Origin of the sequence: Candidatus Pseudothioglobus singularis PS1 (genome assembly GCF_001281385.1) — a bacterium.
Taxonomy (GTDB): domain Bacteria; phylum Pseudomonadota; class Gammaproteobacteria; order PS1; family Pseudothioglobaceae; genus Pseudothioglobus; species Pseudothioglobus singularis.
In genome coordinates this window covers 1,151,737-1,208,643 of record NZ_CP006911.1, presented here as the reverse complement: position 1 = coordinate 1,208,643, position 56,907 = coordinate 1,151,737, and the positions used below count along the sequence as shown (strand labels likewise).

Here is a 56,907-nt window from a genome sequence, read left to right as displayed (position 1 = left end):
TCAATAGTAGATGCTCACCCTAATCTAAATCCACTTTTTTCTTTTATTCAAGATAAGATTGAGAAAGACTCCATGGAGTGGAGTCATGAGATTGAGTTAACTCTTAACGATAGAGTTCGGCTTCTATATTGCCAAGGCTCAGTTCTTGATGTAGAAAATAAATCATTGGGTTATGTCATTATCATTAATGATATTTCAAAACTTAATAGAGCACAAAGGAAGGCTGCTTGGGGTGAAGTAGCAGTTCGCATGGCTCATGAAATTAAAAATCCATTAACCCCCATTCTTTTATCAGCTCAAAGACTTAGAAATTTATTTTTAGAAAAACTTGAAAAGAATGATGCAGCTATTATCGATAAAACAACTCAAACCATTATGGATCAAGTTGCATCAATGGATTCAATGGTTAGTGCTTTTGCTAATTACGCTAATACGCCAGAAATACAAAAGACTTTATCATCATTAAATATGCTGATTAACAAGTCAGCTTCTCTTTTTGATAATCATGATGGAGTTAGAGTAGATCTTGATCTGTGTGGTGACTTGCCGAAGCTTCAACTTGATCAAGATGCTATCTCAAGAGTTCTAATAAATCTTATTAAAAATGCTATAGAAGCTAAGCAAGAAAAAATACAATTAAATATAAATATTAAATCAACTCTCAAAGAAAAAGAGGGCTTGGTTCAATTAACAATTATAGATGACGGTAAAGGCTTTCCAAGTAGTATTATTGATCAGGTTTTTGAACCTTATATAACTACAAAAGAGAAGAGTGGTGGTTTAGGTCTTGCAATCGTTCAAAATATTATCGAACAACATGATGGCCAAATATTTGCCAGTAATATAAAACCTCATGGTGCTAGAGTAACTATTGAATTAAGTATAATTGAGAATTCAAAGGGGACGAAATGAAAAATGATGCTACATTCGGAAAAATTTTAATCATCGATGACGAAAAAGATAATACCGAAATAATAAAAGATATTCTTGAGGATGTTAGTTATACAACAATGCTTGCTAGAAGTGCTACTGAAGCCAAAGCAGTACTTGCAGCAAATGATTTTGATTTAATTCTAATGGATGTTTGGATGCCTGGTCAAGATGGAATTTCCTTACTATCTGAGTGGCATTCTGAGGGTTTTAATACCCCTGTTGTTATGATGTCTGGTCACGCGGAGCCAAGTGACATAGTTAAAGCAATGAAGTTAGGTGCGGTTGATTTTCTAAAAAAGCCGCTTCACGACTTCTTACCAATATTAAGAAATATCATGACGCGTGAAGAGCCTGAACAAGAAGCCCAACATGTTAGCGGAATTGACTTCTCTTTAAAACTTAAAGAGGCGAGAAATATCTTTGAAAGTCAGTACCTACTTCATCATCTATCGTCTAACGATAACAATATTGCTGTAGTTGCAGAAATTGCTGGGTTAGAGCGAACAACGCTTTACAGAAAACTTAAAGATTTAGGAATCGATAAAAAATGAAAATATTAATTCTTGGTGCTGGCCAAGTCGGTTCAACTCTAGCAAGATATCTTTGCCTAGACGATGATAACGATATTACGATCGTTGATCAAAAGGAGGAAATGCTGACCCCTCTTCAAAGACACTTAGATATTAAAACCGTTATTGGTTACGGAGCATACCCGAGTATTCTTGAGAAAGCGGGTATCAAGTCGATGGATGTGGTCATTGCTGTAATGAATTCAGATGAGAGAAACATGGTTGCCTGCAGAATGGCGCATACCCTCTACAATGTTAAGAAAAAAATTGCTAGGATAAGAACCACTGAATATCTTCTTAGACCAGAAATATTTAGTAATGAAGCATTACCTATTGATTTCTTAATTACTCCTGAGAATTTAATTACAGAGTACATTCAGGGAATTGTTGAAGAGCCTGGAGCCTCTCAGGTTTTTGACTTTGAGAATGGCTTAGTTCAATTGGTAGAGACAAGAGCCTTTATTGGAACACCAATCGTTAATAGGCCTATTAAAGAGCTTCATGAACACATGCCTGATGTCAAAATACGCATCGTTAGTCTTTACAGGAATGAAAGGGCAATTCCTGCTAAAAGTGATACAGTCATAAGAGAGGGTGATCAAGTTTATTTTCTTGCGAAAAAAAATCATATTTCAAGGGCCCTCAAAGAGTTTAGAAGGGCTGAAAATAATTATCAAAAAATCTTTATTGCTGGCGGTGGAAGTATTGGTCTCAACGTAGCTAAACTACTTGAAGATACGCACAATATCAGAATCATAGAGCTATCTGAGGAGAGAGCTAAATATTTAAGTGAAAAATTAAATAACACGCTTGTTCTTCAAGGAAATGCCTCAGATGAAGATTTGCTTAAAGATGAAGGTATTGAAAATACTGATTTATTTCTTGCTCTGACTGATTCAGACGAGGTAAATGTAATTGTTTCCATTCTTGCAAAGCGACTTGGTGCCCATAAGACAATTGCTCTAGTTAAGAGGGATGTTTATGCTTCCCTTGCTGAGCAAAGTGGAGATGTTGACATTATTGTTTCGCCAGATCAAATTACAGTTAGTGGTATCTTATCTCACCTAAGAAAGGGAGACTGCATGAAGGTTCATTCGCTTCAGCACGGAAAATCTGAGGCAATTGAAATTGTAGTTCATGGTGATAAAAAAACTTCAGCGGTGGTTGGAGTTCAAATAAAAGATTTGCCGTTACCTGAAGGCGTTGTTGTAGGTGCTGTAGTAAGAGATGATGAGCTTTTAATGGGCTCTAAAAAATTGGTGATTGAATCAGGAGACCATATTTTAATGGTGTTAATGGACGTTCGAAAGATTCATGAAGTTGAGGCTCTTTTCTTAGAGAATGAGCAATAATTTCTAGAAAGCATACTTTAAAGGTGAAAACTAAATGCAGTTAAGTATCGTTGCTAAAACTATTGGCCTCCTCCTCATGGTCTTTAGTTTTGCCCAAGTGCCACCAATCATTATCGATTTAATTTATTCTGAAGGTGAGTATTTCTCTTTCCTATTATCATTTGCTTTAACCTTATTGGGTGGCTTGATTCTCTGGTGGCCCTTTAAGGATACTAAAAAAGATTTCCGGCTGAGAGAGGGCGTTTTAATTGTAGTGTGCTTTTGGATTGTTTTATCTCTTTTTGGAACTCTCCCATTCTTAATTACTGACTCTATTAGTAATCTTTCCTTTTCTGATGCATTCTTTGAATCTATGTCTGGTCTGACTACAACAGGAGCAACTGTAATGAGTCAACTGGATGATTTGCCTAAAAGCATTTTGTTCTATAGGCAACAGCTTCAATGGCTAGGAGGTATGGGAATTATTGTTTTAGCAGTTGCAGTATTGCCTTTACTAGGGGTTGGCGGCATGGAGCTTTATCATGCAGAGTCAAGTGGTATTGCAAAAGATAGACTTACTCCCAAACTTAGAAATACAGCAATTGCACTTTGGAAAATTTATCTGTCTTTGACAGTTTTGTGTGCATTAGGATATTTTTTATCAGGAATGACTATTTTTGATGCTGTTAGTCATAGTTTTAGTACTGTTGCAATTGGTGGATTTTCAACTCATGATGCCTCAATTGGTTACTTCAATTCGATTTCAATAGAGATGGTCGCTATGTTTTTTATGTTTTTAGCGGGCATAAACTTCTCATTACACTTTCTTGCTTGGAATAATAAGTCTTTAATAGATTATATTAAAGACTCCGAATTTAAGACATATGTGATGGTACTTTTTGCTTCATCAGTTATTGTCATTATTGCCCTTGGTTTAAACTCAGAGTATGGCTCTTCAATTGAAACTATTAGGCATAGTCTTTTTCAAACAATTTCGATAGCTACAACAACTGGATACACCTCTCAGAGTTTTAGTAGTTGGCCAGCAGCCATCCCTGTTTTTCTAATAATGATGAGCTTTATTGGGGCTTGTGTTGGTTCTACAGGAGGAGGAATTAAAGTTATTCGAATCCTAGTAATGTTTAGGTTGGGAATGAAAGAGATACATAAGTTCATTCGTCCTAATGCTCAGGTAAGTGTTAAATTAAATGGTGGAAGTATTAATGAAAAGTCTTTAGTTTCTGTGCTTGGCTTCTTTTCACTTTATGCGATTACTTTTTTCCTTATTTTGATGCTACTCATGTTTGCTGGCTTAGATCAGGTTACAGCGTATTCTGCAACCGCAGCGACAATGAATAACCTTGGTCCAGGGCTAGGGGAGGTTGCACAAAACTATGGCTCACTTGGCGATACCGCTAAGTGGATTTTAAGTTTTTCAATGCTTGTTGGAAGACTTGAAGTATTAACAATTATTGCCATTTTCCATAGAGCATTCTGGAGGCAATAGCTTAGATCAATATTGAAATTATTAGAATTATATGTCAGAAAAAAAAGGTGTAAAAGATGCATATTCAATCAAGACTCCTGAAGACTCTATTAACCTTTATAGAAGTTGGGCGTCGACATACGATAGTGATTTTGCTAAACAAAATGACTACCGCTCTCCTATAGAGATAGGTAAATATTTTGATAAATACTCCAATCATAAAGACACTCCAATTCTAGATGTTGGAGCAGGAACAGGTCTTGTTGGAGAGTGCTTAGATGAAAGCTCAAGAGAAATAGATGCTATTGATATTTCTCCTGAAATGCTAAATATTGCTAGATTAAAAAATTGCTATTCAAAAATAATTGAGGCAGACCTTACCAAAAGATTATTAATCAATGATAATCATTATGGTGCAATTGTAAGCGCTGGCACCTTTACCCATGGTCATGTCGGGCCAGATGTGCTAGATGAACTATTAAGAGTCACGAGGTCTGGTGGTCTTTTTATTTTTACAATTCATTATCAGTTATATAAACAAGCTGGATTTGATAAAAAAATTCTAGAGATTGAAAAAAGTATAACTAAGCCTAACTTTCATGAAGTAAGCGTTTATGGTAATAATCTAGATAAAGATCATGGCAGTGACAAAGTAATTATCACGGTATTTAGAAAAAAATAAATGAAAGTTTTTTGATATAAAAATAATGATCAGCCCCACATTGAGTGAGGCTGAAATTATTAATTTCTTAAAGTAGCGGTGCAATAACTAAACTAACAATTGCCATCACATTGATAAGAATGTTCATTGATGGGCCAGAGGTGTCCTTGAACGGGTCACCAACTGTATCACCAACAACAGTTGCAGTGTGAACGTCTGTACCTTTACCGCCAAAGTTACCCTTTTCAACATGCTTTTTAGCATTATCCCAAGCACCACCAGCATTAGCCATCATGAGGGCCATTAGGACGCAACCTAGAAGGGCGCCACCAAGCATTCCGCCGAGCGCTTCAGGACTAATTAGGAAGCCAACTAAAACGGGAGCAGCAACAGCTATTACACCTGGAAGAATCATTTTTTTAAGTGCAGCTGTCGTAGCAATATCGACGCATTTAGCTGTATCAGGCTCAGCTTTACCTTCAAGCAGACCTTTGATTTCTTTGAACTGTCTTCTTACCTCTTCAATCATTTCAAAAGCGGCATCACCAACAGCAGTCATTGTAAGAGAAGCAATTAAAAATGGAATGGTTCCACCAATAAATAAACCAATTAATACTTCAGCACTGTTGAGCTGAAGTAAAAAGTCTACTTTGTTCGCGCTAACAGTTTCTGTATATGCTGTGATAATTGCAAGGGCTGCAAGTGCAGCCGCTCCAATTGCAAAACCTTTTCCAATTGCTGCAGTCGTATTACCAAGCTCATCAAGTGAATCTGTAATTTTACGAGTATCTTCACCAAGGCCAGCCATTTCTGCAATGCCGCCCGCATTATCTGCAATTGGCCCGTAAGCATCAATTGCCATAGTCATGCCAACAGTCGCAAGCATTCCAATAGCTGCAATACCTACACCATACAAACCAACAAAAAGATTAGAGACGTAAATAATGACACAAATCATTAAAACTGGAATGACTACAGATTGCATTCCAACTGCTAATCCTTTAATCATAACGGTAGCTGCACCAGTCTTTCCTGATTCAGCAATGTCTCTGATTGGTTTTCCAGCAGTGTAGTATTCGGTTACAAGGCCAATAATAATTCCACCAATACTTCCCATTAGCACAGCTGCCCAAATATTATTTGAGACATCTAAATAGTCAATTAAAAAGAATGAAGTAACGATGAATAATAAAGCTGAACCTATAGTTCCATTTCTTAGAGCAGATTCAGGGGATTTATTCGAAGAAAGCTTAACAAATATGATTCCAATCACTGAGCAAACCAGTCCAAGTGATGCTAAGGCAAGAGGCAAGAACATAAGCTCACTTCTATTACCGCCAAGTGAGTCTACAGCTATTGTTGCTGCAATTGCAATTGTAGCAATCATGGATCCACAGTAAGACTCAAAGATATCTGAGCCCATACCAGCAATATCACCAACGTTATCACCAACGTTATCAGCGATAACCGCAGGATTGCGAGGATCATCCTCGGGGATTCCTGCTTCTAATTTTCCAACAAGGTCGGCGCCAACATCAGCACTCTTAGTAAATATTCCACCACCAACACGAGAGAATAATGCTACTACTGAGCCACCCATCGCAAAACCATGAAGTGCTTCAGAGTGCTCTGCGCCAAAGAAGTAATATAATCCGCCTAACCCTAAAAGACCTAAAGCAGCAACAGATAAACCCATCACTGAGCCACCAAAGAAGGCTACGGTCAAAGCAGAGGCACTTCCTTTGTCATGAGCTGCTTGGGCTGTTCTAACGTTAGCAATAGTGGCTGTATTCATACCAATATACCCTGCAGTTGCAGATGTTACAGCTCCAACAAGGAAACATAATGCACTAGCTGCACCAAGAAAGATATAGAGAAGGACTAAAAGAACTAATGCAAAGATACTAAGCATTTTATATTCGCGCTTCATAAATACAATCGCACCAATATGAATTTGTTCACCAATTTTTTTAACGGCGCCGCTGCCACCATCTTGTTTTGTTATCCACTGATAGATAATAACTACGATAATCAAGCCTAAAACACCGAGTCCAGGCGCTATTAAATTTTGATCAAAATTCTTTTCTTCTCCTTTAAATAAAATGAAGCGGCAATGATATCCTAAAGTGCTTAAAAAGTGGAAAAAAAAACCTTAATTTGAAGTGAAATGAACTAAATTTGCATTAAATATATCTTATAAAATTAAATTTCTAATTTATTGTTGTATAAGGTCCAAATGTTTGTAATTCGTTTTGCACTTTTATCCTCCTTGTTTTATGCGCTTAATGTTAGCATGATTCCTCTCATTTATACTTTAGAGGTAAGTGTATTTCTGTTTTTATTTATTCGTTTTGGTACAACTTTTTTTACGTCATTAGTTATAACTAAAAGTTTATTTTCAATTAGTAAAATCAAGCAGCAAAAATTAGGTCTCTGGTTATTAATCCTCTCTTTCTTGTTTGGTATTCAATCCTGGCTTTATGTTGAAGCAGTAAAATATATGTCAGTGGGTTTAGCAAGTGTTGTGCTTTTTACCTATCCTTTAATTACGTATTTAATTGTTTCACTTAATAGCCGAAGGAAGCTAGATGTTTCAACGATACTTATGTTTTTGCTGGCAATAATTGGAATTGCTGCAATATCTCAGAGTGAAGATGGCTTTTACACAATGGCTATTGGTATAGTTTTGGCGATACTTTCAGCGATTTCATATTCTTTAATTTTGATTATTACTCCAAAAATGAGTGCCTTAAAGAATTGGGAGATTGTCAAATATACTACGCTCATTCCTGCGCTTGGATTTCTATACCTATTTTTAAATGAAACAAGTTTCTACTGGCCAAGTAATCAAGCTTTAATCCTTTCTCTTGTTTCAGGCGTTTTTTTTGCAACTGGCATGCTTTTCTATCACATCTCTGTAAAAAAGTACGGTCCAGTCAGAACAGCAAACATTGGTTACACTGAGCCACTACTTGTTTTAATCTTTGGTTTTATTGCTTACCTTGAAGCTATCACTTTCATACAAGGCATCGGGGTAATATTGGTGGCAATTGCTTCAATTACAATCGAAAAAAGACAATTAAAACAAAACAACAATTCTGAGGTATAAGGTACAATTTGAGCCTCCAAAGGACTAAAAAATATTATGACAAAAAGCTACAGTGACTTTTCATTATCGTTCTCGCATTTTAAAAATCCAAGTGCGAAGAATTTTGATTATAAGCATCAACACATTCTTAGCTTAAAGGGCTTCGAGATTGCAAATAAGGAAATCACATCTTGGGATAATTACAAACCGACTCCATTGCATTCTTTTTCTGATATGGCAAAAGACACTGGTGTGACATCGATTCTATATAAAGATGAGAATCCACGCTTTTCTCTTAAAAGTTTTAAGGCTTTAGGCGGTGCCTATGCCGTTGCAAACCTTTTGATAAAAAAATTAAAAGAGCTTGGCATTGATGCGAATTCATCAGACCTAATTTCTGGAGTCTATAAAAAAGAAACATCAAAATTTACAGTTTGTTGTGCAACAGATGGAAATCATGGAAGATCAGTTGCATGGGGAGCACAACAGTTTGGTTGTAATTGTGAGATTTACATTCATAGAAATGTGAGTATAGGAAGAGAAAAAGCGATTGCCAAATATGGCGCCCTAGTGAATCGAATTAAAGGAAACTATGATGACTCAGTTCGAATTGCTGCTGAAGTTGCTGAATCTAATAACTATACTGTTGTTTCTGATACTTCTTATGAAGGTTACACAGACATCCCAAAGGATGTGATGCAAGGTTACACTGTAATGGTTGATGAGGCTCTCAAACAAATGGGTGAAACTCCAACCCATGTGTTTCTTCAGGGAGGCGTTGGAGGTTTTCCATCAGCCGTAGTCTCTTTTTTGGTAGAAAGTCTCGAGTGTCCCCCAATATTTATAGTCGTTGAGCCCGTTAATGCGGACTGTTTGTTTCAAAGTGCTGTTAATGGAGAGCCAACTGCAGTGCATGGTGAATTAGATACTATTATGGCAGGGCTTGCTTGCGGAGAAGTTTCAGTTTTGGCTTGGTCTATACTGGAAAGCTATACCTCACATTTTATGACTATTACAGATGAGTCTATTCCTAAAACAATGCAACTTTTAGCTAACAGAGAAACGCCTATTGTGGCAGGTGAGTCTGCTGTAACTGGTTTAGCTGGTTTTCTTATTGCTTGCAATGATAGTGACCTTAAATCAAAGTTAATGATTAATGAAAATTCAAAAATTCTTTTTTTTGGAACAGAGGGTGATACTGATGAGGAAATGTACGAACAATTAGTTGGAAGATCATCCGAACAAGTATTAAGTGCCCCCTAGTTTCAAATGGAGAAAAAATGAATATTCCTAAAAGAGGATTTGAAATTGCTGAATATGAGAATAGACTTGGCAAGATTCAAAAGTTAATGTTTGAAGCAAAGATGGATGCAATTTTATTGACTACGCAGGTCGATATAGAGTACTACACTGGCTTTAAATCTCAATTTTTTCAAAGTCCAACGAGGCCCTGGTTCGTTTTAATACCAAGCACTGGCAAGCCAAAAGCAATTATTCCAACAATTGGTGAGTCTGGAATGAAGGGAACTTGGATCGATGATATCCAGACTTGGATGTCTCCCAATCCTGATGATGACGGCATTAGCCTTCTTCTGGCATCGATTAAATCATTAATGGTGAATCATAAGTCGTTGGGTGTCCCAAAAACTCTGGAAAGTACTTTACGAATGCCTTTAGAAGACTATGAGTTTTTAATTAGCAATCTTAGAGGAATTGAAATCAAGGATGCTAACACAATCATGCGAAAAGTTCGTTTTGTCAAGTCAGAGGCAGAAATAGCTAAAATTAGACACATATGTCAGATTACTTCTCAAGGCTTTATTGATTTAGAGGGCTTTCTTCGTGCTGGTGAAAGTGAGCAAGAAAATTGTAGGCGCTTTAAACAGCATCTTTTGTCATTAGGGGTCGATGACTCGCCCTATATCGTTTCTGGTTCAGGACAAGAAGGGTATGGCTCAATCATTATGGGTCCAACGGACAAGATCATAGAAGAGGGCGATTTATTTATCATTGATACTGGTTCAGTATTTGATAGTTATTATTGTGACTTTGACAGAAATTATGCCTTTGGGTCAATAAGTGATGAAGCCAAAAAAGCATACAGGGTAACCTATGAGGCGACTGAGGCTGGCTTTAATGCTGCTCAAGTAGGTAATACTACCTCAGATATATTCAATGCAATGAATGATGTTCTTCAAAAAGGCGGCGCACTAGGAAACACTGTTGGAAGGTTAGGTCACGGATTAGGCATGCAGCTAACAGAATGGCCCTCCAATACGCAGACTGATAATACTATTCTTGAGCCTGGAGTTGTACTAACACTCGAGCCAGGTATGGCATTCCTTCCAGGAAAAGAGATGGTTCATGAGGAAAACATCGTTATCACTGAGGATGGACCTGAGTGGCTCAGTATTCGAGCTGCGGCTGAATTACCAATTATTCAGTAGGCTTTAAGTCTAGATATATTATCTACATTTATAGAATTACTCTTATATAATAATGAGAATCATTATTATTTGTATTTAAAAATGCTAAGTGTAAGTAATTTGTCAATCACATTTGACGTAAATCATGTCCTAGATGGATTCAATCTTAATCTAGAAAGTGGCGATATTTTTGCTCTATTAGGCGATAGCGGCAGTGGAAAAAGCTCTGCGCTGAGATTTATTGCTGGCCTTGAGAAAGCTAAGGATGGTTCTGTAGTTCTAGATGGGAAGGATCTTAGTATGAGCGGCGTTCATTCAGTAAGGCCTGAACAAAGGGAAATTGGAATGGTATTTCAAGATTACGCACTATTTCCACACATGAATGTTTTTCAAAATATTAGTTTTGGAATAGATCACCTTGCTAAAGATGAAAAAAGTCTTAAAGTTACCTCACTTTTAGAACTAATAAGTCTTAGTGGAATAGAAAAGAAGTACCCCCATCAGCTGTCTGGTGGAGAGCAGCAGCGTGTTTCTCTAGCAAGGGCATTGGCTAACTCACCCAAACTTTTACTACTTGATGAGCCTTTTTCTAGCCTTGACAAATCTCATCGTGATGAACTTATTAGGGATGTTAGAAATATACTAAAGAAGAAGTCAGTCACATCAATACTTGTAACTCATGATGAAAAGGAAGCGGAAGTATTTGCAGATAAAATTGGAAAAATTGAAAAAAAACAGTTGCTTGTTGTTTGATATTGTGTATCATTCGCAAATGATAAATGATTATCATTTGAAATAAAAACAACAACTACTTTTAATTAACCAAGGAAAAAAAGCAATGAATATAAAGCGCTCCATCGTTCTCTCTTTAACTCTTTCAACAATCTTAATGGGCACTGTCACTCAGATTCAGGCTGCATCGGATGAGGTCACAGTTTATAGTTCAAGAAAAGAGCATTTGATAAAGCCTCTTTTTGAACAATTCACAAAAAAAACAGGCATAGAAGTAAATTATCTAACTGGAAGTGGGGGTGACCTAATAGAAAGACTTAAGTTGGAAGGGCATAACACGCCAGCAGATATGTTTATGACAGTTGATGCTGGAGATCTTTGGTATGCTGGTACTCAGGATATTTTTCAAAGTGTTAGTACTGAAACTATTAAAAGCAACATCCCATCTTACTTAAGAGATCCAAATGGACTATGGACAGGACTGTCAGTTAGAGCGAGAACAATTGTTTATAGTACTGATCGCGTTAAGCCTGCTGATTTATCTACTTATGGAGACTTGGCTTCAAGTATTTGGAATCAAAGGCTATGTTTGAGAACCAGTAAAAAGATTTATACAAAGTCTTTGGTTGCCTCAATTATTCATAATCAAGGTGAGGATAAGGCTTCTGAAATAATTAGTGGCTGGGTAAATAATTTAGCAGCAGTGCCAAATGCAAAAGACTCTCATGTTATGGATGCAATAATTGCAGGCCAGTGTGATGTTGGATTAGTCAATACTTATTACTTTGGGCGATTAATTGAGAAAACTCCAGATGCTCCTGTGAGGCTTTTTTGGGCAAACCAAGAAACTACAGGCGTTCATGTTAATGTCTCTGGCGCTGGTATAACTAAGCATGCCTCAAATCCTTCTGGTGCAACTCAATTACTGGAATGGTTGTCTTCAGCTGAAGCTCAGGCAATTTATGGCTCTCTCAATAAAGAATATCCTGCAAATCAAAATATTGATTCTGATGAAATTGTTTCTTCATGGGGTGATTTTAAGCAGGACAAGATGAATCTTTCCATAGCTGGTATATTGCAAGCTGATGCAGTTAAATTAATGCAAAGGTTGGGATATAAATAAAAACTCTAGAAGAACTTTAACTTTATCCAGGGCTTTATCTAAGCTCTGGATAATTTCTATTAAAATAGAATACTTTTTTCGATCCTTGTCTTAATGAAAAAGGTTTTTATCAAATCAAATTTTTTAATAGGTCTGCTTGCTTTAACGGTTGCTCTTCCCATATTTGTAGTTTCTTCAGCATGGCTTTTGCCTGGCACAGATTTATGGTCACATTTTGCTCAGACATTACTACCTGACCTTGTTACTTCAACTTTGATTCTGTTGATTGGTGTTGGAATTGGGGTGAGTATTTTAGGAACTATATTGGCATATCTTGTTGTTATGGTGGAGTTTCCTGGCCGGGCTTGGCTAGAGTGGGCTCTATTTCTTCCTTTTGCAATCCCTGCATATGTTTTAGCTTTCGTTTATCTTGGTGTGTTTGACTATTCGGGTTACGCTCAGGTATGGTTGAGAGAGTATTTAGGGATTCCAGGTTTTGATATTCGTTCAGGATACTGGGCAATAATTTTGACTTTTGTCTTGGTTTTTTATCCATATGTTTATATGATGGCAAGAGCCTCATTTAAGCGTCAAAAGATGCAAATGATCGAAGCTGGTAAAATGTTAGGAGCAAAACCTTTAAGAGTCTTTTGGCGAATTTCTGTTCCACTTGCAAGGCCTGCAATTGCTGCCGGCGTATTGGTAACTTTGATGGAAACATTAGCAGATTTTGGAGTTGTTTCATTATTTAACTATTCAACATTTACAACTGCAATATATTCAGCATGGGGGGATTTTCGTTCAATTGAGGTAGCCGCTCAATTAGCCTCATTGTTGGTTCTTGTATCTTTTTTTCTTATCTATTTTGAAAGAAAAGCAAGAGGAAGTGCTAAGTATTATTCTTCTGATGTATCTAATGTTAAAGCTTATTATGCAAAAGGAGCTATTGGTTGGCTAATCTTCTTTTTTGTGTTTGGTGTATTTATGTTGTCATTTGCAATGCCATTACTTCAGATATTAATTTGGAGTGCTGAATTATTCTCTATTGAATGGACTCATCGCTATTTTGACTATTTTGTATCCAGTGGAATTTTGACACTCAGTGCAACCGTTTTAACGGTTTTTGTTGCAACAGTATTGGCACTTCCTAGTCGACGAAAGTCAGAGAGTAAAGGCTTGCAGTTGCTGATTCGATTTTCAACTCTTGGATATGCATTACCAGGTTCAGTGATGGCAGTTGGCTTGCTGTATGGTGTTCAAAACATCTCATTAATTAGTATCTATCTTGGCGGTTCATCAATAAACCATATTCTTTTTGGCTCTGTTTCTTTGCTGCTATTTGCTTATGTATCAAGATTTATGGCAATTGCTTTTAATTCTACTAGTGCCTCCAGTGAGCAAATCAAGCCCATATATGGACAAAGTGCTCGATTATTAGGCGCTTCTAGGCTTCGTTTAATCAGAGATGTTTATCTACCTATGATGATGCCAGGTATTTTAGCTGGAGGCTTGTTAGTCGCGGTTGATGTTATGAAAGAACTTCCAGCTACCTATCTTTTAAGGCCTTTTGGTTGGGATACGCTTGCCATAAGGGTTTTTGAATTGAGCTCTGAAGGGCTATATGAGAGAGCTGCTATTCCAGCTCTAATGATGGTATTTTTTGGTGCAATTATTATGCTCCTTTTTAATAAACTTGATAACAAGAAATATTAAGTCAGTAACCTGAAAATTTAATTAAGAGAAGGCTTTAATTGAATTAGGTAAAATAATCTTAATTACATTTTAAAATTCTTTTTATGAGTATTGATTTACTTGAAGTTCAAGGTGTTAAATGCTCCTCCGTTTACTCAGGGATAAAGAAAAATAATGCACTAGATCTTTCCTTAATCTCACTTGTAAAGGGAAGTAAAACTGCTGCTGTTTTTACGCAAAATATCTTTTGTGCTGCACCAGTCATAGTTGCAAAAAACCACTTACACTCTGATGTAGAGGCGCTTTTAATTAACAGTGGAAATGCTAATGCTGGCACCGGTAAAAAAGGACTGGAGCACACATTTGAATCATGTGAAATTTTAGCCCGAGAACTTCTTATTAAGCCTGAACAGGTACTGCCTTTCTCAACAGGCGTAATTGGTGAATTGTTACCTATAGATGCATTTAAAAATAATGCAAATCTTCTTGTAAGTTCTCTTTCTAAAGGCGGCCTTAGGAGTGTCGCCAAAGGAATTTTGACAACTGACCTAGTTGAAAAGTCATATTCTACTTCTTTTAGAGTTGGTGAGAATACTGTCACTCTTTCTGGGATTGCAAAAGGTTCTGGAATGATTAGGCCAGACATGGCAACAATGCTTAGTTTTATAGTGAGTGATATTAATGCATCCTCAGAAGAACTACAAGATTGTTTAACAATTGCAGTAAATCAATCATTTAATCGCATTACAGTAGACGGCGACACGTCAACAAATGATGCCTGTACTCTGAGCGCTACCAATAAATCTGATGTCCAGCTCAAAGATTGTAAAAATGAATTTCAATTGGCACTTAATGAATTAACAAAAGAGTTAGCTTTAATGATTGTTAGGGATGGAGAGGGTGCAACTAAGTTTGTAGAAGTAAAAGTGGGTGGATTAGATTCTAATAAAGATTGTTTAGAAGTCGCATATACGGTTGCTCATTCACCATTAGTTAAGACAGCACTATTTGCAAGTGACGCAAATTGGGGCCGAATTCTGGCTGCAGTAGGGCGATCAAAAATTGATGGCTTGAGTATTAATAATATTGATATATTTTTAAATGATCTTCAAGTTATTTCTTCTGGAGAGGTTAGCAATGACTATTCAGAGGCATCTGGCACTAGTGAAATGCAAAAACCTGAGATTACTATTAGTGTTGCTTTAGGTGATGCAAAGACTTCTGAAAGTGTTTGGACAACGGATCTTTCATACGACTATGTAAAAATTAATGCAGAGTACCGTAGTTAATTCTTAAAGATATTTTTCATTCTTTGTGTTATCAATAATATACTGTTTAAACCTTCTAGCAATTGGAGATAATTCAGCTTTGGCATTATGAACAATGTGCCATTGTCTTATGATAGGGAATGGCTCTACATCAAGCTGTCTAATGATTTTATTTTTAAGTTGCAGATTGACAGAATGCATCGACACAAACCCAATTCCTAAGCCAGCTTGAACAGCTTCAACAATTGCTTCATTAGAATTAATCTGAATATCAGAATTAAAATTTAGACCTGTAAATCTTTCAATTGTAATTCTTGTGCCTGATCCAATTTCTCTAGTAAGAAGAGTTTCCTGAGACAAATCTTTAATTGATATATCTTTTTTACTGAGTAATTCATTCTCAGGATGAGCAATAGCAATCAAGGGGTTTTGCATAAAAGCTTGAGAAGTTAAGGGAATATTTTTTGGTGGCTCGCCCATAATCACAAGATCCGCATTATTATTTTTAAGATTATCAAGGAGTGATTGTCTATTGGTTACATCAATATAAAAGGTCATTTTTGGAAAATCTTTTTTAAATTTTGCAAGTAAGGCGCTAATAAAGGAATTTGCTGTCGTCGCAACTGCTATTTGAAGGTGTCCAGAGTCAGGTTTTAAAATTTCATCAATTTCAAGTTTAGAGCTTTCAAGAGAGCTAATGGTGTCAAGAGCAGTTTTATAAATTTTTTTGCCTACAAAGGTTGGGCTAATTTTTTTTCCATTGATATCGAACAATTTAGTACCAATATTTTCTTGTAATTGTTGAATCTGCATGTAAACAGCAGGCTGAGTGATATGTAGCTCTTTACTGGCACTTGTAAAGCCTCCAAGTCTGATTACAGATTCAAAGCTATAGAGTTGTTTGAGAGTATAATTAATCATAAGTAAAACTAATGATTATATAAATAAATATTATTTTACATTATTTATATTGACATTTATAATGACTTTCATTTTTAATACAAATACCATAGAGGGGAACATAGAATGGCAAAAAAAGGATACGATGCTGGAGTAAAAGAATATAGAGATACCTATTGGATGCCCGAATACGAGCCAAAAGATACTGATATTCTTGCATGTTTTAAAATAACGCCTCAGCCGGGTGTGCCAAGAGAAGAAGTTGCTGCAGCTGTTGCTGCGGAATCTTCAACTGGAACTTGGACAACAGTATGGACAGATTTGTTGACAGACCTTGATCACTATAAGGGTAGAGCCTACAGAATTGAAGACGTTCCAGGTTCGGATGATGCTATTTATGCATTTATTGCCTATCCAATTGATTTATTTGAGGAAGGGTCTATTGTTAATGTCTTAACATCCCTTGTTGGAAATGTATTTGGTTTTAAAGCGCTGCGAGCCCTTAGACTTGAAGATATTCGATTCCCAATTGCCTATGTTATGACTTGTGGAGGTCCACCTAACGGAATTCAAGTTGAGAGAGACAAAATGAATAAGTATGGACGCCCCATGTTGGGTTGCACCATTAAGCCTAAATTAGGTCTTTCGGCTAAGAATTATGGTCGTGCATGCTATGAAGGACTTAGAGGCGGTCTAGATTTTACAAAAGATGATGAAAACGTAAATTCACAACCATTTATGCGTTGGAGAGATCGTTTTGGATTCGTTCAAGATGCCATTGAGAGAGCTGAAAAAGAAACAGGTGAACGTAAAGGGCACTATTTAAACGTGACAGCGCCAACTCCTGAAGAGATGTATAAGCGTGCTGAGTATGCAAAAGAGTTAGGTACACCAATAATTATGCATGACTTTTTTACGGCTGGCTTTACAGCAAATACTGGCCTCGCAAACTGGTGTCGTGATAATGGACTATTGCTTCACATTCACAGAGCTATGCATGCTGTTGTTGATAGGAACCCTAACCATGGTATTCACTTTAGGGTTCTTGCAAAATGCCTAAGGCTTTCTGGCGGTGATCATATGCACTCAGGAACTGTTGTAGGTAAACTTGAAGGTGATCGCGATTCTACATTAGGTTGGATCGATTGTATGCGTGATAGTTTTATTAAAGAGGACCGTTCAAGAGGTATTTTCTTTGATCAAGATTTTGGTTCAATGCCTGGGATGTTACCTGTAGCATCTGGTGGCATCCACGTATGGCATATGCCTGCTTTAGTTAATATCTTTGGTGATGATTCAGTACTTCAGTTTGGAGGTGGTACGCTAGGACATCCCTGGGGTAATGCTGCTGGCGCTGCTGCAAACCGAGTTGCTGTTGAAGCATGTGTTGAAGCTCGAAATGCAGGAAGAGAGCTAGAGAAGGAATCTAAAGATATTCTCACCAATGCTGCAAAACATTCACCAGAGCTTAAAGTGGCGATGGAAACATGGAAAGAAATTAAATTTGAGTTTGATACTGTTGATAAATTAGATATACAGCATAAATAAAATTGACTGTATAGAATAAATTAAATATAAGGAAACTATTATGAGTAAAGTTCAAGACTATCCTTCACGCTTAAGTGATAATTCGAGTAGAAAATTTGAGACATTTTCATACTTACCAGCAATGACAGACAAGCAAATCCGAGAGCAAGTTCAATATATTGTTGATCAGGGATACAATCCAGGAGTAGAGCATACTGAGGTAGAAAATGCAACTGGAAACTATTGGTATATGTGGAAATTACCTCTTTTTGGAGAAACAGATATTGATACTATTCTTGATGAATGCAAAGCATGTCATGAGGCTAACCCTGACAATCATGTGCGTTTAATTGGTTATGATAACTATGCTCAGTCACAAGGTGCATCTATGGTTATTTACAGAGGCAAAGGTTTTAAATAATCAAGTAAAATCATGATAGCTTGATTGGATAAACCCCTGTCTAACAGCAGGGGTTTTTTTTTCGAAAGGATTAAATTATGAATGAATTAGACCAATATAAAATTGCTGAAGAGCCCTTCTATCAGCCCCAAGAAGATGAAATTGAAATGTATACAGCTGCCTACATGAACCGTATGCCAGTAATGCTAAAAGGGCCAACTGGTTGTGGCAAGTCTCGCTTTGTAGAATATATGGCTTATAAATTAGATAAACCATTAATCACTGTTGCTTGCAATGAAGATATGTCTGCGAGTGATCTCGTGGGGCGGTTTTTGCTTGATAAAGAGGGTACTATTTGGCAAGATGGTCCATTAGCAATGGCGGCTCGCTATGGTGGTATATGTTATTTAGATGAAGTGGTAGAGGCAAGACAAGATACAACTGTTGTAATTCATCCACTTACTGACTATAGAAGAACCTTGCCGCTTGATAAGAAGGGAGAGTTGATTGAGGCACATCCAGATTTTCAGTTAGTGATTTCATATAATCCAGGCTATCAAAACTTAATGAAAGACCTTAAACAGTCAACAAAGCAAAGATTCTGCGGCTTTAATTTTCATTATCCTGATGAAAAAACTGAGGCTCATATTATTGCAAAAGAGTCTGGTGTCAATAAAGAAACTGCTATCAAGTTAGTTCAAGTGGCCCAAAGAGCAAGAAACTTAGTTGGCCATGGTTTAGATGAAGGAATCTCAACTCGATTGTGCGTATATGCAGGACAACTAATTGCAGACAAGGTGAATCAAAAATCAGCCTGCAAAATTGCTATGGTTAATCCCATAACCGATGACTTGGACATCGTGGACACCTTGAACGCCGCTATTGATACTTTTTTTGAATAAAAAACTGATATGAGTTCGGTTCAACTATCGGATTTTGAGGATAAGTTTCAAAACCCCTCTAGCGTCCTTCATGATGCTTTAACTGGAAGTTTTGTAGAGGCCTCGAAAGTGATGACGCCTAATGGCCTTAAAGTGTACCTAGATGGTGCTGGCGCCCTTCATGCAATGGGAAAGGGTGAGGACATGGTTATTTCATTCCTAGAAGAAACCCCCATGGTTGTTAGAGAAGTTGGTGAGTCTATCATTGGTGAAATTGTCTTTTCGATAATGAAATTGTCCTCACAAACTTCAGCTGCCGTAATTGTTTTAATGATTTCAAGCCTCCCAAATGTTGCAAGACGAATGAGTGATTTTGATCTGTTGAAGGGGTACCTTCGATTATTAGAAAGGATGATTGCACTTGCCCCTCGAGGAATGAGGCCAATGCTTAATAACATTGATCTATTAACAAGTAAACTGACTTTGGGAGGGCTCAGGCGATGGGTTCTGTATGGAGCAGAAACTTTCAATAGAGATTTTAAGGCTCAGATTGCTTATTTTGAGCTTAGTAGTGCCGAGTCACTGCAAATTCTTGAACAGGAGAGGCGAGGCACTCTTTTTATAGATAATCAGAGAAAGCTTCAGTTTTATTTGAGAGCATTTTACAACCGTGATTTTTTTCTGCGCCCAACCTCTGGAGACTATGAGACAAAGAAAGGCTTGAAGCCATACATTGAATATGGAGTAATGCATATTCCAGACGCTTATGATGATTATAAGCACGCTTCAGGTAGGATTGTTCCAGGTATAAATTGTTATCGAGCAGTCTGTGCTCATGCAGCAGCGCATATCATGGAAACAACTTCAGCCTTTAAAGGTGACCAATTAAATCCATTGCAGGTTGCTTGTGTCTCTTTGATAGAGGACTTAAGAGTTGAATTAAATACTATTAAGAAGTTCCCAGGGATGAAAAAGCTATGGATTGCATTGCACCCTGAGGATGAGGATTTGAAAGATCTCAATCCATTTATTATTGACTTAGTAGATTTATCAAGGTTGGCACTTGACTCGAAATACAAAGCAAAGCAGTCATTTAATAAAGATTTTTTAAAATTATTCAATACAGAAATGAAAGTATCCGTTAACTCTTCAGACATAAGCTTTGAGTTAGGTTTGGAGTATTATGAAATTATCAAATCAGAGACTGATGTCAAAATAAGTGCCTCAGCACTAGTTGCTGCTCCCATTTCATACAGAGACGATAATCGCTATATATGGGAATATGAGGACTTGGACTGGGTTTCAGAAGGGAATGATTATGTTCCTGCAAGTCAGCGACAGGTGAGAAGAAAAGCAAACATCATGGAGATGTATAATGAGCTTGATGTAGAGACTGCAGGCGATGATGCACAGGAAATTTGGACACTTGAGACAGAGTACTTTCCTGATGAGCTGGATGGTGTAAGCATTAATGAAATCGAGGGTAAAGAGCCTGTTAGTGAGCCGTTTCATTACAATGAATGGGATTATCAATTACAGTTGTATCGTCCGAATTGGGCAACGCTTTATGAAAGAAGATTACGAAAGGGTAACTCTGAGGTTATCAATAATATTCTTAAAGAGCATAAGCCGATTGCAAATAATCTCAAAAATGCGATTGACCAGATGCAGCCCCAAGGACTCGTTAAGTTAAAAAAGCAACAAGAGGGTAGTGAGCTTGATATTGACGCATGCGTCACAGCGCTGTCGGATATCAGGGTAGGAACAACACCCTCAGATCGAATATATGTTAAGAAGGTTCAGCACATTAGAGATGTATCAGTTAACCTTCTTATGGATTTGTCTGAGTCGACAAATGACATGGTTGTTGGGAGTGAAAAGACAATCCTGGAGCTAATGAGAGAAGCCACCTCGCTGCTTTCATGGGCAATCGATAAAATTGGAGACAATTTAACGATTTCAGGTTTTGCCTCAGACTCAAGGCATGATGTCCAGTATTATCGATTCAAGCCATTTCATTTTAGTTTTAATGATGAAGTAAAAGGCAGATTGGCTGGAATTAAAGGGGGTCTTTCGACAAGGATGGGGGCGGCGATCAGACATGCTGGTATCGATTTATTAACGCAGTCTTCTGCAAAGAAAATTTTATTAGTTTTGACAGATGGTGAGCCCGCAGATATCGATGTAGATGACCCACAACATCTTCGTATGGACGCAAAAAAAGCAGTTGAAGAGCTTAGAGGTCATGGCATTGTAACATTTTGCATCAGTTTAGATCCATATGCTGACCAGTATGTGGCTAGGATTTTTGGAAAAAATCGTTTTATGGTGATTGATAACCTTGAAAAATTACCAGAAAGATTGCCTCAACTATTTATATCGCTAACAAAGTGATGGTAATTCAAAAAGATGATAAATTAATAGATTTTGATCCAAGTTATCCTTTTCTTTTGCCTGAAAATTGGAAGGATAAGGCAGCCCCAACTGTATACGAAATTTTGGCAACAACAAATACACTGAAGAAAATGTATGTTGATAAAGTCAAGGAAATTGAAGAGGGGAGTGTTAGTAATGATGATGGTGAAGATTCGCTAAGAAAAATTGCTACTAACTTTCAAACCCTTAAGTCTATGTTATATCAATCACGTTAAATAATATGAACCTAAGTGACTTTAAAAACAAAATAAAAACGTTAGATCAAAATCTCTTGAAGTCGATCCTTAATGGCTCCGCCCTTGTAATGATTCAGGATAAAGAGTTAGGTCTTGGGGTCTCAAATGGTGCCTTTGTGATCTTTTGGATAGAAGATGAAAGGTTTTCCTCTATTGAGGATTTGAGAGGTTACTTAGAGATTGAGTCTGAAGATTTGTTTACAAATTACTATACACATAGCCCACTCAGTAAAGAATATTTTGAAACAAAATTATCAGACTTGATGAATGAAAATGGTGAGACTTCATTTACTGCTCAGCCAGGAGATATGCCAGAGAAAAGCCTTATTGTTTCTGATGGCGAATTGTGCATGTTAACAGATGAAGATTATATTTTTAAATATGGCTTATTCCTTCAACTTGAAGATAAGCTGAACTCAAAAATATCTTCAGTCAAGGCTAGGAATTGGCTTCAGTCAGGGGCTGCTTATAATGATTATATTGCAGTCAATGTCTTTCGTTTTAGTGCTATTGAATAATTACAATAATTAATCTACAATAGTTGCTCAATTTCAGGAGCAAGATGAAACAACATCAGAATTTTTTAAATTCAATTATTCAGCGAATTGGAATAGGTCGAGTAAGCCAAAATCAACCAAGTCCTGAGGGCATTATTGATCTTTGTCATCAACTGATAAGTAGGAGAGGCGAGTCAACTCTATTTTCCTTAGCAAAATTAGTATTGGAGGATTTTGAAAAACTTTCAGATGAACAAAAGAAAGTTTTTTTTCTTAAACTATTAAAAGAGTTTAGTGTTGATCGTGACCAACTTAAATCAGCAATTAGTGATCTTGATATTGATGATGACCGTCAACTGAGAGACTTACATAGGATAATAGAGCCAAAGAGTCAAATCTTCTTAGAAGGCTTAACCAGATACCAAACGGAACTCCAGCTTTATTAAAGATGAGGGGTTCCCTATTAACATTCATTAAGGAGTTGCCTGAGTTAAGGTCTCTTGACTTTGATTTTGTTCACTTATTCAAGTCATGGTTTAATCGTGGTTTTCTGAGATTAGAGCGAATTGATTGGTCTACAAGTGCACAGGTTCTTGAAAAGATAATGGAGTATGAGGCTGTTCATGATATTTCTGATTGGGAAGATCTTCAAAATAGAGTGGCCGCCTCAGATAGAAGATTGTATGCTTTTTTCATCCTGCCCTGCCGAATGAGCCACTAATTTTTATTGAAGTAGCACTTATGAACGAAGTGCCTAATTCAATAATGCCAATTCTTGATACTTCTGTAAAGCCTATCGACCCATTAAATGCAAATACTGCTGTTTTTTATTCTATTTCAAACTGCCAAATAGCCTTAAAAGGGGTTTCTTTTGGCAGCTTCTTGATTAAGCAAGTGGTTTCCGAAATTCAGCTTGAGTTTAACCAAATTAATCAGTTTGTGACTTTATCTCCTGTTCCAGGACTTAGAAAATGGGTAGAAAAAGTTAACTTATCGGGTGCTGATGAAATTCCTGAACAGATAATCAAAGATATTCAGTCATGTGCTGGAAATTCTTCGCCAGGAATGGCAATTTTGCGCAGATTAACACACCATTACTTAAGTCAAGAGAAGAACAGTAAAGGGGCTGCTTTAAACCCTGTTGCTCATTTTCATCTAGGGAATGGCGCTTATCTTTTTGATATTCATACTCATGCAAACGATAATCAGAATGCTTTGGATGATTCTTGGGGCGTTATGGTAAATTACTTGTATGATTTAGATTTAGTAGCAAAAAATCATGAAGATTATTCAAATCAACAGCCAGTATCAGTCTCTTCAAAGCTGACCAAGTCTATTCAAATTAAAAAGAAAAAAAATCTTGGCTTATCAGTTTAACAAGAAGAACACTGAAGCCACTAAACCAAATAAAATTATCTGATGGGAAAGATAGATTACTAGAGCATGCCTTCCCATCATTTGAATCCAGTGCGATCTCATTGAAAAGACTGTCTTATAATAAGGGTGATGTCCAAGGTAAATCCCTATAAAGACAAAGGATAGCCATGGAAATAGGGGGTAGTAGTCTACACTTCCTATTGGCAGGTAAGGCCCAAATATATTTGAAATAAAGCTTAAATCTGGCTGGTCAAATATGGAAGCAATGAGAATTATTACAGCAATTAATAGGGATGTTTTCGGGTGATTAACAAATAATATTGCTATCAATGATGAAATCCAAATTAAATGAAGAATACCAAAATAAACCCATCCATCTGGAAATATTACAAAAGTTCCAGCAGAAACTAGAAGGGCTGCCAATCCTAAATAAAATATACGCTTCAAAAATTTTTTGAATTTTAGATGATCTTTATGCGCTAAAACTAGACTAATCCCTACTGCACTTAAGAACAGAAAGACAATTAAGCAGCGCCAAGCAATACCAAGCCAATGTGTAAATAAGGGGATCTGGGTAAAGCCAAAAGAGTTTAGATCATAAATAAAGTGAAAAGCAATCATCATAATGATGGCTAAACCTCTTATTAGGTCAAGTGATAAATCTCTTACATTAGACATAAGATATTAGAATGACTACTCAAATATTTGAGAAACAAAAGACTTATCGATTTCAATTATCGAGCCATCCAGAAGTTCTAGGCATTTAGGAACAGCCAAAAAAACAGCACCAAGACATACCGCGATAGCCACTGGCTTTCCTGGAAGATTAATGATCAAACTGTTTCCTCTAGTTCCAGCTATCTGACGTGAAAGAATTGCAGTGGGGACTGTTCGAAGTGATACAATTCTCATTTGTTCTGCAAATCCATCAAAGATTCTCTCACATACAGCCTCGGTAGCTTCTGGAGTCACATCACGAGTTGTTGGACCAGTTCCACCAGTAGTTAGAATTAGATTGCAACCTAGTTCGTCACTCATTTCAATAAGTGTTCTTTCAATCTGAGGCTGTTCATCTTCAATTACTTTAGATACAATTTCATAAGGGCTTTGAACTGCTTTTAAAATCCATTCTTGCATTGAAGGGCCACTAATGTCTTCATAAATTCCTCTAGCAGCTCTATCTGAAATCGTTAGAAAGCCAATTTTTATTTTTGGTGTAGGCATACTTATTTTATTTATCCTCCAGTAACAGGCGGAAAGAAAGCCACTTCATCTTCCTCTTTAACAAGAGTGTTTTCAGAGGCCATTTCATGATTCACTGAACATAAAATATTTTTAGGGAAGTGTTGATCTCCATACCTATCTATTAATTCTTTTTTAATTAATAGGATAGTTACTGGAGAGTCAAAACGAATATCATCTTCAGATGTTTTTAAATTTTCTTTAAGAGAGGCAAAGTAAAGAATCTTCATCCACCCATCTCCACCATTTGTCGACTACTAATATTATCAATTACAGAATCAAAAAAATGTTTTTCTGGTTTTTTGGTAATAGCATCAAGAATTAACTGTTTCATTTTTGAGTCACTCATTCCCGATCTTAGTGCATCTCTTAAAGAGACCGAGTCTTTTTGACCAAGGCATAAAATCAATTCCCCTTTAGCAGTTAACCTTACACGGTTGCAGCTACTACAAAAATTATTAGAAACAGCTGAAATAGTTCCAATACTGGTCTGTGTTCCCTCAATCTTAAATGCCTTTGCAGGACCATCAGTTTGTTTTGACTGGATAGGTAATAATTTATCACCATAACTAGCCCTCACTCTGGAAAGTATATCTCTTTCGCTGTAATGTCTGTCTACAGCTTCAATACCGGCAAGTCCAATAGGCATTGTTTCAATAAATCTTAGATCTAAGCCTCGATTAATTGCAAATTCAGTCATTGATTCAATTTCATCATCATTGATACCTTTCATCACAACCATGTTTAACTTTATGGGTTTAATGCCAACAGAAATTGCAGCATCTATACCTTTGATCACTCTGTCTAAATCGCCATCTCTTGTAATCTCTTTAAAACGAACTGGATCAAGAGAGTCAATTGAAATATTAGCCCTATTGATGCCATTATTTTTAAGTTTTGATGCCAATCCAGGCAAGAGGTGAGCATTAGTTGATAACGGAATGTCAGTGAGGCCAGGTATTTCTCCCAGCATCTTTGTTAAATCAAGAATGTCTTTTCGAAGAAGTGGCTCTCCACCAGTCAGCCTAACTTTGGTTACGCCTAATTCAGCAAACAAGCGAACAATTTTTGCTATCTCTTCGAAAGTAAGAACCTGAGATTTTTTTGTATGCGTTTGATGATCTTCGTCTCTACAATAGTGACATCGATAATTACAGTGATCTGTTACAGAGACCCTTAGATAAGTAATACGCCTATTAAATGGATCAATAATCTGATTCATAACTAAAGAGTCCAATGACCTGATTTTCCACCCTTCTTTTCAAGAAGTTGGACATGATCAATTGTCATAAACCGATCAACTGCTTTACACATGTCATAGACCGTCAGAGCGGCTATACTTGCTGCAGTCAAGGCTTCCATTTCAACACCTGTTTTGCCATTAAGTTTTGCTATAGCAATAATATCAACAGAACTATCTTCAATATTTGGTTTGAGTTCAACACTCACTTTAGAGAGCATTAATGGATGGCAAAGCGGGATCAGTTCGGAACATTTTTTTGCGGCTTGAATTCCAGCTATTTTAGCAACAGATAAAACATCTCCTTTTTTATGAGAACCTGAAATAATCAATTCAAGTGTTTCGGGCTTCATCAAAATTCTAGAGCTTGCTTTCGCTTCGCGCGCAGTAATATCTTTTTCTGAAACATCAACCATTTCTGCATCACCATTTTCATTAATGTGGGTTAGCTTACTCATTGAATTAATTCACTTAATGGATAATAATCGAGAATGGTACCACTATCAAAAGTAGTATTTTCAGGTATCTCAATAATTCCATCAGCCCAGACCACTGAACTCATTACATCTGAGCCTTGTTTAGGATATAGATTTGCTGAAGGCGTTTCATGAGAATAGTCAATACGAACTCGAGCATATTCGCGCCTTGGTTTAGCTCGATTGCAATTAAAATTTGTCTTGACTTTATATTTTTTAGATGCGAATTGATTGTTTCCCTGCATTTTCTTTATAAACGGTAACGCAAAAATACAAAATGTGACAAAACTTGATACAGGGTTACCTGGAAGGCCAATAAATGGTATTTGCTTTACTTTGCCATATGCAAGTGGTTTGCCAGGCTTCATTCTAATTTTCCATAGGTTAAGCTCACCAAGTTTTTCAACAGCTGGTTTAACATGGTCCTCCTCTCCTACTGAAACCCCGCCAGTAGTCATAATTAAATCACACTGACTCGAAAGTGATTCAAGGGCATCACAAGTCGAATCTAGTTTGTCTTCTATATTACCTAGATTCAAAACATCACAACCTATTCTATTAAGTAATGCAACAAGCGCATAGCGGTTTGAGTTGTAAATTTTTCCTGGTAACAAGGGTTTTCCAGGCTCAACTAGTTCATCTCCTGTAAAGAAAACACCCACTTTAATTTTTTTAAAAACGATTATCTCAGCAACACCAACAGATGCAGCAAGAGAAACATCTTGGGGTTCTATCTTTTTTCCGGAGATTAAAATCACATCATCTTGACGAATATCATTACCAGTTGGACGAATATTTTCATCCAATTGAATTGATCTCTTTACAAGAATTTGAGACCCATCATCTGAAGGCTGACATTCCTCCTGCATAATAACAGTATTCGCACCCTCAGGAATAGGGGCACCTGTAAATATTCTGGCAGCGTAGCCTGTTTCAAGTTTGTTACCAGTTGATCCAGCAGTTATCCTGTCTACTACATTAAAAGTAAGGTTTTTTTTGGATACATGATCGTCATCTAGCGCAATCGTATAACCATCCATCGCACTATTATCAAAGCCTGGCACATTGATTGTTGAGTGAATATCTTTGGCTAAAATCCTTCCAACAGAATCATCCAATGAAACCGCTTCAGTTTGGCTTGAAGGAATAGATGAGTCAATCAGAAATGATAAAGCATCATCAGCACTCATCAGTGAATCACTAAACATTACAGAGCCAGGTGGGATCGCCTTATTCTTCATACCGTTGAATCGTTATAATTATTTATTGAGTGTATTATACAATTGCAAGTCATTTTTCTAATTACAAATAACTTGAAAAAAGAACAGTTAATAAGTGAAAAAAATATTAAAAAATGAAATTTCAGTTGTAATCTTAGCTGGCGGAAGAGCATCTAGGATGGGCGGAAAGGATAAAGGCCTTATTGAGCTTGATGGCGCCCCTTTAATTGCATATGTTCATGAAGTAGTTAAAAATAAAGCTAGTCGTATCTTTATAAGTGCTAATAGGAATACTGAGCAATATTCTCTTTATGGAGAGGTTATTATTGATGATTTGAAAGATTTTCAAGGGCCTTTGGCTGGCATTTCTAAGGCGCTAAAGTCCTGTGAAACTAAATATTTACTAGTCCTTCCTTGTGATAGTCCTTATATTGATTCAAAGCTAATTGATGATATGATTGCTGCAATGTCTTTGAGTGACTCAGATATTTGCGTGGCACACGATGGGTCGATAATGCACGCAACATTTGCTTTGATGAAATCGAACCTTAGCACCAGTTTGGATAAATTTTTAGACAGTGGTGGTCGTAAAATGGCATTGTGGTATCGACAGCAAAACACTAACAGAGTAGATGTTTCAAATCATTTAGAAGTCTTGACTAATCTCAATAGTCCTGAAGATTTTTAATTTTCATTTTTCCAGTGCTTTTTCTTCTCTTCATCCTGCAATCTTGACTTCACCCAGTTCTCGGATTTTGAAGTCGATTCTTTTTTCCAGAATGGGGCATCAGTTTTTAAAAAGTCCATAATAAAATTACATGAGTCAAAGGCTTCTTGACGATGCCGACTGGCAGTAATCACAAGTACAATTTGATCATTTACATCAAGTTTTCCAATTCGATGAATAATGGTTACGCTTTGGAGCTCCCATTTATTCTTTGCTTTATCAGCGATTGACTTGAGTGATTTTTCAGTCATCCCTGGATAATGCTCCAGAGTCATTGTGTTTAGATTTTTTGACTCAAGATCTCTGACAGTTCCTACAAAGCTAACAATTGCCCCAATGTTAGAGTTACTCGCTTTAGCCAGAGCAACTTCAGTCGTTAAATCAAAGTCCTCAGATTGAACAATAATTTTATCCATGAGTTGATTTTATCGTTTTTATAAAGAAGTGAATGACCCTTTGATTTTTTTATTTGGATTATAATTTTATGATGTTTTTAACACTTTTGAATCGATGAATAAACTTAACTTAGATTATTTTCAGAATCTTGATAATATTGACCCATTAGCAAAATATAGAGAGGAGTTTCATTTACCAAAAAATATCATTTATTTTGATGGAAACTCATTAGGGTTATTGCCTAAAAGAACCATTAAAAACTTAGAAAAAACAATTTATAAGGAGTGGGGTGAAGAGTTAATAAGAAGTTGGAATAATGCAAATTGGATCAATATGCCTCTAACTCTTGGAGATAAAATTGCTCCACTACTGGGCGCTAACCCTGGTGAAGTTATTGTTGTTGATAGTACCTCAGTGAACTTATTTAAGGTTTTATCATCTGCGTTAATTTTAAACAAAAGCCGAAAAGTAATCGTGAGTGAGGCTTCCAATTTTCCATCTGATCTTTATATCCTGGAAGGTGTAAACGAAATGTTTGGCAATAATTTTGAAAGCTGCTTAATCGAAGAGGGCGAAATTGATGTTGAGAAATATATTGACTCTTCTACTGCTGTAGTGATGCTTTCACATATCAATTATAAAACTGGACGAATCAGTGATATGAAAAAAATTACAGAGCATGCTCACAAGAAAGGTGCCTTGGTTGTTTGGGATTTAAGCCATAGTGTAGGCGTAATGCCCATGGATTTACATAAATACAATGTTGACTTTGCAGTTGGCTGCACCTATAAGCATTTAAATGGAGGTCCAGGTGCACCTGGATTTTTGTATGTTAGCCATGATCTTGTAGAACATGTTTCACAGCCTCTAACTGGCTGGTTGGGCCATGCTAACCCTTTTGGTTTCGAGGATAAATATAATGCTTCAAATGGTATTAAAAAATATATTTGTGGGACTCCACCTATCCTTTCCTATAAAGCAGTAGAAAGTGGTCTTGAAATCTTTAAAGAAATATCAATGATAATGGTTCGTGAAAAAAGTATTGAATTATCTGAAGCGTTTATTGCTTTGATTGAGCAAGAATGCGCCGAGTTTGGTTTTGAGCTTTTATCACCAAAAAATCCAGATCAGAGGGGTAGTCAGATCTCATTTAAGCATGATGACGCATACCCAATTATGCAGGCCTTAATATCACTTGGCGTTATTGGCGATTATCGCGAACCTAATATTTTAAGATTTGGTATCTCACCTCTTTATATGAGGTTTGAGGATATTTGGGAGGCAATCATGTGTTTGAAAAATATAATGGAATCTAGAGAATGGGATTCAGGTCAATTTAAAAAAAGAAGCTATGTAACTTAGATACTAGGTCTCTTTTGATAGCCTGCCAACAAGAGATATGCCCAATGCAACAGAGGGTCCAATTCCTAACGCAAATATCATGGTTCCAAGGCCAACGACCTCCCCTAGAAGCTTATCAATATTATTGAGAAGACAAATGGATCCAATAACAACTACACTAATCTCAATTATTGTTCGAATTGAGTATATTCGCATATTGGTTGCTTTTTGAAGTCCAATCATCAAGCCATCTCTTGGCCCAGCTCCCAAGTTACAGATTAGATAAAATCCGCTACCTAGGCCAATGATCAAAACACCTATTACAACCTGAAATACCTGTAAAAAATATGTTTGAGGATAGGGCAGGTAAAAAACAGAAAATTCAATGGTCAGTGCAATAATAAAGGCATTTAAAATGGTCCCCATTCCAGGTTTTTGTTTTAGAGGTATCCATAATAGTAAGACAAATATACTAATAACAAAGGTAGAAAAACCTAGCGACCAATCAGTGAGATTAGATATCCCTTGTGCCAAAACTGTATAGGGCCCAACTCCAGCACCGCTTGTAATTAAAAGACTCTCACCTAATCCAAATAAAAATAAACCAAAAACTAAAAGAATAAAGGTAGTTGGTTTTGGTTTTATGTTGTATGAATCCTCTGAGCTCCAGGATGTCTTAGGTATTTCTTTAACAGTAAATGTTTCTCGAAGAAGTTTCATTGGTAGCCAAGAAAAAAATTATGTTAATAATACAGTTGTTTGAACTTGTTTATAAAAAGACTATAGATATAAATATATTCTCTCTGATTTAGACTTTAGGGATAATCATAAATTAATTAGAATTTAAAGTGTGTTGAAGAAAACTAAGAACTTAAGCATTATGAAAATGTTAATTAATCAATCAGATATTCGAAGCTTTAATGAGGATGGAGTTGTTATTCTCAGAGGTGTTTTTAGTGAATGGATTGAAACTCTTTTAAAGGGTGCAGAGAGACATATTGAGAATCCAAGTGAAAGAGCATTGACCCATCATCATGAAAAATATAAAGGACAATTTCTAGAAGATTTTTGTAATTGGAGAGCCATTCCTGAGTATTCCGATTTTATATTTAATTCTTCTTTAGCATCAACGGCTTCAAGCTTGATGAAGTCTAACTCAGTACAGTTGTTTCATGATCATTTTTTTTATAAAGAGACAAACTCTGGTGTTCCAACGCCATGGCATCAAGATATGCCTTATTACTGCGTTTCAGGTCAACAAACTGTTAGTTTTTGGCTCCCATTAGAGTCAAGAGAAAAGAGTGTTTCATTGAAATTATTAGCGGGGAGTCATCAGCTTAATAAAGAGATACGTCCAACAAGCTGGGCTAGTAATGAAAGTTTCTACGAGGACAGCGAGGCTTTTATGGATCTACCCGATATTAAGGAATTTACAACGAAAGAATGGAAAACGGAGCCAGGTGATGTCGTCGCTTTTAATTTCAAAACAATTCATGGAGCGAATGCAAATATCGCCAATACAATCAGCAGAACTTTATCTTTTAGATTGTTGGGTGATGATGCAGTTTATAAGCAAAGACCAGGAAGAACATCACCAAGTTTCCCAGGCATTAATCAAAAAAATGGGGAGCGACTAAGAGAAGATTGGTTTCCGACCCTTGTAAGTAAATAATCTATATGGATATTACTAACTTTTCAATTGAAATTCTAACGTTTTTATTTTTTGTTGGAGTTGTGGCGGGCTTTCTAGACACACTAGTTGGCGGCGGTGGATTGCTTGCTGTTCCTGCGCTCCTCTTAAGCGGCATTCCTCCAATATATGTTCTTGGAACCAACAAGTTTCAGGGTAGCATGGGCACTGGTATAGCTACTTTTTTATTATTTAAGAAAAAAAAATTAGATTGGAATTCAGTCAAAAATTTAATGTTCGCTTCTTTTATAGGGTCAATAGTGGGCGGAGTTATCATTCAATTTGTTGATACGCAGTTCCTCTCTTTTGTAATACCAATCGTTCTCATTTTTATAGCAATTTATTTTATTGTTTCTCCCAAACCTAAATCTACTGTTGGTAATTCAAAGCCCAATAAAAAGTTTGAATTGTTTGCTGTTCCAGTAGTCGGTTTTTATGATGGTATGTTTGGTCCTGGCGCTGGTTCATTTTTTGCAATGACAGGGGTAATGCTTAAGAAACTTGAAATTATCCAAGCAACAATCCTAGCAAAGCCTTTGAATTTTGCATCAAATATTGCTGGATTCATAGTCTTTTTTAGTTTTGGCCATATTGCTTTTTTAATTGGCATTCTAATGATGATGGGGCAAATGATTGGGGCTTTTTTTGGAACTCATTATTTATTGAAAGCCAATCCACTAATAATTAGGTTTTTAATTGTCATTATTTCGATTTCAATGCTTATTAAATATATGCTTTCGCTGAGTTAGTATTGATTTATATTTTTTCTAGGTAAGTCAAATTGAGTTTTAAAGTGATGCCATTCGAAGCGTTCAGGGTAATTTCGTCGATAGTCTTCAAATTTTGAAATATCTGAAATGACCTCGTCATCATCTTTAAAAGAATATATTGAATTTAGAGTCGCATGAAGCGTTTTTTCTTCAATCACCATAGATTCACGATTAATTAGCGTTTCAATTTCACTATTCATTGGTTTTTGTATGAATTTGCATAACTCTTTATAGATCATAAAACTTCCCATAAACTTGGCATCGATAGAGTGCCCTGCAATATGAGGAGTAGACCAGTATGCTGACTTTTGAAGAGTCGGGTTAATATTGGGCTCATTCTCCCAACAATCAATAATATTAGCCTTGGTATTGATTGTTTCCCAAATGGCTTCATCAATGATTCCACCTCTGGCCGCGTTTATTAGAATTGTATCCTGAGTAATGAGATTAAAGTTTTGACTTCCAAGAAGATTATGAGTTGGATAAGGCCCATTATTTGTCAAAGGAGTATGAAAGGTTACTATATCTGCACTAAGAGCATTTTCTATACTGACAAAGCCATCAGCACCCTCTTTTTCCTCTCGTGGTGGATCATTTAAAAGCGTAGTCATACCAAGCTGCTTTGCTTTAAAGTCAAGTCTTCGACCCACATTGCCAACTCCAATAATACCGAGCGACTTTTCAGCTAATTTGAAACAATAATCATGCGCAAGATTTGCTAATGCACTAATCACGTACTCAGCAACTGCATTAGCATTACATCCTTGAGCAGAGGAGAAAGCTATATTGTTTTTATATAAATAACTTTCATCAATATGATCCAGGCCTGCAACCGTTGAACCAACAAAAGAAATTTTCGTGCCCTCTAATAGTTCTTGATTGACCTGTGTTCTTGATCTCACAATTAACATATCGCAGTCTAACAAACTCTCTCTATTAATTTCCCTGCCTGGAAGAGTTACAACTTCTCCAAACTCTGAAAAAATCTTGTTAAATCCCCAAACTGCATCATCAATCATTAGTTTCATTTGGGTATTCTCCAGTCAATGGGCTTTTGATTGTTTGATTCAAGGTATTCATTAGCTTTTAAAAAATGTTGACTACCAAAGAAGCCTTTATGTGCAGAAAAGGGTGATGGATGCGGAGCACTGAGTATTAAGTGTTTGCTGCTATCTATCAATTCAGTTTTTTTATTAGCATAGGCGCCCCAGAGTAAAAAAACTAAATTATTTTTTTTCTCATTGAGGAGTCTAATCACATGATCAGTAAAAAACTCCCACCCTTTGTTCGCATGAGCCGCTGGAGATTGCCTTTCGACAGTTAGCACACTATTAAGCAGCAAGACCCCTTGGGTAGCCCAAGTGACAAGATTACCATGACCAGGATTCGCAAAATTTACATTATTTGATTCCAGCTCTTTATAAATATTTCTGAGGGATGGAGGTATGGCGGTGCCTTTAGGCACAGAGAAACTAAGTCCTTCTGCCTGACCATCCCCATGATATGGGTCTTGACCAAGAATTATAACTTTTGTAGAGTTAAAGCTTGAATATTCAAAGGCCTTGAACCATTCTCCTCTGGGTGGATAAATTTCACTATCAATTCTAGAGTTGAGAAACGAGTATAGCGAGATAAAGTAATCCTTTTCTTTCTCTTTAGAGAGGTATTCAGACCAGTCACCAATACTTTGAGTCATGATAAGTTCATAGGATCGAATGAATTTGTATTAATGAAGTTAGATTGCATTTAAATAGTAAAAAATATTTTATGGTTTAAAATGATTTCAAATCATGCATTTATTTAGCGTTTCAAGGATTAGTTTTATTATAACAAGGATTAAGCATGACTGATTGGATCAGTAGGTGGGAAAACAATAGAATAGGTTGGCATGCCGACCAAATCAATAGACAGCTCATTGAGTATCTAGATCAGCTTAATCTGTCTCCAGGGGATACGATTTTTGTTCCCTTGTGTGGAAAAACTAAAGACATGTTATTTCTACTTGAAAATCAAATAAATGTGATTGGTGTAGAGATGAGTATTATCGCAGCAGAAAAGTTTTTTTCAGAAAACAACTTATCTTATTCAATATCAAATTCAGATGGATTCATACTTTATGAAGGCGATGGAATAAGAATTTATTGCGGTAATTATTTTGATTTAGAAGCAAATCATCTTCAGGAGGTGAAGGCAGTTTATGACCGCGCATCATTGATCGCTCTTGATAGTGAATTAAGACAAAAATACATTAAACATTTAAATGATATAATAGTCATTGATGTGAGGATTTTATTGTTAACTTTGAATTATCCACAGCATCAAAGATCTGGCCCACCTTTTGCAGTTAGCAAATTTGAGGTCGATGAATTATTTAGAGTTTCTTTTCAATGTCGAGAGCTGGAGTGTATTAATGATATTGAAAATGAGCCAATGTTTCAAAATCTTGGTGTAGATTTTGTAGAAAAAGCAGTGTATTTACTGCAAAAAGTGAGAGTGTAATGGCAAAAAAAATGACAGGCATAGTAGCCCAATTTGGTACAAAGGGATATGGTTTTATAACAGGAGATGATGGTGAAAAGTACTTTGTTCATCAAAAAAATGTTTTTAATAAATCCCGATTAAGAAGTGACACAAGAGTTAAATTTAAAGTTGAAAGCTCTGATAAGGGTCTAGTTGCAGTTGATGTTAAATTAGAAAAAGTGGTTGAGGAGTCTGAGCCATTGACTGATAATGACATTAAAGCAATGTTTGGGGTTTTGTTGGCCTTTCAACTGATTGTTGCTTACTTTGTATTTTTTGGATAAATGAAAAGACTTTTAGCATTAGGATTACTTGTTGCAGTTACAATTTCAGGATGCTTATCAACACCTGCAAGGGAAGTAACAAACGTATGTAATTTGCTAGATGAAAAGGTTAGTTGGTATCGCGCAGCTAAACTTAGTGAGGAGAAATGGAAGGTGCCGATGCATTTGCAACTAGCCATTATCCATCAAGAGTCCCGCTTTGCTTCAAGAGCAAAACCACCACGTAATAAAATTTTTGGATTTATCCCAGGAGCGAGACCTACTGACTCTTATGGATATACCCAGGCTAAAAAAGCTACATGGGAATGGTACCAACTCAAAACTGGAAAAAAAGATGCCAGGAGGGATAATTTTTCTGACGCAATAGATTTTGTTGGATGGTACGCTAATCAATCTAACCTAAGGTCTAAGATAAGTAAAACAGATGCCTATCGTCAATACCTGGCATACCATGAGGGCCATGGTGGATATAACAAGAAAAGCTATGAAAAGAAAGATTGGCTGATCTCTATTGCAAAGAAAGTTGAGAATAAGTCAAATACCTATAAGTCGCAGCTTTCTCAATGCAGAGAGCAACTTGATAGTAATCGAATCTGGACGCTTTTTTAGATTTAATATTTAACTTGACTTATGAAACAAGCCTTAAGTTTGTTGCTGATTCAACTTTGAATACTCACCTGAAGTCTTTATAAGTTCAGAATGAGTTCCTTGTTCAATGATTTCTCCATTTTTTAAAACAATAATTCGATCAGCATTTTGTATCGTAGTTAATCGATGTGCAATAATAATAGTAGTTCTATCTTGTTGCATTTTATTAATAGCCGACTGAACAAGTTTTTCTGTTGCTGAATCTAATGCAGAGGTTGCTTCATCAAGAATCAATATAGGGCTATCTTTTGCAATTGCTCTTGCTATTGAAAGTCTTTGACGCTGTCCGCCAGATAGAGTTACGCCATCTTCACCAATATCAGAATCAAACGTCTTATCTAGTTTTTCAATAAACTCAATTGAATTAGATACTTTTGCCGCATTCCTTATTAAATCTATTGACATTGACTCTTTTTGACCAAAGGCAATATTTCCACTAATGGTGTCATTAAAAAGACGGACATTTTGATCCACATATGAGAAATTAGATCTATAAGACTCTAGCTCATAAGAAACAATATCTTTTCCATTGATTAATATTTGTCCAGATGATGGATTATAAAAGCGAGTTAATAAATTAACCATCGTAGTTTTACCGCTTCCAGTTGATCCAACTAATGCAATGGTCTCGCCTTTTTTAATTGTTAAATTAACATTAGTTAATGAAGGCTTTTCGTTATCATAAGAAAAACTAACATTGTCAAAACATATCTCACCAGAAATTGAATGAATTGGATTCTTGCTTGGGTTGCTTTCTGGGGATTCATCAATCAGGCTAAACACACTTTTCCCAGCTACTATTGCCTGCTGCAGAGGTTTGTTTATATTGATAAGTGTTTTTGCTGGTTTAACAAGCATTCCCATTGCTGTAAAGTATGCTAAAAAGTCACCCGCACTCATTACCAAATAGGTTGATGAGAAAAAAACAACAAAAGCCAAAGATAAGCCTATAAGGGCATTAACAATGGAGGTATTAAGACCACCAGCCATATCCACTTTGAACCTTTGCTGACGTATTGTGTTAATAATACTAAAAAATTTATTCGTTTCAGTTTCTTGCGCTTGATATATTTTGATTAAATCATTGCCAGAAATATTTTCGTCTAGTAGGTGGGTCATTTTGCCCATTGATTTTTGAACACTTACTGAGCCTTTTCTAATTCTGGAGGTAGAAAATTTCACAGCTAAATATACTAGTGGAAGAAGGACTATCAAGCTAAGACTTAAAAGAAAGCTTTTGTAAAATAAGTAACCTGTAAGAATAATAACTGTGAAGGAGGATTTAATAAATTGAAGCCAAATAGTAGAGGCTGCTGCCGATATTTGTTCGACATCAAAAGTAAGTTTTGATAGTGTTTCTCCCGTAGTATTTTTATCAAAATAGGATTTTGGAAGTCGAAGTAATTTAGCAAACATATTGACTCTCAAATCCATAATTACTTTATTGGAGATCCAGGAGCTTGCACTGATAGAAATTAGTGCAAATAATGAACTTAGTGCAATGACTGAAAATAAGATAACTGAATAAGAAAATGCTGCAGTATTAGCACGGTTATAGGAAAATAATGTATCAACTATTTGGCCTGTAATTTCAGGTATAGCTGTCTCTAATAAGGTTGCAAAAACCATCATTATCGATGTGAAAACTAATTTTCCTAAATGATTTTTGAGGTATGGAAAGATCCTCTTTACAAATTGTCTATAGCCCATCTTTATTTGTTTGTTTGGATGTGCCCATATTCTACACAAATTTAGGTATCATAGCTATTTCAAACTTTGTTAGTTTTACATGACAAAATACATCTTTATAACTGGCGGTGTAGTTTCCTCTTTAGGTAAGGGAATAGCCTCTGCTTCGTTAGCTTCAATTCTTGAAACTCGTGGCCTAAATGTCACTCTTCTTAAGTTAGATCCTTACATAAATGTTGACCCTGGAACGATGAGTCCTTTTCAGCATGGTGAGGTCTTCGTTACTAATGATGGAGCAGAGACTGATTTAGATTTAGGGCACTATGAGAGGTTTGTTCGAACTAAGTTAGGTAAAAAGAATAACTTTACGGCTGGTAGAGTTTATGAAAATGTTATTGAACGTGAAAGAAAAGGTGACTATTTGGGCGCAACTGTTCAAATAATTCCTCACATTACAGATGAGATAAAAAAATTAATGAAAGAGGGTGCTGAGGATGCTGATGTTGCCCTTGTTGAAATTGGTGGAACTGCTGGTGACATCGAGTCTTTACCATTCTTGGAAGCTATAAGGCAAATGAGCCTGGAGTTGGGACGTGAAAATACTTTATTCATCCATTTAACGCTTCTTCCTTATATTAAGGTTGCAGGGGAGCTTAAAACAAAACCAACTCAGCACTCAGTCAAAGAGCTTAGAGGGATTGGAATTCAGCCAGATATTCTTATCTGTCGATCAGAACATCAGTTAGAAGATTCAGACCGCAAGAAGATTGCGTTATTTACAAATGTTGCAGAAGATTCAGTATTTATTTCGCTCGACAAAGATACTATTTATAAGGTTCCTGAAGATCTTCATAGTCAAGGCTTAGATGATGTTGTAGTTTCAAAATTAGGATTAAAGTGTGGCAAGGCAGATTTGTCAGAATGGAAAAATGTTGTTACAAGGTTGGAGAGACCAAATCATAGCGTTGATATTGCAATGGTTGGTAAATATATGGATTTAACTGAATCTTATAAATCCCTTTCAGAGGCTCTCATCCATGCTGGTGTTCATACTCAAACAAAAGTCAATATCCATTATTTTGATTCTGAAGAGGTCGAAAAAAATGGCGCTGAAAGCTTGAGTAAAATGAGCGCAGTGCTGGTGCCAGGTGGTTTTGGTATCAGAGGAATTGAAGGTAAGATCAAAGCCGTTCAATTTGCCCGTGAAAATAATATTCCATTTTTAGGGATTTGTTTAGGTCTTCAGGTTGCTGTTATAGAGTTTGCTCGTCATCAAGCCAATATGGAAGGAGCAAATAGTACTGAGTTTGATGAAAATACAGCTTATCCAGTGATCGGACTTATCACTGAATGGCAAGATGAAAATGGTGATACCCAGACGAGAGATACTGATTCAGATTTAGGCGGCACTATGAGGCTTGGTGGTCAAGAATGTGCTCTTGTTGAAGGAAGTCATTCACAAAAGATCTATGGGTCCTTAAAAGTGACAGAAAGGCATCGCCATAGATATGAAGTGAATAATAAGCTTATATCTCAAATTGAAGCAGCAGGACTTGCTGTTTCTGGAAGATCAAATGATGGCTCACTTGTTGAAATGGTTGAAATTACTGATCATCCTTGGTTTGTTGCCTGTCAATTTCATCCTGAATTTACCTCAACACCTAGAGACGGCCATCCGCTCTTTGAAAGCTTTATTAACGCTGCAAAGGAAGCGCACAATTTGATACTTTCCTAAATTCTGTGTACTTTTATTTAATATTGGGGTTTTTTAGATGGAAAAAACTGATATTTTAGTTTTGGGTGGAGGCGTTATAGGCCTTTCAGTTGCCCTAAGAATGCTTAACCTAGGTAAGGAAGTTACTCTTATTGATTGCGAAGAGCCAGGTTCCGGAGCTTCATATGGGAATGCCGGCACAATTGCAGAATATGCAGTTCTACCTGTTGGCTCTCCAGAAGTGATAAAGAGATTGCCTGCACTTTTATTTAATAAAAATAGCCCAATTGCAATTAAACGCTCTGAAATTCTCTCACTTGCTCCTTGGCTAATGAAATTCTTGTATCAATCGATGCCAAAACAGGCTGCAAAAAATGCGCAATCGATCGCTGGCTTACTAGTTAATGCAAGGCTTCGTTGGGAGGATTTGGCAAGTCAAATCAATGGAAGTTCTCTACTTAATAGTAATGGAAGTATCTATATCTATAGGTCAAAGTCAATCTATGACGCTGGTGAAAAAGATATTAATCATAGAAAAACTTTAGGCTTGAATGCACAAATGCTAACCCCTTCAGAGCTTAATAAGTTGGAACCTAATATTAATCTAACTGAAGGCGGCGCAGCCTATTTTCCAGACTGTAATTATATGAGTGATCCTGGAAAAATGATGAAGCTATTGTTAGGTGCTTGTATTGATAAAGGATGTCATGTTATTAGGCAGTCTGCTAAGAATGTTGAAAGATCAAAGACTGGTATCGAAGTAACTTTAGATGACAAATCTATAATATTATCAAATCACCTAGTTGTATCTGCAGGTGCTTTTTCTAAGAAGTTTGCAAAACAAGCGGGAGACAATATACCTTTAGATGTTGAGAGAGGATACCATGTCGAATATGATATGAATGAACCACTCCTCAATAGACCTTGCTGTTCTGCTGATGGAGGTTTTTATATGTCTCCAATGACAGGTAGATTAAGAGTGGCTGGAACTGTAGAGCTAGGCGGAGTTAGTCCTCAGATTTCTAATCATAGAATTAATCATCTCGAGATTGGTGCATCAAATTTTTTTCCAGACTTAGGAAAGTCAAATAGGTCATGGTTAGGATTTAGACCATCAATTCCTGATAGTAAGCCTGTTATTTCAGCTTCTAGAAAAGGTAATGATGTTGTTTATGCTTTTGGTCATGGCCATATAGGCCTTACGCTAGCTCCCATTACTGCTGAGATTGTGGAGTCAATTATCACAGGGGAGGAGTCCCCCATTCCAATTCATGAGTTTTCAGTTCGAAGGTTTTAAAGATTTAATTTTATTTCTTTTTGACAAACTTCATCAGCCGCTTTTTCTTTTGAATTTGGCGTGCAGATAGAATATTTTTTTTATCTTTAAATGGGTTGTCGCCACTTTTGTATTGAATTTTAATAGGAGTATTCGTTAACTTGAGAGCTGTAATAAAAAAATTCTTTAGAAAGCGCTCATAACTATTTGGTACATTTTGAACATGGTTGCCATGAAAAATCAATGTGGGCGGAAAAACATCAGATTGATTGACAAACTTTAGCCTCATTCTCTTTCCAGCAACTGGAGGAGGTTGATGTGTGTTGTTGGCCTGTTCTAATATTCGATTTAGGAGTGAGGTAGGAAACCTTCCGCCTGCATTCTCATAAGATCTTTTAATGGGCGAGAATAATCTACCAACACCTGAGCCGTGGAGTGCAGAAATGTAATGAACTGTTGCGTAATTTACAAATGAGAGTTTTATATCTAACTTTCTTTTTACTTCACTTTTTTGATAATCATCTAAGCCATCCCATTTGTTGATAACAATGAGTAAGGCCCTTCCTTTGTCAGCTATTAGCCCTAAGAGTGTTGCATCTTGCTCAGTGACTCCTTCATGGGCATCCAATACCAAAATAACAACATGTGAATCATTGATGGCATCTTTAGCTTTGATAATGCTAAAAATTTCGACCTTTTCACTTACGCTTCTTTTACGTCTTATACCGGCTGTATCAATCAGAGTGTATTGCTGACCCTCTCTTTCAAAAGGAATAAATATTGAATCTCGAGTAGTTCCAGGTAGATCTACCGCCATGACTCTTTCTTCTCCTAAAATTCGATTAATTAGAGTTGATTTTCCAACATTGGGCCTACCAAGAACAGCAACTGCAATTCCCTCTAGTTCAGGTTTTTTAAACTCAACAGCTTTAGGCAGTAGTGGGATTGTTTTTTCTATAAGGTCAGTAATGCCTTGATTATGTTCTGCTGAAATAAGTGTTGGATCACCTAATCCTAGTTCATAAAATTCTGCAGCTGAAGCTTTATTTAAACCCTCAGCTTTGTTACAAACTAAAATAATATTTTTCTTTAGCTTTCTTAGCTGGGCTGAAATATCAAAATCTAAAGAAGTAACTCCATCCTTATTGCTGACAATAAAGTATATGACATCTGACTCGTTGAGTGCATTAATTACTTGACTATGAATACCCGTATCAATGATTGAATCTTCATTAGTTAGGCCGCCAGTATCGACAATAGAGCAATAAATACCATTATCTAACTCTATGCTTGCATATTGACGATCTCTAGTCAGTCCTTCAAAATCAGAGACGAGGGCTTGCCTTGAATTGCTTAGACGATTAAACAGCGTTGACTTGCCTACATTAGGCCTGCCAACCAGAGATATGATAGGGTAGCTCACAATCAGTAACCAGCAATGTTTTTAACTGAGATCGTCCAGCTTGATCTGAATCAATTGCGTAAGGCTAGAGTTTTCAGTGATATTGTCAATCGCTAGAGTGTAATTCTTTTTAGCTTCTTCAATATTTCCAAGATCTAGAAAAACATCTCCAGCAAGATTATAAAAGAGTCCCGAAAAGCCCTCTTCATTCTCTATATTGAGAACAGATAGAGCTTCTTCATGTTGCCCAAGTTCAAGATGAAGCGACGCTGATCGTAATATTGCTGTCGATGCAATGACTGAATTTTCTCTTGTTGTTAAGGGCTTAAGAGCATCTAGCGCTAGAGAGTAATTGCCTGCAACAAATAAATATTTAGCCATCAAAAGAGTCCCTTGATCAGCATAGCTACTTGACGAGTGATCTTTAATCAGTTTGTCATAAGCACCAACATTGGCTGAGTCTGACGCATAGCTTAAATAAAGCGATCGAGCATTCAAAGCCTGACTATCTTGATAATCAACATAATAGTTCCAACCAAAGACGCCTGCAAGTCCAAGAACAGCTCCTGCAATAATTTGTTTACCATTGGCATCCCACCATTTTTTAATCTTATCAACTTGCTCTTCTTCTGAATCGCTAATTTCTATAAAGTTTTTCATAATATCTCCTGAAGATGGTGAATGATACCCTCAAGTTTAATTGATTGCTGAACTCCTTGGCCCTTTAGAGGCTTTATACTTATATGGCCCTCTGATAATTCCTGTTCTCCAAGAATCATAGCAAAGTCAGCCTCTGATTTATTTGCTTTTTTCATTTGATTTTTAAGCGTGCCAATGCTCATATCATTAGTAATAGTAATATGAGGGAGAGCTTCAATAATTTTTTTAGATAGGTTCATAGACTCAATATTGGCGCTATCTCCGATTGAGGCAAAATACAAATGAGGCCTCTTGTTAATTATTTGATCAGACTTATCTTCAATGAGGAGGGCTATTCGCTCTAATCCCATAGCAAAGCCAATTGCTGGTGTTGCATTACCTCCCATTTTTTCAACAAGTCCATCATATCTTCCACCGCCGCATATAGTTCCTTGAGCGCCAAGATCATTTGAAATCCATTCAAAAACAGTTTGATTATAGTAGTCAAGCCCTCTAACCAGTTTAGGATTGACCTTATATGAAATATCAAGGCTCTCTAGGTAATTCTTTAAGGCATTAAAATGATGATTAGAATCATCATCAAGATAATCAATCATTTTTGGAGCGCCAGAAATTAAACTCTCAAGTTCTTTATTTTTACTGTCTAGAATTCTCAGTGGATTCGTTTTTAAACGTCTCAGACTATCTTCATCTAGTTGATCCTTGTTATCGTTAAAGTATCCTGACAATATTTCTCTGTAAGAGGCGCGACTTTGCGCAGAGCCAAGAGAATTGATTTCCAGTTCAGCATCAATTCCTAATGTCTTCCAGAGAATCTGAGTTATGGATATCAATTCAGCATCAATTTTCGCATCAGAAACGCCAAATACTTCAGCACCAACCTGATGAAATTGACGGTATCTCCCCTTTTGAGGACGCTCATGCCTAAACATGGGGCCATTATAAAAAACTTTTTGAATTCCCTCTCTGGGTAAATTATGCTCAATCATCATTCTTACAACACCAGCTGTTCCCTCTGGCCTTAAGGTAAGAGAGTCTCCATTATTGTCCTTCCAGGTATACATTTCTTTCTCAACAATATCGGTTACTTCTCCAATAGCTCTTGCAAAAGTTTCTGTGCTCTCAATGTTGGGAGTTCGGCAATATTTATAGCCATATGAAAGAAGCAGATTGCTAATGGTACTATCTAAAAAACTCCAGATATTTGAATCTGAAGGAAGAAGATCGTTCATTCCACGGATAGCTTGAATTTTTTTTGACATTTATAATCTTAAAATGTAATTAAAAAGTATTTTACCAATTAATTCTTGGCTTGAGTCCTTGCAATAACCAAGTCCTAAAATCTTAACTATTTTTTATTCCACTCGGTACATGTCCTGTAGGGACATATTGAGATGCAGACTCACAATGTTGTTGCTGATCATCAAAAAATATATCTGCTGCAAATTGTCTTAAAAAAACGCCTTTTTCAAGGCCACCTAAAAAGAATGATTCGTCAATACGAATGCCCCACTTTCTCATAGTATGAATAACTCTTCTATGTGATGGAGCTGATCTTGCTGTAACGAGAGCTGTTCTTATTGGGTTATCTTCCTCTGGAAATGTAGATTGAATTTTTTGTAAAGATACTAAAAATGACTTAAATGGCCCCGCTTTTAGCTCAATTTTTTCAGATAAAATCTCGTTTTCATGAAATGCCTCTAGTCCTTTTTCCTGAAAAATTCTCTCAGATTCATCGGAAAAGATTACTGCATCACCATCAAAAGCAATCCTTAGCTGAGATGGGTGGCTATTATTGGACTTTGATTCAACGATAGAGGCTGCAGCATATCCTGATTGGAGTGCTTTCTGGACATCATTGTAGTTGCTAGATAGAAACAAGTCAGCTTCAAAAGCCCCTACAAAAGGGTGAGTACTCTCTCCTCTCGTGAACGCAGCCCTTGAAATATTTAGATCGTAATGCTCAATTGAGTTAAATATTCTAAGACCTGTATCTGCACTATTTCTGGATAGAAGGATGACATCAATTGGCGTTTTTTTACTGTTGAGTTTTAATAATTTTTTAACGAGGGTAAAGCCAACCCCTGGTTCTAAAATGACATGCTCGTTTTCTTGCTGATGCTTAGCATAAGCCTCAATTCCCTTTTCTTTAAATATCTTGTGAGATTGATCTAGATTGAATAATGCCCTTGATGAGATTGCAATAACTAACTTGGTATTTTCAGATTTTAATTTTTTGTTATCCACTTTGCTCCGTTGTACTTATCTAAGCAGTAATCGAGCCATCTTAGCATGAATAGGTTAAGTTCAAGTTGAAAGGACAAATCACTACAATCAACGAGTAAGGGGTGATTAGAATTAATTCTTGTTTCTTTACATATTGATTCAACCTCTAAGAGTTTTGCATCAAAATAAATTTTAAAACGAATATCTGGACGGTTGATCACTTTATCCATAGATTTAATCTTGTGAGTCAGTGTATATGTTCCAGTGTAAGGAGACTTTTCATGGCAGATTATGAAAAGATCATTTGATTGGCTTTTAATTCCAATTGTTTCTTCAGTAATAGAAGCGAGAAGTGGAATGAGTCTTGAGATTTTAATAAAGTTAAGTTCAAAAATCTCCGATAGATTTTTATAAGTTACCTTTTGTTTGTTATATATGAGTTTGGTTTGAATCTGATCATTCATCATTAACTTAATACTTTGATTATTGATTGGCGATGTTCATAATAAATCTTAATGCAAATTTTCTGTAACTCTAAAAATCACCCTGATCAAAATTTGTCATATTGTTAACATATGAAGCGTCCATTTGCTCATCGTTCACGCCCTGGAATCTATCTTCAAAGGCTAAATCTTCAAATCTTGAATATTGACCCACAAAGGCCAGCTTAATATTTCCAGTAGCTCCATTTCTGTGTTTTGCTATTCTTAAGTCTGCTTTTCCTACTTCTTCAGGATTCGTGTATGCATCATCATGATAAACCTCATCCCTGTAGATAAATCCAATAATATCAGCATCCTGTTCAATAGATCCTGATTCTCTAAGGTCAGCCATCTGAGGAATTCTGCCTTTACCAGTTTTAGCTCTAGATTCAACTCCTCGATTAAGCTGTGATAGAGCTATGACTGGAACATTAATCTCCTTTGCAAGAGCCTTAAGTGAGCGAGAGATTTCTGAAATTTCTTGAACGCGGTTCTCAGATTTACCGTGCACTGTCATGAGTTGTAAATAATCCACCATGATTAGACCCAGATCTGGATACCTTCTTTTAAGTCTTCTACATTTTGCCCTGATTTCGGTAGGCGTTATTGAAGGCGTTTCATCGATTAGAATTGTATTTTCTTCAAAGGCTCTGACTGCATGATTGAAGCTGTTCCAATCAATCTCAGACATATCTCCATCACGCAATTTACTTGAGTCAATTCTTCCAAATGATGAAATCATTCGGATGACTAATTGCTCAGTTGGCATCTCCAAACTGAATACTGCTACTGGCGTAGAGTTATGAATTGCTACATGCTCGACAATATTCATTGAAAGAGCAGTCTTACCCATGCTGGGCCTTCCGGCGATAATAATGAGATCGCCATTTTGGAGACCTGAAGTTAATTTGTCAAATTCTGAAAAACCAGTTTCGGCTCCTTTGTAACCTTTTAATTCTTGCATTTCATGAACGCGGTTCACTACATCCTTGATAATATCTTTTACATTCGTAATTTCTTGCTTGTTACGACTGACTTGTTCAGCTATTTCAAAGATTTTTCTTTCTGATAAATCCAGAAGATCGTTGACTTCAATGTCTTTTGGACTAAAAGCAGTATCAGCCATTTCTTTTCCAATCTTTATGAGCTGCCTGTAGATTGAGAGCTCACGAACATGTTTAGCATAAGCTTCAATATTAGAGACGCTAGGTGTATTTTCAGCTATCTGAGCTAAGTAAGCGAAACCTCCTATTGAATCCTCGTCATGCGTTTTAATGACCTGTTCTTTGACTGTTAGAATATCCGCTGGCTTGTCGTGTTCAAGTAGTATGACAATAGCATCGTAGATGATGCGGTGTGAGGTTTGATAAAAGTCGTCAGAGCTAAGAATGTTAACAACATTATCCCAAGATTCATTATGAAGAAGAAGGCCGCCAAGTACAGACTGCTCGGAGTCTATAGAGTTAGGTGGTATTTTAGGGTTGTCAATATCCATTGTCACATTTTAGAAAAATAAAAAGCCCTCAGAGAGGGCTTTTTATTTTAACTCACTTAAGTGAATTGGATTAACTTATTCTGTTTCAGTTGCAGCAATTACTATAATTTTTACTGGCACCACAACCTCAGCATAGAGAGATACGGTGACTTCATATTCACCAGTATTTCTGATTGCCTCTGGCATGTTGATGTCACGCTTTTCAACCTCAAAACCTTGCTCCAGAAGATTGGCAGCTATTTCTGTAGTGCTGACAGAGCCGTAGAGCTTCCCTTCTTCACCCGCATTCGCAGAAATTGTACAAACAACATCTTTCATCGCTAATTCTTTTGATTCAGCATCTGATAAAGCGGCGACTTCTTTTGCCTCAAGCTCTGCACGGATTGTTTCAAAAACTGCCATGTTAGCTTTATTAGCAGGTTTGGCTTTACCTTGCGGAATTAGGTAGTTGCGAGCATAGCCAGACTTAACGTTTGCTATGTCACCAAGATTACCTAGTTTTTCATTTTTTTCTAATAAAATTACTTGCATAAGGCCTCCTATTTTTTGTGTTTATCGGTGTAAGGGATTAGTGCCAAGAATCTAGCTCTTTTAATTGCAGTTGTCAATTGTCTTTGAAACTTTGCAGAAGTACCAGTTATTCTTGATGGCGTAATTTTTCCACTTTCATCAATATTCTTAAGAAGTATTTCAACATCTTTGTAGTCAATTTCCTTAAAACCTGCTTTTGTAAAACGACAAAAGCGGTTTATAGGGATTTGAAATTTGCGTCTTTTGTTAACTTGTTTTTTAGCCATTACAGTCTCCTATTTCTTTTCTGAGTCTTGACCTTTGGCTTTGTCTTTGCCTTGATCTTTAACTTTATCTGAATCTTTGCCTGCTTCTGCAACCATAATTGATGGTTCAGTGATTGCCTCTGACTTAGAAATAATTAAATTTCTTAGGATGGCATCGTTGAAGCGAAAGTTGTAGTTTAATTTATCAAGTGTATCTTTGTCACACTCGATATTCATCATTAAGTAATGTGCTTTATAAATTTTGTTGATTGGATAGGCTAAATGTTTACGACCCCAGTCTTCGTCCCTATGGACTATACCTTTGCCTGAAGTGATTAGCTCTTTGTACTTCTCAATCATTGTTGTAACCTGAGAACTTTGGTCAGGGTGAACAATGAGAGTTATTTCATAATGTCTCATTAACATCTCCTTATGGATTAAAAAAAGCTTGCCAACAAGGGCTGGTCAAGCAAGGAAGAGGGTATTTTATACTAGTTACTCTATACTTATCAATTATTTGCGCTTCTTCTCGTATTATGATGAACATTAATATAAACTTGGATTTATGAAATCCAAACTAGAAGTCTGTATCGATAGCATTTCTGGTCTAGAGGCCTGCATCAATGGAAAGGCAGACCGAATTGAGCTCTGCAGCTCATTAGAGCTTGGAGGATTGACGCCATCTGATGAATTAATGAAGCTTGCTTCAGAAGTGAATATACCTTGCAGGGTAATGATTCGGCCTAAAAAAGGCAGTTTTGAATACTCATCAGGGGATCTTCATCAAATGTTTGATGATATTGATAAAGCTCGATCATACAACTTCGACGGCGTTGTATTTGGCGCTACGCTTTTGAATGGTGAGCTTGATCAAGAATTTTTAGGTCAATTAATTAGATATAGCGATGGCATTAAAAAAACTTTGCATCGAGCAGTAGATACTATCCCAAAGACTATTGAAGCAGTTGAAATTGCAATTAATTTAGGTTTTGATACGATCTTGTCATCTGGTGGCTATGAGACTGTTATGGAGGGATTGGCAGTTTTGAAGGAAATGCAACAAAGAGCATCTGGCAGAATTGAAATTATGCCAGGCTCAGGCATAAACCCTCAAAACATAAGTGAAATTCTCTCTGATTGTCACTTTGCTTGGCTTCATTCTTCTTGCTCAATTCATAGACAAAATAGAAAAATTACAGATAGTCAAACTATTAAAGAAATTAAAACTGCAATCAATGTATAAATTTTGGATCAAGATTGTAAGTTTAATATTTATATTTATCTTCTCAGCTTATTTATTCTATCTTAACATTATAGTAAAGTCTCAATTTTCAACTGAGATAAAAGTCTCAAACACTATCACTCAAATCAATTTCTCCTTTAATGATTACCCTCCAGAGCTTATTAATATGCTTCTTTTAGTGGAAGACCAATCATATTTCCATCATCATGGTGTTGATTTTAAAGAGATTGGGAGAGTTATTTACGGATATTTATTTGATGATAAGGCGCTTAGAGGAGCCAGTACAATTACTCAGCAATTAGTTAAGAATTCGCTTCTAACTCGGGAAAAAACTTTTTCCAGAAAGTTTGAAGAGGTTTTGATGGCATTACTTTTAGAGTTGTCTTACGATAAAGAATTTATTCTTGAGAGGTATATGAATACGGTATATTTAGCCCAAAAAGGAGATATGGCCTACCACGGCTTTGCCAGTGGAAGTTATTTCTACTTTGATAAAGATGTTAAGGATTTGAGTTTAGAAGATATGGCAACACTTGTTGCCTTGCTTAAAGGGCCTTCTTACTATAATCCTATTAACTTTCCTGATAGGCTGGATAGGCGAGTTAAGATGATTTTGAAGATGCACGAAAACTACAAAAAAATATTTTGATGAATTTACTTGCGATAGATACCTGTACTGAAATTGCATCGGTCACTCTAATGACCAAAGAGTCAAGAGTTAGTCGCGTTTTGTCAGGGATTCAAAAAAGCTCTGGCCATATTCTTAAGCTTTGTGATGAAGTCTTTCAGGAAACAGGAACTCTAATAAAGGATGTTGATTCAATAATCTTTACTAAAGGGCCTGGTGCATTTACAGGTGTAAGAATGTGTGTTGGCGTTGTTCAGGGGCTTTCAATGTCCTGTAATATTCCAACGATTGGATTTTCGACACTTGAGTTGCTTGGATTTAGGGCTTCACAGATTCTTAGTTCTGAAAAAATAGCTGTAGCACTTGATGCTAGAATGGGAGAGGTCTATTGGGCTATTTACAATCAAGGAAAAATCAGTAAATTGCGCATATGTAATCCTAATGATGTAGATATTCTCGATACTAATTATATTGGAGTTGGGACAGGATGGGATGCCTATGGTGATATGCTCAGTTCTGCTTCTGGTGTAATTGAAACTGATCTCACAATTTTTCCAGAATCCTCTAGTTTAATAGATTTAGCACTTGAGTCATTTAGTAGGGGAGAGACTAGCGACTTTGAGCTACCCCAGCCGATATATTTACGAAACAATGTGGCTCAAAAATCATTAAAATAAATCTCTTTTTTATCACTGCATTTATTTATGTGGAAATGGATTCAAAGGCAGGCCTCACCGAAAGTTTTTTATGGAACCTGTTCTAGGCTTACACCATGGTTTTTTTGGCCTTTTGCTAGCCTTTTGGTGATTGGTTTATTTTGGTCTCTTGTTATATCACCGCCTGATTATCAGCAAGGTGATGGTTATAGAATAATATTCATTCATGTTCCAAGTGCTATCTTGTCAATGATGGTTTATGCAATCATGGCAATTGCTGGGGGTATTGGACTCATTTGGCAAATTAAAATGGCTGAAGTGGTGGCAAAGGTTTCGGCGCCAATTGGCGCAGCTTTTACAATCATTGCATTGGCATCTGGAGCAATTTGGGGTAAGCCGATGTGGGGAGCATGGTGGGTCTGGGATGCTAGATTAACTTCTGAGCTCATATTATTGTTTTTATATCTAGCATACATGTCTCTTAATAGCGCATTTGATAACCCAAAGACTGCTGCAAAAGCTAGCTCTATACTTGCTATCGTTGGCCTAATTAATTTACCAATTATTCATTACTCAGTTAAATGGTGGAACACCCTTCACCAAGGTTATTCGGTTGGTACTGGTGGTTTAAAAGATCCAGACATGCAAATTGCACTTGCAATAATGTTTGTAGCGTCAATTTTTCTTTATGCGCTTCTTGTTGTAATTAAAGCAAGAACAGAGGTTCTAGTTCGTGAGCAAAATTCTCGCTGGGTCAAAGATGAAGTTGAGGGAGTAGTATCATGACTATGGTTGAGTATTTTTCCTTTCTGCCTTATGGGAAGTATGCATTTTATGTTTGGCTCGCATATGGTGTTTCCTTCTTGACAATAATTACTCTTTTTATTAGTGCAAAGAGAATCCACACTAAGACTATTTTGTCTCTCAAAAATAAATTCTCAATCAATGACTAAAAGACAAAACCGAATGATATTGGTTGGGCTTTTAGTATCTGGTGTTTTCCTGGCAGGATATTTGGGGATTAAGGCGTTTAGTGAAAACTTATTATACTTTTATACTCCCTCTGATATTGTCGATGGAAAGGCTCCAGCAAATAAGAGTTTTAGACTGGGAGGCCTTGTTGAGACTGATAGTTTTAGTAGGGAAGGAATGATAGCTACTTTTTCAGTCACAGATAATAACCAAACAATTAAAGTTGCATATGAGGGTATTTTGCCTGACCTTTTTAGAGAGGGCCAGGGAGTCGTGGCAAGTGGTTCAATTAAGAAGGAGTGCAAAAAAGCTTGGGCAGGCAAGCTATGTACTTATAAATTTACTGCTAAAGAAGTTTTAGCGAAGCATGATGAAAATTATATGCCTCCAGAGGTAGCTGCTGCTTTAGAGATTACAAGTTCTCAGCAATGAAAAAAATAATACCTCTAATTATATTTTTTATAATAGGAATTTTTTTATTCTTAAGTCTTAATTCTAATCCCAATAAGCTTCCATCACCTCTATTAGGAAAGATTGTTCCAGAGGTCAATGGAAAAGACTTTTATACGAATGAAAATGTCAAATTGAATGATTTGATAGGCAATCAAATGATACTTATCAATGTCTGGGCGTCATGGTGTGTTACCTGTAGGAAGGAGCATCAAGTAATTATGAATATAGCAAATAATGAGAGTCTAAAGTTAATTGGCATTAACTACAAAGATCAAAAAAATGATGGTCAGAAGTATCTAGACATAATGGGAAATCCATTTGATGAGATTATTTTTGACCCAGATGGAAGAGTTGGAATGGAGCTTGGTGTTTATGCAACCCCAGAAACCTTTTTAATTAATAGAGAAGGATTAATTCTTTATAAACATATCGGAGAAATAACTCCAGAAGTTTGGAGTAAAAATTTCCAGGTTTTTTTAGAGACATTATAAAAGTATTTTTTTATAGTATTTTTACCCCAATTTATATTTATTGTTGAATGTCGCTTGAAATAAGGGTTCTTAGATGTATAATTATTTTACACTTTTCAATAAAATTAGTGGGTTTTACATAAATTCTTTTTAAAACTAAGGAGTTAACAAATGAACAAATCAGATTTAGTTTCAGCAATTGCTGATAACTCAGGTCTTTCGAAAGCTGATGCAGCTCGTGCTTTAGAGGCAACAACTACTGCAATCTCTACCACATTGGCAAGTGGCGACTCAGTAGCTATCACTGGTTTTGGTAGTTTTTTAGTAAGAGCACGCGCAGCACGCACTGGCCGTAACCCGCAAACTGGTGCTGCAATACAAATTTCAGCATCAAATGCACCCGCATTTAAAGCAGGAAAATTATTAAAGGAATCTGTTAACTAATCAGATTTTTTCGAAGTATAATATGCCCGTTTCCTTATTTGATTCGGGCATTTTTTTGGGCGCTTAGCTCAGTTGGGAGAGCATCGCCCTTACAAGGCGAGGGTCACAAGTTCAAGTCTTGTAGCGCCCACCAAGAAATATGGAGCGGTAGTTCAGTTGGTTAGAACGCCTGCCTGTCACGCAGGAGGTCGCGGGTTCGACCCCCGTCCGCTCCGCCATTTTAATTTGCAATATCTTAGTTTAAGAATTTCCAAATCTATTTTTTTTGAATTATATTTATCTTGATATAATTAAAAAAATTTAAATAATTACAGTTAATTTCTTTTATGAAAACATTTCTCCATGTAGGCTGTGGTCCTCAAACAAAAATTGGTTTAAAAGGTTTTGATAATGATCAATGGAAAGAAGTTCGATTTGATATTGATAAAACTGTCAATCCAGATATTGTTGGAACATTGTTGGATATGAGTAAAGTTGCTTCAAATAGTGTTGAAGCAGTTTACTCATCACATAACATTGAACACGTATATCCTCATCAAGTTCCAATTGTTGTAAAAGAGTTTCTTAGAGTATTGAAAGATGATGGCGTAGTTGTTCTTATTTGCCCAGATTTACAAAGTGTTTGCGATGCAATTCTCAAAGATAAACTTTATGATCCACTATACGAAACTCCAGTCCCAATAGCTCCCATTGATATTTTGTATGGGTTAAGAGCTGCCCTTGAAGAAGGGAATGAGTTTATGGCACACAAGTGTGGGTTTACTTATTCATCTTTATTGAATTTTTTTATTGAAGCGGGCTTTCAGAAATGGATAGGTGGAAGAAGACCGGAGGACTATGCTTTATATCTTATTGCTTGTAAAGGTAAAAAGTCTGATGAAGAATTAAGAAATCTGGCACTTGAATTTTTACCTGGTGATTGAATATTTATTAAAATAATTGTATTCAACTACTTGAAAAGATAACTGCTAAAAGTAATTTGCCTCTTAATATATGTGTTTTATCTTTAGAGTCAAATAATTTAAAAAAGGAATTGAAAGTGAACAATGGTCGACAATTAAAGAATGCAAGAATAGAAATCTCAAAAGTGACTGAAAATGAACTTTATAATTTTTCATCTAGTCATGCTTTATCTATCTATCCATTGGAGGCTGTTTGTACTTATATTCCAAAGAATTGTTGCTCTTCATTAAGGTTTTCAATTGCCATTGCAAATGGCTTTGTTAAAGACGTTGATGATATTAATTGGATTCATCAAAATAACCAAACCTTTATTTCATCTCAAAGAGAAGTTTCTCTTGCAAAACATACTTTTGTTGTTTTGCGTTGCCCATATACTAGAATTGCTTCTTGTTATTTAGATAAAGTGGTAGATGGAAAAATTAACTTTAATGATAATTTTGGTAATAAAGCGAGTTTAAATTTTAATGAATTTCTAGAATATATAAAATCTCAAAGTAGAGAAAATATGGAGGAACACTGGAGAAATCAGTCAGATTTTCTTCATTATGAGCATTATGATGATTATTTTTCTTTGGAGCTCTTTTCTGATGCAATTGACTTATTGAAATCTAAAGGTTTTAAAGTTTATGATACTAGGAAGATCTTAAATCATGATATTTCAAGTTTTGAAAAAGTTGATGGAGATTTCTCAAAGATTAAAGATATAGATCTTGAAAAAATGAAAAATAATGGCCGTTTGCCAAGTTACAAATCAATGTTCACAGAATTAGAAGTCAATCTTGTTAATGAAATTTATGGAGATGATATTGATTTGTATAAAAGCCATTTTGGCAATGGTGCTTTATTGTTTAAATAATTTTTTTTAGAGTTTTCGTAGATTGTAAATATTTTGTTGATGAAGTACAATGACGTTTTAGTTTTATTTGCTTTCTAATTTCTTATGAAGGATAGCCCAATAAGCCTAAGTGTTGACTTTGAGAAAGATGGAATTCAGCATGGCTATCTTAAACTTCCTCACTCTCATGATGGCTCTGCCTGGGGCTCTATAGTGATTCCTATAACTGTAGCAAAAAATGGAAATGGGCCAACAATTCTTTTTACTGGGGCTAATCATGGTGATGAATATGAAGGTCCTGTAGCATTATTTGATTTAGCAAATCACATCAGATCTTCTGATATTAAAGGAAGAGTGATAATTATTCCTGGGATGAATTATCCAGCTTTTCAGGCTGGAAAAAGAACATCTCCAATTGATGGTGGTAATATGAATCGAGTTTTCCCTGGCAATCCTGAAGGAACCTTTACTGAGAAGATAGCTGATTACTTTAATCGGACTCTTCTTCCTCTTGCAGATTATGTTGTAGATTTTCATTCTGGCGGAAAGACATTAGATTTTTTACCTTTTTGTTGTGCTCATTTTCTAGATGATAAAGAACAACAGTCTCGTTGTATTGATGCAATGAAAGCTTTTAACGCCCCTCATTCAGTAATGCTTCTTGAGATTGATGCTGTCAACATGTATGATACTGCTGCTGAAAATATGGGGAAAGTGTTTATTAGTACAGAGCTTGGTGGAGGTGGATCAACAACGGCTTATTCAGTCGAAATTGCAAAAAAAGGAATTCGTAATTTGTTAAAACATACTGGTATTTGTGAAGGAGATCTAGAGGTATCAGAAACACTTAATTTAGACATGCCTGATCAAAGATGCTATATTTTTAGTGAATCAACTGGGCTTTTAGAGCATTGTGTTGATTTAGGTGATCCAGTTAGTGAAGGGCAACTTGTGGCAAAGATTTACAACATTGAAAAAACAGGAGATGAGCCTGCTGAATATTTTGCTGGTATTGATGGTATTTATACTGGAAGACATTTTCCAGGGCTGATAGTAAATGGAGATTTTCTGGGTGTTGTTGCGGTTCCAGTGTAGCTTCATAGTTTGTTATTGCCTTTATATTAGGAGAAAAAATGAATGCTTTATTTGCTTCAGATAATGTGACGAGTGCTTGCCCAGAGGTTATGGATGCTGTCATTAATGCTAATTCTGGTATTTCAGAATCATATGGTGAAGATGAATGGTCATCTAGACTCAAAGAAAAATTATCTGATGTCTTTGAAACCAATGTCGAGGTTTTTTTAACAGTTTCTGGGACTGCTTCAAATGCATTAGCATTATCTGCGTTAGCTCCTGTTTATGGAAAAATCTACTGTCATGAGCTCTCTCATATTAATACTGATGAGTGCGGGGCACCTGAGCTTTTTACTGGCGGTGCTAAGCTAAATCCAATGAGAAGTAGTAATGGAAGAATTAATGCTAAAGAGCTTGATGAGATTGTTAGAGGATCTGGTAATGTTCATGTGACTCAGCCTTCAGTTGTCAGTATTACTCAATCGTGTGAAACAGGGACAGTTTATCAATTAGATGAGATTCAAGAAATATCAAAAATAGCCCATAAGCATAAGATGAGTGTCCATATGGATGGTGCGCGGTTTGCAAATGGTCTCGTATCTCTTGGAGAAAGCCCGGCAGAGATGACATGGAAGTCAGGAGTTGATGTTCTAACCTTGGGTGGTACTAAAAATGGTTGCCTCGCTGCAGAAGCAATCATATTTTTTAAACCTGAGATGGTTGGTAATTTTCCATTCCTTCATAAAAGGTCTGGCCAGCTTCTCTCAAAAATGCGTTTTATATCATCTCAGTTAAATGCTTATGTCTCCAATGATGTATGGATTCGAAATGCTAGTCATGCAAATGCAATGGCAAAGAAATTAAGTAAAGGCTTAAATGCCTTTTCAAATATCAATTTAGCCTATCCAACTGAGTCAAATGAAGTTTTTGTTCATCTTCCTAGAGATGTCATTGATTATTTAAATAATGCTGGCTATGACATCAATGAAGAAGAGCTGGACGGGAAAGCTGTTCGATTTGTGACTGCATGGAATACTGATCAAAATGATATTACAAATCTTTTAGACAAATTATCACAAAAATACGGGTAAATTTTAAGGTTTAAAAACTTTTATAGATGAAGTGTATAGCCTTGTATAATGCTTCACCAAGCAAATGGTAAGATCTGCATTGATACAAGATCCCTATAGCTAAAAAAATAATTAAATCACGAGTTAGTTTTGACTCTTGATAGGTCTCTCAAATTGAATTTGAGTTAATTGTAATTGGTTGATACTAAAATAGTATCAACATTTTTGGTAAAAATATTATTATGTTAAGTGCAATAAGAAATAAATCAAAAGGTTGGGTCGC

General features: G+C 36.3%; 63 protein-coding genes, 2 tRNA genes and 1 pseudogene (2 of these 66 cut by a window edge). 44 read left to right on the top strand and 22 right to left on the bottom strand.

What is annotated here, in order from left to right; translation table 11 throughout:
• The 5 genes in view from W908_RS06140 to W908_RS06120 are tightly spaced (at most 34 nt apart) and all read left to right on the top strand, a layout consistent with a single transcriptional unit that may run on beyond the window.
• Positions 1-912: the end of a sensor histidine kinase gene (locus W908_RS06140; RefSeq protein WP_053820372.1), read on the top strand. It extends 1,167 nt beyond the left edge of the window; 912 of the gene's 2,079 nt are visible here — the last part of the coding sequence; the start codon falls outside the window, past its left edge; it ends in the stop codon at positions 910-912.
• Positions 909-1,484: a response regulator gene (locus W908_RS06135; protein ID WP_053820371.1), complete on the top strand. Its 576-nt coding sequence runs from the start codon at positions 909-911 to the stop codon at positions 1,482-1,484. Before W908_RS06140 ends, W908_RS06135 begins: the two co-directional genes overlap by 4 nt.
• Positions 1,481-2,854, top strand: a complete 1,374-nt coding sequence (gene trkA / locus W908_RS06130; RefSeq protein ID WP_053820370.1) for a Trk system potassium transporter TrkA — start codon at positions 1,481-1,483, stop codon at positions 2,852-2,854. Before W908_RS06135 ends, trkA begins: the two co-directional genes overlap by 4 nt.
• 34 nt (positions 2,855-2,888) lie before the next feature.
• Positions 2,889-4,340, top strand: coding sequence for a TrkH family potassium uptake protein (locus W908_RS06125; RefSeq protein WP_053820369.1), 1,452 nt, complete (start codon positions 2,889-2,891; stop codon positions 4,338-4,340).
• Positions 4,341-4,371: 31 nt separating this feature from the next.
• Positions 4,372-5,001 carry a class I SAM-dependent DNA methyltransferase gene (locus tag W908_RS06120; protein WP_053820368.1) on the top strand — a complete coding sequence of 210 codons (630 nt, stop codon included), beginning with the start codon at positions 4,372-4,374 and terminating at the stop codon, positions 4,999-5,001.
• A gap of 67 nt (positions 5,002-5,068) precedes the next feature.
• On the opposite strand, the gene W908_RS06115 is transcribed toward W908_RS06120, so the two are convergent.
• The gene (locus W908_RS06115; RefSeq protein WP_053820367.1) at positions 5,069-7,084 is read right to left on the bottom strand and encodes a sodium-translocating pyrophosphatase; all 2,016 of its coding nucleotides are present in this window, start codon (positions 7,082-7,084) and stop codon (positions 5,069-5,071) included.
• 132 nt (positions 7,085-7,216) lie between these two features.
• Here W908_RS06115 and W908_RS06110 point away from each other — a divergent pair, with 132 nt between their 5' ends.
• The 7 genes from W908_RS06110 (at position 7,217) to argJ (ending at position 15,309) form a co-directional block, all read left to right on the top strand.
• A complete protein-coding gene (locus tag W908_RS06110; RefSeq protein ID WP_053820366.1) occupies positions 7,217-8,089 on the top strand; it encodes a DMT family transporter in 873 nt (290 codons plus the stop codon).
• Between the two features lie 36 nt (positions 8,090-8,125).
• Complete coding sequence (locus W908_RS06105; protein WP_053820365.1) at positions 8,126-9,331, top strand: diaminopropionate ammonia-lyase; 1,206 nt, start codon at positions 8,126-8,128, stop codon at positions 9,329-9,331.
• A gap of 17 nt (positions 9,332-9,348) precedes the next feature.
• The gene (locus W908_RS06100) at positions 9,349-10,515 is read left to right on the top strand and encodes a M24 family metallopeptidase (RefSeq protein WP_053820364.1); all 1,167 of its coding nucleotides are present in this window, start codon (positions 9,349-9,351) and stop codon (positions 10,513-10,515) included.
• An 81-nt stretch (positions 10,516-10,596) separates the two neighbouring features.
• On the top strand, positions 10,597-11,247 hold the full coding sequence (locus W908_RS06095; protein WP_053820363.1) for an ABC transporter ATP-binding protein: 651 nt from the start codon (positions 10,597-10,599) through the stop codon (positions 11,245-11,247).
• A gap of 85 nt (positions 11,248-11,332) precedes the next feature.
• Entirely contained in the window at positions 11,333-12,349 is a 1,017-nt protein-coding gene (locus W908_RS06090; RefSeq protein ID WP_020024896.1) for an extracellular solute-binding protein, read from the top strand.
• Between the two features lie 93 nt (positions 12,350-12,442).
• Positions 12,443-14,041, top strand: coding sequence for an ABC transporter permease (locus W908_RS06085; protein ID WP_053820362.1), 1,599 nt, complete (start codon positions 12,443-12,445; stop codon positions 14,039-14,041).
• 83 nt (positions 14,042-14,124) lie between these two features.
• The gene (gene argJ / locus W908_RS06080) at positions 14,125-15,309 is read left to right on the top strand and encodes a bifunctional glutamate N-acetyltransferase/amino-acid acetyltransferase ArgJ (RefSeq protein WP_053820361.1); all 1,185 of its coding nucleotides are present in this window, start codon (positions 14,125-14,127) and stop codon (positions 15,307-15,309) included.
• 3 nt (positions 15,310-15,312) lie between these two features.
• On the opposite strand, the gene W908_RS06075 is transcribed toward argJ, so the two are convergent.
• Positions 15,313-16,209 carry a LysR family transcriptional regulator gene (locus W908_RS06075; RefSeq protein ID WP_053820360.1) on the bottom strand — a complete coding sequence of 299 codons (897 nt, stop codon included), beginning with the start codon at positions 16,207-16,209 and terminating at the stop codon, positions 15,313-15,315.
• Between the two features lie 105 nt (positions 16,210-16,314).
• Between W908_RS06075 and W908_RS06070 the strand changes: the two genes are divergently transcribed.
• From W908_RS06070 to W908_RS08870, 8 genes and pseudogenes are all read left to right on the top strand, one after another.
• Positions 16,315-17,736 (top strand): form I ribulose bisphosphate carboxylase large subunit, encoded by a 1,422-nt coding sequence (locus W908_RS06070; RefSeq protein ID WP_020024892.1) that lies wholly within the window; start codon positions 16,315-16,317, stop codon positions 17,734-17,736.
• Positions 17,737-17,776: 40 nt separating this feature from the next.
• Positions 17,777-18,136, top strand: coding sequence for a ribulose bisphosphate carboxylase small subunit (locus W908_RS06065; RefSeq protein WP_020024891.1), 360 nt, complete (start codon positions 17,777-17,779; stop codon positions 18,134-18,136).
• 77 nt (positions 18,137-18,213) lie between these two features.
• Positions 18,214-19,017, top strand: a complete 804-nt coding sequence (locus W908_RS06060) for a CbbQ/NirQ/NorQ/GpvN family protein (RefSeq protein ID WP_020024890.1) — start codon at positions 18,214-18,216, stop codon at positions 19,015-19,017.
• A gap of 9 nt (positions 19,018-19,026) precedes the next feature.
• Positions 19,027-21,390: a nitric oxide reductase activation protein NorD gene (locus tag W908_RS06055; RefSeq protein WP_053820359.1), complete on the top strand. Its 2,364-nt coding sequence runs from the start codon at positions 19,027-19,029 to the stop codon at positions 21,388-21,390.
• On the top strand, positions 21,390-21,647 hold the full coding sequence (locus tag W908_RS06050; protein ID WP_020024888.1) for a hypothetical protein: 258 nt from the start codon (positions 21,390-21,392) through the stop codon (positions 21,645-21,647). Before W908_RS06055 ends, W908_RS06050 begins: the two co-directional genes overlap by 1 nt.
• A gap of 5 nt (positions 21,648-21,652) precedes the next feature.
• Positions 21,653-22,186 carry a hypothetical protein gene (locus W908_RS06045; protein ID WP_053820358.1) on the top strand — a complete coding sequence of 178 codons (534 nt, stop codon included), beginning with the start codon at positions 21,653-21,655 and terminating at the stop codon, positions 22,184-22,186.
• Positions 22,187-22,230: 44 nt separating this feature from the next.
• Positions 22,231-22,611, top strand: a complete 381-nt coding sequence (locus W908_RS08880) for a hypothetical protein (RefSeq protein WP_236849130.1) — start codon at positions 22,231-22,233, stop codon at positions 22,609-22,611.
• Positions 22,584-23,542, top strand: a pseudogene (locus tag W908_RS08870) (malonyl-CoA decarboxylase domain-containing protein). The gene W908_RS08880 and the pseudogene W908_RS08870 overlap by 28 nt, the downstream one beginning before the upstream one ends.
• On the opposite strand, the gene W908_RS06035 reads toward W908_RS08870, so the two are convergent.
• The 6 genes from W908_RS06035 to W908_RS06010 are packed head-to-tail and all read right to left on the bottom strand — an operon-like array spanning position 23,534 to position 27,741.
• Entirely contained in the window at positions 23,534-24,220 is a 687-nt protein-coding gene (locus W908_RS06035) for a heparan-alpha-glucosaminide N-acetyltransferase (protein WP_053820357.1), read from the bottom strand. The pseudogene W908_RS08870 and the gene W908_RS06035 overlap by 9 nt on opposite strands.
• Before the next feature lie 15 nt (positions 24,221-24,235).
• Complete coding sequence (mog, locus tag W908_RS06030) at positions 24,236-24,766, bottom strand: molybdopterin adenylyltransferase (protein WP_200908874.1); 531 nt, start codon at positions 24,764-24,766, stop codon at positions 24,236-24,238.
• Positions 24,767-24,777: 11 nt separating this feature from the next.
• Entirely contained in the window at positions 24,778-25,014 is a 237-nt protein-coding gene (locus tag W908_RS06025) for a MoaD/ThiS family protein (RefSeq protein ID WP_020029041.1), read from the bottom strand.
• Positions 25,011-26,006 carry a GTP 3',8-cyclase MoaA gene (gene moaA, locus W908_RS06020; RefSeq protein ID WP_053820355.1) on the bottom strand — a complete coding sequence of 332 codons (996 nt, stop codon included), beginning with the start codon at positions 26,004-26,006 and terminating at the stop codon, positions 25,011-25,013. The genes W908_RS06025 and moaA overlap by 4 nt, the downstream gene beginning before the upstream one ends.
• 2 nt (positions 26,007-26,008) lie before the next feature.
• Positions 26,009-26,482 (bottom strand): cyclic pyranopterin monophosphate synthase MoaC, encoded by a 474-nt coding sequence (gene moaC, locus W908_RS06015; protein WP_020024881.1) that lies wholly within the window; start codon positions 26,480-26,482, stop codon positions 26,009-26,011.
• On the bottom strand, positions 26,479-27,741 hold the full coding sequence (locus W908_RS06010) for a molybdopterin molybdotransferase MoeA (protein ID WP_053820354.1): 1,263 nt from the start codon (positions 27,739-27,741) through the stop codon (positions 26,479-26,481). Before W908_RS06010 ends, moaC begins: the two co-directional genes overlap by 4 nt.
• A gap of 94 nt (positions 27,742-27,835) precedes the next feature.
• Here W908_RS06010 and mobA point away from each other — a divergent pair, with 94 nt between their 5' ends.
• The gene (gene mobA / locus W908_RS06005) at positions 27,836-28,408 is read left to right on the top strand and encodes a molybdenum cofactor guanylyltransferase MobA (protein ID WP_053820353.1); all 573 of its coding nucleotides are present in this window, start codon (positions 27,836-27,838) and stop codon (positions 28,406-28,408) included.
• On the opposite strand, the gene W908_RS06000 is transcribed toward mobA, so the two are convergent.
• The gene (locus W908_RS06000) at positions 28,405-28,863 is read right to left on the bottom strand and encodes a molybdenum cofactor biosynthesis protein MoaE (protein WP_053820352.1); all 459 of its coding nucleotides are present in this window, start codon (positions 28,861-28,863) and stop codon (positions 28,405-28,407) included. The two genes, mobA and W908_RS06000, sit on opposite strands and share 4 nt — an antisense overlap.
• A gap of 94 nt (positions 28,864-28,957) precedes the next feature.
• On the opposite strand from W908_RS06000, the gene kynU reads away from it, so the two are divergent.
• On the top strand, positions 28,958-30,205 hold the full coding sequence (gene kynU / locus W908_RS05995; protein ID WP_053820351.1) for a kynureninase: 1,248 nt from the start codon (positions 28,958-28,960) through the stop codon (positions 30,203-30,205).
• Positions 30,206-30,208: 3 nt separating this feature from the next.
• On the opposite strand, the gene yczE is transcribed toward kynU, so the two are convergent.
• Positions 30,209-30,904 (bottom strand): membrane protein YczE, encoded by a 696-nt coding sequence (yczE, locus tag W908_RS05990; RefSeq protein ID WP_053820350.1) that lies wholly within the window; start codon positions 30,902-30,904, stop codon positions 30,209-30,211.
• Positions 30,905-31,064: 160 nt separating this feature from the next.
• Between yczE and W908_RS05985 the strand changes: the two genes are divergently transcribed.
• Together W908_RS05985 and W908_RS05980 are read left to right on the top strand one after the other, a co-directional pair.
• Complete coding sequence (locus W908_RS05985; protein ID WP_053820349.1) at positions 31,065-31,856, top strand: phytanoyl-CoA dioxygenase family protein; 792 nt, start codon at positions 31,065-31,067, stop codon at positions 31,854-31,856.
• A 5-nt stretch (positions 31,857-31,861) separates the two neighbouring features.
• Positions 31,862-32,623: a TSUP family transporter gene (locus tag W908_RS05980; RefSeq protein ID WP_053820348.1), complete on the top strand. Its 762-nt coding sequence runs from the start codon at positions 31,862-31,864 to the stop codon at positions 32,621-32,623.
• Here the strand turns inward: W908_RS05980 and W908_RS05975 are convergent.
• Both W908_RS05975 and ung read right to left on the bottom strand, forming a co-directional pair.
• On the bottom strand, positions 32,620-33,672 hold the full coding sequence (locus W908_RS05975; RefSeq protein WP_053820347.1) for a 4-phosphoerythronate dehydrogenase: 1,053 nt from the start codon (positions 33,670-33,672) through the stop codon (positions 32,620-32,622). The genes W908_RS05980 and W908_RS05975 overlap by 4 nt on opposite strands.
• The gene (gene ung / locus W908_RS05970) at positions 33,669-34,340 is read right to left on the bottom strand and encodes a uracil-DNA glycosylase (protein ID WP_053820346.1); all 672 of its coding nucleotides are present in this window, start codon (positions 34,338-34,340) and stop codon (positions 33,669-33,671) included. The genes W908_RS05975 and ung overlap by 4 nt, the downstream gene beginning before the upstream one ends.
• A 146-nt stretch (positions 34,341-34,486) precedes the next feature.
• On the opposite strand from ung, the gene W908_RS05965 reads away from it, so the two are divergent.
• Genes W908_RS05965 through W908_RS05955 form a run of 3 tightly spaced genes read left to right on the top strand, consistent with a single transcriptional unit; the run spans position 34,487 to position 36,057 of the window.
• Positions 34,487-35,143, top strand: a complete 657-nt coding sequence (locus tag W908_RS05965) for a thiopurine S-methyltransferase (RefSeq protein WP_053820345.1) — start codon at positions 34,487-34,489, stop codon at positions 35,141-35,143.
• Entirely contained in the window at positions 35,143-35,448 is a 306-nt protein-coding gene (locus W908_RS05960; protein ID WP_053820344.1) for a cold-shock protein, read from the top strand. The genes W908_RS05965 and W908_RS05960 overlap by 1 nt, the downstream gene beginning before the upstream one ends.
• Positions 35,449-36,057 carry a transglycosylase SLT domain-containing protein gene (locus tag W908_RS05955; RefSeq protein ID WP_020025913.1) on the top strand — a complete coding sequence of 203 codons (609 nt, stop codon included), beginning with the start codon at positions 35,449-35,451 and terminating at the stop codon, positions 36,055-36,057. It begins immediately after the preceding gene.
• Positions 36,058-36,090: 33 nt separating this feature from the next.
• Here W908_RS05955 and W908_RS05950 read toward each other — a convergent pair whose 3' ends face one another.
• On the bottom strand, positions 36,091-37,806 hold the full coding sequence (locus W908_RS05950) for an ABC transporter ATP-binding protein (protein ID WP_053820343.1): 1,716 nt from the start codon (positions 37,804-37,806) through the stop codon (positions 36,091-36,093).
• Positions 37,807-37,885: 79 nt separating this feature from the next.
• Between W908_RS05950 and W908_RS05945 the strand changes: the two genes are divergently transcribed.
• Positions 37,886-39,520, top strand: a complete 1,635-nt coding sequence (locus tag W908_RS05945) for a CTP synthase (RefSeq protein ID WP_053820342.1) — start codon at positions 37,886-37,888, stop codon at positions 39,518-39,520.
• Positions 39,521-39,557: 37 nt separating this feature from the next.
• Positions 39,558-40,796, top strand: coding sequence for an NAD(P)/FAD-dependent oxidoreductase (locus W908_RS05940; protein ID WP_053820341.1), 1,239 nt, complete (start codon positions 39,558-39,560; stop codon positions 40,794-40,796).
• A 10-nt stretch (positions 40,797-40,806) separates the two neighbouring features.
• On the opposite strand, the gene der is transcribed toward W908_RS05940, so the two are convergent.
• The 9 genes from der to rpsF form a co-directional block, all read right to left on the bottom strand.
• Positions 40,807-42,198: a ribosome biogenesis GTPase Der gene (gene der / locus W908_RS05935; protein ID WP_053820340.1), complete on the bottom strand. Its 1,392-nt coding sequence runs from the start codon at positions 42,196-42,198 to the stop codon at positions 40,807-40,809.
• Positions 42,199-42,219: 21 nt separating this feature from the next.
• On the bottom strand, positions 42,220-42,837 hold the full coding sequence (locus W908_RS05930; RefSeq protein ID WP_053820339.1) for a YfgM family protein: 618 nt from the start codon (positions 42,835-42,837) through the stop codon (positions 42,220-42,222).
• Positions 42,834-44,099, bottom strand: coding sequence for a histidine--tRNA ligase (hisS, locus tag W908_RS05925; RefSeq protein ID WP_053820338.1), 1,266 nt, complete (start codon positions 44,097-44,099; stop codon positions 42,834-42,836). The genes W908_RS05930 and hisS overlap by 4 nt, the downstream gene beginning before the upstream one ends.
• An 82-nt stretch (positions 44,100-44,181) precedes the next feature.
• Positions 44,182-45,084 (bottom strand): 5'-nucleotidase, encoded by a 903-nt coding sequence (locus W908_RS05920; protein ID WP_020025906.1) that lies wholly within the window; start codon positions 45,082-45,084, stop codon positions 44,182-44,184.
• Positions 45,066-45,530, bottom strand: a complete 465-nt coding sequence (locus W908_RS05915) for a DUF1249 domain-containing protein (RefSeq protein ID WP_236849128.1) — start codon at positions 45,528-45,530, stop codon at positions 45,066-45,068. Before W908_RS05915 ends, W908_RS05920 begins: the two co-directional genes overlap by 19 nt.
• Before the next feature lie 67 nt (positions 45,531-45,597).
• Positions 45,598-47,040: a replicative DNA helicase gene (gene dnaB, locus W908_RS05910; RefSeq protein ID WP_020026928.1), complete on the bottom strand. Its 1,443-nt coding sequence runs from the start codon at positions 47,038-47,040 to the stop codon at positions 45,598-45,600.
• 75 nt (positions 47,041-47,115) lie between these two features.
• Complete coding sequence (gene rplI, locus W908_RS05905) at positions 47,116-47,571, bottom strand: 50S ribosomal protein L9 (protein ID WP_053820336.1); 456 nt, start codon at positions 47,569-47,571, stop codon at positions 47,116-47,118.
• Between the two features lie 8 nt (positions 47,572-47,579).
• A complete protein-coding gene (rpsR, locus tag W908_RS05900) occupies positions 47,580-47,837 on the bottom strand; it encodes a 30S ribosomal protein S18 (RefSeq protein WP_020025037.1) in 258 nt (85 codons plus the stop codon).
• A gap of 9 nt (positions 47,838-47,846) precedes the next feature.
• A complete protein-coding gene (gene rpsF / locus W908_RS05895; RefSeq protein ID WP_020025038.1) occupies positions 47,847-48,236 on the bottom strand; it encodes a 30S ribosomal protein S6 in 390 nt (129 codons plus the stop codon).
• A gap of 145 nt (positions 48,237-48,381) precedes the next feature.
• Here rpsF and W908_RS05890 point away from each other — a divergent pair, with 145 nt between their 5' ends.
• From W908_RS05890 to W908_RS05825, 15 genes are all read left to right on the top strand, one after another.
• Positions 48,382-49,059, top strand: coding sequence for a copper homeostasis protein CutC (locus W908_RS05890; protein WP_053820335.1), 678 nt, complete (start codon positions 48,382-48,384; stop codon positions 49,057-49,059).
• The gene (locus tag W908_RS05885) at positions 49,052-49,708 is read left to right on the top strand and encodes a biosynthetic peptidoglycan transglycosylase (RefSeq protein ID WP_053820334.1); all 657 of its coding nucleotides are present in this window, start codon (positions 49,052-49,054) and stop codon (positions 49,706-49,708) included. Before W908_RS05890 ends, W908_RS05885 begins: the two co-directional genes overlap by 8 nt.
• Positions 49,708-50,364, top strand: a complete 657-nt coding sequence (gene tsaB, locus W908_RS05880) for a tRNA (adenosine(37)-N6)-threonylcarbamoyltransferase complex dimerization subunit type 1 TsaB (protein ID WP_053820333.1) — start codon at positions 49,708-49,710, stop codon at positions 50,362-50,364. Before W908_RS05885 ends, tsaB begins: the two co-directional genes overlap by 1 nt.
• A 15-nt stretch (positions 50,365-50,379) precedes the next feature.
• Positions 50,380-51,129, top strand: a complete 750-nt coding sequence (locus W908_RS05875; protein WP_257720185.1) for a heme ABC transporter permease — start codon at positions 50,380-50,382, stop codon at positions 51,127-51,129.
• On the top strand, positions 51,126-51,296 hold the full coding sequence (gene ccmD, locus W908_RS08715; protein WP_082345021.1) for a heme exporter protein CcmD: 171 nt from the start codon (positions 51,126-51,128) through the stop codon (positions 51,294-51,296). Before W908_RS05875 ends, ccmD begins: the two co-directional genes overlap by 4 nt.
• On the top strand, positions 51,289-51,747 hold the full coding sequence (gene ccmE / locus W908_RS05870) for a cytochrome c maturation protein CcmE (protein ID WP_053820331.1): 459 nt from the start codon (positions 51,289-51,291) through the stop codon (positions 51,745-51,747). The genes ccmD and ccmE overlap by 8 nt, the downstream gene beginning before the upstream one ends.
• A complete protein-coding gene (locus W908_RS05865; protein ID WP_053820330.1) occupies positions 51,744-52,259 on the top strand; it encodes a DsbE family thiol:disulfide interchange protein in 516 nt (171 codons plus the stop codon). Before ccmE ends, W908_RS05865 begins: the two co-directional genes overlap by 4 nt.
• A 150-nt stretch (positions 52,260-52,409) precedes the next feature.
• Positions 52,410-52,682 carry an HU family DNA-binding protein gene (locus tag W908_RS05860; protein WP_053820329.1) on the top strand — a complete coding sequence of 91 codons (273 nt, stop codon included), beginning with the start codon at positions 52,410-52,412 and terminating at the stop codon, positions 52,680-52,682.
• 57 nt (positions 52,683-52,739) lie between these two features.
• Positions 52,740-52,815 (top strand) — tRNA-Val (locus W908_RS05855).
• 8 nt (positions 52,816-52,823) lie between these two features.
• Positions 52,824-52,900, top strand: a tRNA-Asp gene (locus W908_RS05850).
• Positions 52,901-53,008: 108 nt separating this feature from the next.
• Positions 53,009-53,605, top strand: coding sequence for a class I SAM-dependent methyltransferase (locus W908_RS05845; RefSeq protein ID WP_053820328.1), 597 nt, complete (start codon positions 53,009-53,011; stop codon positions 53,603-53,605).
• 56 nt (positions 53,606-53,661) lie between these two features.
• A complete protein-coding gene (locus tag W908_RS05840) occupies positions 53,662-54,501 on the top strand; it encodes a sulfotransferase family 2 domain-containing protein (RefSeq protein WP_053820327.1) in 840 nt (279 codons plus the stop codon).
• Positions 54,502-54,585: 84 nt separating this feature from the next.
• Positions 54,586-55,575, top strand: coding sequence for a N(2)-acetyl-L-2,4-diaminobutanoate deacetylase DoeB (doeB, locus tag W908_RS05835; RefSeq protein WP_053820326.1), 990 nt, complete (start codon positions 54,586-54,588; stop codon positions 55,573-55,575).
• 38 nt (positions 55,576-55,613) lie between these two features.
• Positions 55,614-56,645: a threonine aldolase family protein gene (locus W908_RS05830; protein ID WP_053820325.1), complete on the top strand. Its 1,032-nt coding sequence runs from the start codon at positions 55,614-55,616 to the stop codon at positions 56,643-56,645.
• 221 nt (positions 56,646-56,866) lie between these two features.
• Positions 56,867-56,907, top strand: partial view of a SurA N-terminal domain-containing protein gene (locus W908_RS05825; RefSeq protein WP_053820324.1) — the 5' end (the start) only. 1,804 nt of this gene lie beyond the right edge of the window; the window shows 41 of its 1,845 coding nt (coding positions 1-41); the start codon lies at positions 56,867-56,869; the stop codon falls past the right edge of the window.

Excerpts from the sequence above, each read along its gene's own strand:
- W908_RS06135 (WP_053820371.1), top strand. The coding sequence starts at position 909 with ATGAAAAATGATGCTACATTCGGAAAAATTTTAATCATCGATGACGAA.
- trkA (WP_053820370.1), top strand. The coding sequence starts at position 1,481 with ATGAAAATATTAATTCTTGGTGCTGGCCAAGTCGGTTCAACTCTAGCA.
- W908_RS06125 (WP_053820369.1), top strand. The coding sequence starts at position 2,889 with ATGCAGTTAAGTATCGTTGCTAAAACTATTGGCCTCCTCCTCATGGTC.
- W908_RS06120 (WP_053820368.1), top strand. The coding sequence starts at position 4,372 with ATGTCAGAAAAAAAAGGTGTAAAAGATGCATATTCAATCAAGACTCCT.
- W908_RS06110 (WP_053820366.1), top strand. The coding sequence starts at position 7,217 with ATGTTTGTAATTCGTTTTGCACTTTTATCCTCCTTGTTTTATGCGCTT.
- W908_RS06105 (WP_053820365.1), top strand. The coding sequence starts at position 8,126 with ATGACAAAAAGCTACAGTGACTTTTCATTATCGTTCTCGCATTTTAAA.
- W908_RS06100 (WP_053820364.1), top strand. The coding sequence starts at position 9,349 with ATGAATATTCCTAAAAGAGGATTTGAAATTGCTGAATATGAGAATAGA.
- W908_RS06095 (WP_053820363.1), top strand. The coding sequence starts at position 10,597 with ATGCTAAGTGTAAGTAATTTGTCAATCACATTTGACGTAAATCATGTC.
- W908_RS06090 (WP_020024896.1), top strand. The coding sequence starts at position 11,333 with ATGAATATAAAGCGCTCCATCGTTCTCTCTTTAACTCTTTCAACAATC.
- W908_RS06085 (WP_053820362.1), top strand. The coding sequence starts at position 12,443 with ATGAAAAAGGTTTTTATCAAATCAAATTTTTTAATAGGTCTGCTTGCT.
- argJ (WP_053820361.1), top strand. The coding sequence starts at position 14,125 with ATGAGTATTGATTTACTTGAAGTTCAAGGTGTTAAATGCTCCTCCGTT.
- W908_RS06075 (WP_053820360.1), bottom strand. The coding sequence starts at position 16,209 with ATGATTAATTATACTCTCAAACAACTCTATAGCTTTGAATCTGTAATC.
- W908_RS06070 (WP_020024892.1), top strand. The coding sequence starts at position 16,315 with ATGGCAAAAAAAGGATACGATGCTGGAGTAAAAGAATATAGAGATACC.
- W908_RS06065 (WP_020024891.1), top strand. The coding sequence starts at position 17,777 with ATGAGTAAAGTTCAAGACTATCCTTCACGCTTAAGTGATAATTCGAGT.
- W908_RS06060 (WP_020024890.1), top strand. The coding sequence starts at position 18,214 with ATGAATGAATTAGACCAATATAAAATTGCTGAAGAGCCCTTCTATCAG.
- W908_RS06055 (WP_053820359.1), top strand. The coding sequence starts at position 19,027 with ATGAGTTCGGTTCAACTATCGGATTTTGAGGATAAGTTTCAAAACCCC.
- W908_RS06050 (WP_020024888.1), top strand. The coding sequence starts at position 21,390 with ATGGTAATTCAAAAAGATGATAAATTAATAGATTTTGATCCAAGTTAT.
- W908_RS06045 (WP_053820358.1), top strand. The coding sequence starts at position 21,653 with ATGAACCTAAGTGACTTTAAAAACAAAATAAAAACGTTAGATCAAAAT.
- W908_RS08880 (WP_236849130.1), top strand. The coding sequence starts at position 22,231 with ATGAAACAACATCAGAATTTTTTAAATTCAATTATTCAGCGAATTGGA.
- W908_RS06035 (WP_053820357.1), bottom strand. The coding sequence starts at position 24,220 with ATGTCTAATGTAAGAGATTTATCACTTGACCTAATAAGAGGTTTAGCC.
- mog (WP_200908874.1), bottom strand. The coding sequence starts at position 24,766 with ATGCCTACACCAAAAATAAAAATTGGCTTTCTAACGATTTCAGATAGA.
- W908_RS06025 (WP_020029041.1), bottom strand. The coding sequence starts at position 25,014 with ATGAAGATTCTTTACTTTGCCTCTCTTAAAGAAAATTTAAAAACATCT.
- moaA (WP_053820355.1), bottom strand. The coding sequence starts at position 26,006 with ATGAATCAGATTATTGATCCATTTAATAGGCGTATTACTTATCTAAGG.
- moaC (WP_020024881.1), bottom strand. The coding sequence starts at position 26,482 with ATGAGTAAGCTAACCCACATTAATGAAAATGGTGATGCAGAAATGGTT.
- W908_RS06010 (WP_053820354.1), bottom strand. The coding sequence starts at position 27,741 with ATGAAGAATAAGGCGATCCCACCTGGCTCTGTAATGTTTAGTGATTCA.
- W908_RS06000 (WP_053820352.1), bottom strand. The coding sequence starts at position 28,863 with ATGGATAAAATTATTGTTCAATCTGAGGACTTTGATTTAACGACTGAA.
- kynU (WP_053820351.1), top strand. The coding sequence starts at position 28,958 with ATGAATAAACTTAACTTAGATTATTTTCAGAATCTTGATAATATTGAC.
- yczE (WP_053820350.1), bottom strand. The coding sequence starts at position 30,904 with ATGAAACTTCTTCGAGAAACATTTACTGTTAAAGAAATACCTAAGACA.
- W908_RS05985 (WP_053820349.1), top strand. The coding sequence starts at position 31,065 with ATGAAAATGTTAATTAATCAATCAGATATTCGAAGCTTTAATGAGGAT.
- W908_RS05980 (WP_053820348.1), top strand. The coding sequence starts at position 31,862 with ATGGATATTACTAACTTTTCAATTGAAATTCTAACGTTTTTATTTTTT.
- W908_RS05975 (WP_053820347.1), bottom strand. The coding sequence starts at position 33,672 with ATGAAACTAATGATTGATGATGCAGTTTGGGGATTTAACAAGATTTTT.
- ung (WP_053820346.1), bottom strand. The coding sequence starts at position 34,340 with ATGACTCAAAGTATTGGTGACTGGTCTGAATACCTCTCTAAAGAGAAA.
- W908_RS05965 (WP_053820345.1), top strand. The coding sequence starts at position 34,487 with ATGACTGATTGGATCAGTAGGTGGGAAAACAATAGAATAGGTTGGCAT.
- W908_RS05960 (WP_053820344.1), top strand. The coding sequence starts at position 35,143 with ATGGCAAAAAAAATGACAGGCATAGTAGCCCAATTTGGTACAAAGGGA.
- W908_RS05955 (WP_020025913.1), top strand. The coding sequence starts at position 35,449 with ATGAAAAGACTTTTAGCATTAGGATTACTTGTTGCAGTTACAATTTCA.
- W908_RS05950 (WP_053820343.1), bottom strand. The coding sequence starts at position 37,806 with ATGGGCTATAGACAATTTGTAAAGAGGATCTTTCCATACCTCAAAAAT.
- W908_RS05945 (WP_053820342.1), top strand. The coding sequence starts at position 37,886 with ATGACAAAATACATCTTTATAACTGGCGGTGTAGTTTCCTCTTTAGGT.
- W908_RS05940 (WP_053820341.1), top strand. The coding sequence starts at position 39,558 with ATGGAAAAAACTGATATTTTAGTTTTGGGTGGAGGCGTTATAGGCCTT.
- W908_RS05930 (WP_053820339.1), bottom strand. The coding sequence starts at position 42,837 with ATGAAAAACTTTATAGAAATTAGCGATTCAGAAGAAGAGCAAGTTGAT.
- hisS (WP_053820338.1), bottom strand. The coding sequence starts at position 44,099 with ATGTCAAAAAAAATTCAAGCTATCCGTGGAATGAACGATCTTCTTCCT.
- W908_RS05915 (WP_236849128.1), bottom strand. The coding sequence starts at position 45,530 with ATGATGAATGATCAGATTCAAACCAAACTCATATATAACAAACAAAAG.
- dnaB (WP_020026928.1), bottom strand. The coding sequence starts at position 47,040 with ATGGATATTGACAACCCTAAAATACCACCTAACTCTATAGACTCCGAG.
- rplI (WP_053820336.1), bottom strand. The coding sequence starts at position 47,571 with ATGCAAGTAATTTTATTAGAAAAAAATGAAAAACTAGGTAATCTTGGT.
- rpsR (WP_020025037.1), bottom strand. The coding sequence starts at position 47,837 with ATGGCTAAAAAACAAGTTAACAAAAGACGCAAATTTCAAATCCCTATA.
- rpsF (WP_020025038.1), bottom strand. The coding sequence starts at position 48,236 with ATGAGACATTATGAAATAACTCTCATTGTTCACCCTGACCAAAGTTCT.
- W908_RS05890 (WP_053820335.1), top strand. The coding sequence starts at position 48,382 with ATGAAATCCAAACTAGAAGTCTGTATCGATAGCATTTCTGGTCTAGAG.
- W908_RS05885 (WP_053820334.1), top strand. The coding sequence starts at position 49,052 with ATGTATAAATTTTGGATCAAGATTGTAAGTTTAATATTTATATTTATC.
- tsaB (WP_053820333.1), top strand. The coding sequence starts at position 49,708 with ATGAATTTACTTGCGATAGATACCTGTACTGAAATTGCATCGGTCACT.
- ccmD (WP_082345021.1), top strand. The coding sequence starts at position 51,126 with ATGACTATGGTTGAGTATTTTTCCTTTCTGCCTTATGGGAAGTATGCA.
- ccmE (WP_053820331.1), top strand. The coding sequence starts at position 51,289 with ATGACTAAAAGACAAAACCGAATGATATTGGTTGGGCTTTTAGTATCT.
- W908_RS05865 (WP_053820330.1), top strand. The coding sequence starts at position 51,744 with ATGAAAAAAATAATACCTCTAATTATATTTTTTATAATAGGAATTTTT.
- W908_RS05860 (WP_053820329.1), top strand. The coding sequence starts at position 52,410 with ATGAACAAATCAGATTTAGTTTCAGCAATTGCTGATAACTCAGGTCTT.
- W908_RS05845 (WP_053820328.1), top strand. The coding sequence starts at position 53,009 with ATGAAAACATTTCTCCATGTAGGCTGTGGTCCTCAAACAAAAATTGGT.
- doeB (WP_053820326.1), top strand. The coding sequence starts at position 54,586 with ATGAAGGATAGCCCAATAAGCCTAAGTGTTGACTTTGAGAAAGATGGA.
- W908_RS05830 (WP_053820325.1), top strand. The coding sequence starts at position 55,614 with ATGAATGCTTTATTTGCTTCAGATAATGTGACGAGTGCTTGCCCAGAG.